Below are 53743 nucleotides of genomic sequence, written 5' to 3' on the forward strand. Positions count from 1 at the left end.
GGCGTGAGGATATCCCGCAAGGCGCCTCGCTTGCGGCTATCCTGCGTTGGGCGGTCTGAAATGTGGTGCTCGTGGCCGGGCTCAGCCCCGGTCAGACCCCCAATAGGCATACATCTGCTCCAGCGCATTCAACGGGCGCAGCGGTTGCACCAACGGCAGCAGACCCTCTGCGGTGAAATAGGCTGGCGAAGCCGGTAGCACCTTTGCGCCGTGGATCGGGAAATGGTGAACCGTCATGGTCAGGCCCTTTCTTGAACGCCCCCCCTACCGTTCAAGATGGGCCTTGTCGGAAGATACGCCAGCTACATTCCCGCATTACGGCAATGCAGGTGCCGCATGGCCAGCCACCGGCTACCAGATCAGGACTGCCGCCGCATATAGCACGACCACCCCGATCACGCAGGCCACGGCCAGCGACCCAAGGTCTTTGGCGTCCTTGGCCCAAGGCGACCAGCCGGGAGAGAGATGGTCAACCAACACCTCGATCGCCGTATTCAGCGCCTCGACGGCGATCAGCACCAACCCCAGCGCCAGCAGACCAACGATCTCCGCCCCTGACGCCCCCAGCGCCACGAAAACCACCGTCAGCCCGCCAATCAGCGCCACTTCCTGCCGCAGGGCCGCTTCGCGCCACAGGCGGCGCAGCCCGGCCAGCGAATAGGTCGCCGCTGCGAAGAAATGAGCGATCCCGGTCGTGCGGGCTGGTTTCCGGGGCTCCAAGGCTCAACTCGCCTTCGTGCGGCAGTCGGCGGCCAGATCAAGCGCCTCATTCTCGGCACCGGTCACCACGTCAAGCATGTCGATCACCGTCGAGAACATGTTGTCATGAGTCACTTCGTTCTCCAGCCGGTTGGCCATGCAGGCCCTGTCCAAACCCAGTGTGGCACGGAAGCGGTCTGACATCCAGACCACCATCGGCACGTGAGTCTGTGCCTTTGGGGCCATGAACCAAGGGGTGCCATGCAGGTAGATGCCGCCTTCGCCCAGACTTTCGCCATGGTCGGACATGTAATACATCGCCGGGATAACCCGGTCTTCCGCCGCCAGAACGTCGATCACCTGCGCAAGGAAATGATCGGTGTAGGCGATGGTATTGTCATAGGCGTTCACGATCTCATCGGTTGAACAGTCCGTCAGTTCCGGCGTCTTGCAGGCGGGCGAGAAGATTTCACGCTCTGCCGGATAGCGCAGCCAATAGCTTGGCCCGTGGCTGCCGATCTGGTGCAGCACGATCACGGTGTTTTCGGCGATCGTTGCGGCCTTTTCCTGCAAGGGCTTGAGAAACACCCCGTCAATGCATTCCGGCTGGCAGAACTCGGCCCCGTCTTCTGCGGTCATGAACCGCACCGGCACCCGGGCGGCCACATCCTTGTCGCCAGTGTTGTTGTCCCACCATTCCACCTTGAACCCGGCATGGACCAGCACATCCAGCAGGTTTTCATGGCTCAGCCCGCCCTCGTAGGAATAGTCGTCCCGCGTCAGCGGCGAAAACATGCATGGCAGCGAGGTTGCCGTGGCCGTGCCGCAACTGGTGGCGTTCCGGAAATACAGGATGTCACGCGTGGCCAGTTCCGGGTTCGTCCCGCGCGCATAGCCGCCAAGCGACCAGTTCGCCGCCCGCGCGGTTTCACCCGCCACGATCACCATCAGCACCGGCTTTTCCACCGCCGCCAGAAAGCGGCCGGGGCGGGCGTCGGTTCCGGTCGGCTGCACCACGATTTGCGATGATTTCAGCATCATCCTGGCATAGCGCAGCGCGCCGCCGAGCGGGGCAAGGGGCTGGACGGCCCCCATCAGTTCCTTGTCAGCCCGCAGCACCGTGGCGTAGCTTTTCATGTTGGTGAACAACAGTCCGACCATCAGCGCCGCCGCCCCCGCAGTCACCAGCGTCCAAGCGCCAAGCGCCCGCCAGACCGTCCGCCGCCGCACCTTGACCCACAGCACCAGCCCCGCCGGAACCAGCCCGTAAACTGCGACATGGGCAATGAATTGCGGCGTGATCAGGTGCTTTGATTCCGCCATCGTCGTTGTCACCGCGTTCTGGATCATCTCGCGGTCGATCACCACGCCCATCCGGTCCATGTAGAAAGACGAGACCGCCGCAATCACGATCAACGCCGCCAGCACCGGCTTTTGCCCACGCCGTATCGCGATGAGCGCGACCACCAGAAGCATGAGGCACCAGACCGCGCCGGCAAAGACCCAGGCGGCGACGGGCTGACCGGCGAAGATGCGAAAAAGATGCCCCCAGAACGTCGTATTGCACAAAGCCAGCAGATACGTGGCAACCAGCGCGTTCAGAAGCAAAGGGCCAATCTCCGGGCGGTCGCCCGAAAGGCGGCCCGAAATCGGGTCAGGCATTGATGGCATTTGAAAAAGGTTCCTTCAGGATACCCCCAGCTAGGCTTTCAGCAGTCTGATCCGCAATATTCAGCCGCTTATTGCCCGTAAGCACCCGCTTATAGCCAGTCGGTCACCCCCGGTTTTGCAGGCCCTGTCTGGCGGTCGATCAGGTGATCGCCTCAAGCCGTTCCTTCGCCATGTCGCCTGGAACGATGGTAATCGGGATCGGCAGGTTGCCAGAGTTCCGGCTCATCGCGTTGACAAGTGGGCCGGGGCCGGACTTCTCGGTTCCGGCGCCAAGGACAAGGACGCCGATCTCAGGATCATCCTTCACCTGTGCCAGAATTTCATTCACCGGGTCGCCCTCGCGGATTACCAGTTCCGGGTTCACGCCCTGCTTGTCCCGCATCCATTTGGCGAAAACCTCGAAATGCGCCTCGATCCGTTCGCGGGCCTCGGCGCGCATCAGGTCTGCGACGCCCATCCAGTGCTGGTATTCCTCGGGCGGGATGATTGACAGGATCGTCACCCCCGCCCCGGTATGGGCTGCCCGAAGTGCTGCAAAGCGCATCGCGTTCAGGCATTCGCGGCTGTCGTCCAGCACGACCAGAAACTTGCGCATGTCTCTCCCCTTTTGGCCGACGGATCATTGCCCGGCAGGGCATGGGATGGCAAGCCTAGGCTTGTGCCGCCAAGGCCAGAACCTTTGGATGGCGGCGCCAAAGGGTGAAGGTCCGCACCCCGTTCAACACCATGAGCCCCGCCCAAAGCCCGTGATTGCCGCCCAACGGCACCAGAACCGCCAAGGCCACCGCATAGACGGCCACCGACAGCAGCATCGCCCGCAGCATGTCGCCCGTCAGCATCGCACCGATGAAGATACCGTCATAGATCCACGCCGCCACACCGATAAGGGGGGCCGCCACAAGCCACGGCAGATAGGCCCGCGCGGCCTCGCGCACTTCGGGCGAGGTGGTCATCAGGTCGATGATCGCAGGCCCGGTCAGCGCAAAGACCAGCGCCAGCCCTGCCGCCCCGCCGATCCCCCATTGCATGCAGACGCGCGCGGCGGCCCGGGTCTGGCCCCTGGCCTTGGCCCCGATGGCCTGCCCCACCAGCGCCTCGGCGGCAAAGGCAAAGCCGTCCAGCGCGAAGGCGGTGATTTCCAGAAACTGCATCAGCACCTGATTGGCGGCCAGGGTCACATCACCGAACCGCGCGCCCAGAAAGACGAAGCTGGTAAAGGAAAGCTGCAAAAGCACGGTGCGGCCCATGATGTCGCGGCTGGCGGTGAACATCCGGCGGATCGCCAGCCGGTTTCCCAACCGCTCCAGCCCGGAGCGCAAAGCAGGGCCGAAAGCATCGCGCGCCAGCCACAGGGCCAGCAAAAGCCCGGTCCATTCCGCGATCAGCGTGGCATAGGCCACCCCCGGCACGCCCCAGCCAAGGCCAAGGACGAACCAGACATCCAGCCCGATGTTCAGCCCGTTCTGCCACAGTTGCAGGATCAGCACGCCCCGCGTCCGTTCCAGCCCGACCAGCCACCCGGTCAGCGCATAAAGTGCGACGGTCGCAGGGGCGCCCCAGATGCGGATCGCCAGATAGTCAGCGGCCAGCCCTTCAACCTGCGGGCTGGCCGGGGCCAGCCAGAACGCCCCGGCAAAAAGCCCAACCTGAGCCGCGACCAGCGCCAGCCCGGCCACCCCGCCAATGATCAGCGCGCGAAACAGCACCGCCGATCGCTCGGCCATGTCGCCCGCACCTTGTGCCTGCGCGGCAAGGCCCGAGGTGGACATGCGCAAGAACCCGAAGGCCCAGTAAAGCGTGGCAAGGATCACCGCGCCGATCCCTACCGCTCCAAGGCTGGCCGGATCACCCAGCTGGCCGATGACAGCGGTGTCCACAGCCCCAAGCAAAGGCACCGTGGCATTGGCAAGCACGATCGGCCCCGCGATGCGCAGAACCCGGCCATGGGTAATGTCTGTCATCCCTCGACGCCGTTTTCCGGCATCAGGAAATGTCCGGTCGCTTGCGCGAACAGACGGCTGCGGTTGTCTTGCCACGCCTCGACATGCACCGATGCATAGCGCCGCCCCGACCGATTGACCCGCGCCCGGGCATAGGCATCCCGCGGCAGCCCGGCGCGCAGATAATCTACCGTGAAGTCAATGGTCTTGGGCAGCCGCAACGGCCCCTCCGGCAGGGCGCCTTCTGCTTCCACCCCGTCCCACAGCGCGCTCCACGACAGCTCGATGATCGCCGCCACCTCGAGGAAGGCCGCAGTTGCCCCGCCATGCAGCGCGGGCAACACCGGGTTGCCGATCAGGCTGTCATGATAGGGCAGAATGGCCGTCAGCTCGTCTCCCCTGCGGTCAAACCGGATGCCCAGAAAGCCGATATAGGGAACAGCATTGACCAGGGACCGGAGCAGCCCCTCGCGCCGCTCCTTGATGACGTGAACAGGTTCCGGCCGCTTCATCCTGCCCTCCTGTCCACAGTGAAGGCCCCGGTTGCCATGGCGACCGGGCGGCTCTCGTCATCATCCATCGCCACCGCGCGGACAAAGGCCACGCTGCGGGTGACATGGTGACATTCTGCCCGGGCGCGGATCGTCTGGCCGGGGGTGGCCGGGCGCATGTAGTCGATGCGCAAATCCAGCGTGGCGGTGGAAATCCCGGCTTCGGGGTGGCTCATCACCGCCGCCCCTGCCGCCGTGTCCATCAAGGCGCTGACCGCCCCGCCATGGATCACCCCCGTCGCCGGATCACCGATGAACCGCACGTCATAGGGCATGGAGATCACCGCCACGCCCGCGCTGATGTCGTCCAGTTGCATCCCCAGCGCCTGACTGTGCGGCAGGGCGGTGATGAACTGGCGGGCGGTGGTCAGGGTGTCGGGCATGTGGCCTCCGGGATCATTGGCATCAAATCTCTGGACCGGACGAAGCGCAAGGCCCCGCAACCGTTGCGCGAACCCGGCACCCCGCGCTAGGCTTCCGCCCGGGAGGACTGCGCATGACCGAGACCCGGCTCAGCTTCAAGGAAATGTGCGTCAAATTCGACGTGACCCCGCGCACCTTGCGCTACTACGAATACATCGAACTTATCGCCCCCGAAAAGGAAGGCCGCGCCCGGTTCTACGGCCCGCGTGAAGTGGCGCGGATGAAGCTGATCTTGCGCGGGCGGCGCTTTGGCTTCAGCCTTGAAGAGATCCGCCAGTGGCTGCTGATCTACGGCAAGAAGGGCGAACGCCCGCAGTTGGAAGACTGGCTGCGGCTGGCCGACCGGCAGCTGCAGGAACTGGACCGCCAGCGCGCGGAACTGGAAGCAAGCATCGCCGACTTGCGCGCCTTGCGGGAAACGGCGGCCGGTGAACTGGAAAAGCTCCCCGAAGCCTGATCTTCCCCGGCGTCGGTTCCGGGCCACAGCGTTGACTTCACGTCAGCCAGGGTCATGACGTGACGTTACGCTGACGTTAACGTCAACTGCTCTGGTATTGTTACCCTGCGCTGCGCAACTCTGTGTCAGATGCACCCCTGACGAGTTGACCATGACCAAGCGACCCCGAACTGAACTACAGTCCGACCTGACGCCGATCAGTGACATGTGCGCCGCCTTCGACGTGACCCCGCGCACCCTGCGCTTTTACGAGGCGAAAGAGCTTCTCAGCCCGGTTCGCGTCGGGACAAGGCGGCTGTTCACCCGCCGTGACCGCGCGCGGCTGACGCTGATCCTGCGCGGCAAGCGGTTCGGCTTCAGTCTGGAGGAAATCCGTCAGACGCTCGACCTTTACGACCGCACCGGGTCAGACGCCGCGCAACGCCAGCGCGCCTGCGAGATCGCGCGTGAGCGCCTGGCGATCATGGAGGCGCAGCGCGCCGAACTGGACGTGGCGATAGCCGAACTGAAGACAGAGCTTGCCGCCAGCGAAGCGCGATTTCCTGTAACGCATCGCGCCGCCGAGTGACCAGTAGCACTGAAGGGAAGGATTGATCAGATGCCCAGCTATATCGCCCCCGTGAAAGACATGCAGTTCCTGTTGCACGATGTCCTCAAGGTCAGCGCGGCGGATATTCCCGGCTACGGCGATCTTGACCGGGGCTTTACCGGTGCCGTGCTGGAAGAGGCGGGCAAGGTTGCCTCGGACATCCTGACCCCGCTCAACGCGGTGGGCGACCGCGAAGGCTGTGTACTGGAAAACGGCGTCGTGCGTACGCCTGCCGGGTTCAAGGCAGCCTTTGACACCTTGCGGGCAGGGGGCTGGATGGCCCTTGACGCGCCCGAGGATTTTGGCGGTCAGGGTCTGCCTTACCTGATGCATACGGTGGTCAACGAAACCTTCGTTTCGGCCAACATGGCGTTCAACATGTATCAAGGCCTGACCCATGGCGCGGTGTCAGCCATCCTTGCGCATGGCACCGAAGACCAGAAGGCGCGCTGGTTGCCAAAGATGGTGTCCTGCGAATGGACCGGCACGATGAACCTGACCGAACCGCATTGCGGCACTGATCTGGGGATGATGCGCACCAAGGCCGACCCGCAGGCGGACGGCAGCTACAAGATCACCGGGCAGAAGATCTTCATCTCGGCCGGGGATCATGATCTGGCGGAAAACATCGTGCATCTGGTGCTGGCCAAGGCCCCCGGGGGCGGTGAAGGGACGAAGGGCATTTCGCTGTTCATCGTGCCGAAAGTGCTGGTGAACGATGATGGCAGCCTTGGCGCGCCGAACGCGCTGTCTTGCGGCAAGATCGAAGACAAGATGGGCATCCACGGCAACGCCACCTGCGTCATGAACTATGACGGGGCGACGGGCTGGCTTCTGGGCGATCTGCACAAGGGCATGCGGGCGATGTTCACCATGATGAACGAGGCACGGCTGGGCGTGGGCCTGCAAGGCTATGCGGTGGCCGAAGCCGCCTATCAGAACGCTCTGGCCTATGCCAAGGATCGGCTACAAGGCCGCGACGTGACCGGGGCGAAAAACCCCGACGGCCCGGCCGACCCCCTGATCGTCCACCCCGATATCCGCCGCAACCTGATGGAGCAGAAAAGTTTCGTCGAGGGCGCACGCGCCTTCACCTTCTGGGGCGCCACGCTGATTGACCGTCATGTGCGGATGGAGGATGCGGCGGCCGATGGTCTGGTGGGGCTCATGACTCCGGTTCTGAAGGGCTTTCTGACAGACAAGGGCTTCGAGATGGCGGTGCAGGCCCAGCAGGTCTTTGGCGGGCATGGCTATATCGAGGAATGGGGCATGTCGCAGTTTGCCCGCGATGCCCGGATCGCGATGATCTACGAAGGTGCCAACGGCGTGCAGGCGCTGGACCTTGTGGGCCGCAAGCTGGCGAGTGATGGCGGCAAGCATGTGGTGGCGTTCTTTGACATGGTGAAGGCCGAAGTGAAGGCGCATGAGGGGGATCCGCGGATGGCGGGCTTTGCCGAACCCCTGAAGGCCGCGTCGAAACAGCTTCAGGCGGCGGGGATGTATTTCATGGCCAATGGCATGAAGAACCCCAATGCAGCGCTGGCCGGGTCTTATGACTTCATGCACCTGATGGGCCATGTCTGCCTTGGCCTGATGTGGACGCGGATGGCAAAGGCTGCCCATGTGGCCCTTGACGAAGGCGCCGCCGACCGGTCCTTCTATGAGACGAAGATCGCCACGGGGCGGTTCTACATGGCCCGCCAGCTGCCCGCCTGTGGCATGCATCTTGCGCGGATCGAAACCGGTGCCGATCCGGTTATGGCACTCGCGGTTGAGGCGTTCTGACGCCGCGGCCCGGGCCAAAGGGGGATGAATGGCCAGACGCTTTCGCTTGACCCGACGCTTTCCTGCCGCGATGACCGAAGAAGGCTATCGCGCGCTGCGCAAGTTTACCGACAGCACCGGGCTGGAACAGGGCGAGGCGCTGTCCTTTCTGTTCGAGAACCTCACCGCCATTGCCGACGCTGATGAACTCGCCGCGCGGCTGCGGCTTTTCAAGGCCGAACTGGCCGAACGCAAGACCTGAACCACCGGCCCTGAGGAGGGGCCAAGCCAATGACCCAACCCATGAAACTTTATTGCTTCGGTGAATCCGGCAACGCTTATAAATGCGCGCTTGCGCTGAACATGACCGATCAGGACTGGGAACCGGTCTTTGTCGATTTCTTCAACGGCGAGACGCGCACCCCCGAATTCCGCGCCATCAATGAGATGGGCGAGGTGCCGGTGCTGGTCGATGGCGATACCACGCTGACGCAATCGGGGGTGATCCTTGACTATCTGTCGTCGAAAAGCGGCAAGATGGGCGGTCGGTCGGCTGCCGAACGGCGCGAGGTCTTGCGCTGGATGTTCTGGGACAACCACCGCCTGTCCGGCATGATCGGCCCGCGCCGGTTCATCGCCAACTTCCTGCCCGAAGACAAGCGGCCCGAAGGCACGATCCCCTATCTGCAAGGCCGTTTGAAGGCCGCCTACACCATTCTGAATGACCACCTTGCCGGGCGGAACTGGCTGGTGGGTGACGCCCCGACGATGGCTGATCTGTCGTGCTGCGGCTATCTTTACTACCCCGAGCCCTTCGGCTTTGACCGGGCCGACTGGCCCCACATCGACGCATGGCTTGACCGGATCGCCGCGTTGCCCGGCTGGAAGCACCCCTATGAGCTGATGCAACGCGCCCTGCCCGCCGCCACCGCCTGAGGAGACCCCCGATGTCCGACGCCTTCATCTATGACGCCGTGCGTTCCCCCCGTGGCAAGGGGCGGCCTGACGGGGCGCTGCAAGAACTGACCTCGGTCGCGCTGTCGGCCAAGGTCTTGAACGCGGTCAAGGAAAGGAACGGGCTGGAAGGCCACGCGGTCGAGGATGTGATCTGGGGCAACGTCACGCAGGTCGGGGAACAGGGTGGCTGCCTTGCGCGGTCTGCCGTCCTTGCGTCTGACCTTGACGAAACCATCCCCGGCCTTGCGATTAACCGCTTCTGTGCCAGCGGCATGGAGGCGGTGAACCTTGCCGCCAATCAGGTGAAGGGCGGCGCGGGCCACGCCTACATCGCCGGCGGGGTAGAGATGATGGGCCGTGTCGCCATGGGCTCGGACGGGGCGGCGATTGCCGTTGATCCCGGACTTGCGATGAAGACCTATTTCGTGCCGCAAGGCATTTCGGCCGATATCATCGCGACCGAGTTCGGCTTCAGCCGCGATCAGGCCGATGCACTGGCGGTGGAATCCCAGCGTCGCGCAGTCCAGGCCTGGGCCGAAGGGCGTTTTGCCAAATCGGTCATCACCATCCGCGACCAGAACGGCCTGACGATCCTTGACCGGGATGAATACATCCGCCCCGGCACCGACATGCAGACCCTTGGCGCGCTGAAGCCCGCCTTCAAGGACATGGGCGAGGTAATGCCCGGCTTTGACAAGGTGGCGATGCTGAAATATCCGCATCTGGAGCGGATCAACCACATCCACCACGCGGGCAATTCCTCTGGCATCGTCGATGGCGCGGCGGCGGTCCTGATCGGAGACGAGGCGTTCGGCCGCGCGAATGGGCTGAAGCCCCGCGCACGGATCCGCGCCACGGCCAAGATCGGCACCGACCCCACGATCATGCTGACCGGCCCGGTTCCCGCGACGCAGAAGATTCTGCGCGATTCTGGCCTGACCATCGCCGATATCGACCTGTTCGAGGTGAACGAGGCCTTCGCATCCGTTGTCCTGCGCTTTCAGCAAGCCTTCGACGTGGACCCCGCGCTGGTCAACGTCAATGGCGGGTCGATCGCGATGGGTCACCCGCTTGGCGCGACCGGGGCGATCATCATCGGCACCCTTCTCGATGAATTGGAACGGACCGACAAGGCGATCGGCCTTGCAACGCTTTGCATTGCCAGCGGGATGGGGGCGGCTACCATCATCGAGCGGGTCTGAGGCGATGCAGCGGCGCGTTTCAGCCAGCAACCCGCAGAAAAGGCTTCTTTGCCATGATCTCGCCATCTGTGTGTGCAGATTCGGTCTTATCGGCCGTATTCTGGGTGATTCTTCCAGGGTGACGGCTTCCCTTAACCGCGTTGATGGGCGTCGCCGTGCATTACTCCAAGATCTCCCAGCATATGCGCCGTCGGGCCAACTGGTTGCTGACCGGCTGCCTCGACGAATTGGTTGCGGATTATGTCTTTCCCGTGCCGGTCGAACTGCTCTCGACGCGGGTCATCGTCCGCACACCGGAAGAAGGTCGGGCGATGCTCGATCTGTGGCACCGAACGCTTCGGGATCGGGGCGTGGTTGGCCTGCAATCCAAAGTCGTCGCATTGGACGTGCCAAGGGGCGGGCGTTTCCGGATCTGGGTGGACTATCACGAGGTCATCCCCGGACAGGAGGCCAGCCTGTTTTCGTCGGTCCTGTATTATTGCAGCACGACCGCGACCGGCTTTCAGATCGAGATGGTCAGCTATCCCCGCCTCTCGACACCCGAGTTGAACCCGCAGTTCGCGGCGCTCGCCTTGTCTGCCTGACGCCGGTTCCTTCCCGGCGGGGGCATTGCCCGCAGCCGGAGGCATGCCATGCCAGTCATTGACCCCGCAAAGGTGCCGGTAAAGACCGGGTCCATCTATCCGTCACCCTATGCCGAGATGATGGCCAGACGGTCCTCGCTGCGGCTGGGCGATGCGGGGGGGCTGACGCAGTTTGGCGTCAACCTCGTGACGCTGGAACCCGGAGCGATGTCTTCGCTGCGCCATTGGCATCTGAACGAAGACGAATTCGTCATGGTGACGGAAGGCGAATGTGTGCTGGTCGAGGACGCCGGCGAAACCGTGCTGCGGGCGGGCGATTGCGCCGCCTTTCCGGCAAACACCCCGAACGGCCACCACTTCATCAATCGAACTGACCGGGTGGCGCGCTTTCTTGTCGTGGGATCCAAGGCCCCGCATGAGGTCGCAACCTATTCCGACGTTGATCTTCGGGTCGAGGTGTCGGCTGGCCGCGCCCGCTTCACTTACAAGGACGGCACCGACTGGACGGGGCCGCGCTGATGCCCAAGGTCGCTCTTCCCGACTGGCAGGACGAGAAGGGCCATGTTCACCCGGTTACCGGCCCGCACCCGGGCAACTACCGCTATCGGCTGTTGTCCGATCCTGGCGGGCTGACCCGGTTCGGTGCCTTTGTCGAGGAATTGCCGCCCGGGTCATCTTCGGGCCACCGCCACTGGCACGAGGCCGAGGATGAGATGATCCTGATGCTGTCGGGCGAGGTGGTCCTGGTCGAGGACATCGAGACAACGCTTCATCCCGGCGATGCCGCGGCTTGGCCTGCGGGGCAAGCGGTCGGGCATCGGCTGGACAACCGGTCCGCCACGCCGGCGCGATATCTGGTGATCGGCACCCGCGCGCAGATCGACCGGATCCATTATGTCGACCATGACCTGATTACCGAAAAGGATGGCCCCGCGCGCCGCTATCTGCGCCGTGACGGATCGGCCTGCCCTGCATCACTCCAAGGGCCAACCCCATGACCAGGCTTTCGCAAGTTCCGGTATCGCACCGTTCACCCAAAGGCCGGTCCCCGGCCGCCGAGTTCACGTTGGGGGCCATGAAACGGTTCCAAATTGCATCCAAGGGTTGTATTCTTCCCGCACTTCGGGTTCCCGATCCCGCCACGATCCGGACTGCATCTGTCCTGTACCAGCGTCCGGGAAGGCAGTTCAGGTCCATTTTGGACGAGGATTCAATGCTTGCGACTGAAATACTTCAGACATTTCTTGATGACATCGGTGCCGCGGTCATGGCGGAACGGTTCGAGGAATACAGTGACGCGGTGCGGTTGCCGCTGAACATCCTTACCTCATCGGCCAATCTCTACGTTGTAACGAACAGGGATCTGCAGGACGGCTTTGACGATTTCACCGACATGATCCAGAGCCGTGGCATCACAAGACTGATCCGCGTTGTCATGGACGCCTGGTTTGAAAGCCCTGACCAGATCGTCGGCATTTACGAGACCAATCTGATGAAGGGCGAAGAACACGCTTTGCCGCGCTTCTATTCAAAGATGTGGCTCGGCCGGTTTGATGGCGTCTGGCAGACCACAAAGATCCACAACACAATCAACGATTCACGCTGGCCGATCCTGATGACGAACATCCAGCCTGTCCAATGACCCCCGAAGGAGCTTCTGCAATGACCGACTTCACCATGACCGCCGACGCAGACGGTGTCGCGACAATCACCTGGGACGTGAAGCAGAAGTCCATGAATGTCATGTCGACCGAGGCCTTTGCGCTGTTGTCGGACCTGATCGACGCGGCGTTGGCTGATGTGGCGGTCAAGGGCATCATCCTGACCTCGGCCAAGAAGGATTTCGCCGGGGGGATGGATCTCAATGTCATCGCCCGGATGCGGGCGGGGGGGGCGCAGGCGATCTTTGATGGCGTGATGCAGATGCACCATGTGCTGCGCAAGATCGAGCGCGCGGGGATGGACCCGAAGACACTGAAAGGCGGCAAGCCGATTGTAGCGGCCTTGCCCGGCACCGCGCTGGGCATCGGGCTCGAACTGCCGCTGTCTTGCCACCGCATCATCGCCGCCGATAACCCCAAGGCGAAGATCGGCCTGCCCGAGATCATGGTCGGCATCTTCCCCGGCGCGGGCGGCACGACGCGGCTGTCGCGCAAGCTGGGCGCGATGATGGCGGCGCCCTTCCTTCTGGAAGGCAAGCTGGTCGATCCGAAAGCCGCCAAGGCCGCTGGCCTGATTGACGAGGTCGTCGCCCCCGAAGACCTGCTGTCCCGGGCAAAGGAATGGGTGCTGTCGGCCACCGACGCCGATCTGGTGAAGCCGTGGGATGCCAAGGGCTACAAGATGCCCGGCGGCGCGCCCTATCATCCGGCGGGCTTCATGACCTTTGTCGGTGCCAGTGCCATGGTCCACGGCAAGACGATGGGCGTCTATCCGGCGGCCAAGGCCCTGCTTGCCGCCGTTTATGAAGGCGCGCTGGTGCCATTTGATACCGCGCTGAAGATCGAGGCGCGGCACTTCACCTCTGTCCTGATGAACCCGTCCTCCGCCGCGATGATCCGCAGCCTGTTCATCAACAAGGAAGCGTTGGAGAAGGGCGCGAACCGCCCGGATGCGCCCGACCAGTCGGTGAAGAAACTTGGCGTGATCGGGGCGGGCATGATGGGCGCGGGGATCGCCTATGTGGCGGCCAATGCCGGGATCGAGGTCGTATTGATCGACGCGGCGCAGGACGCGGCGGATCGGGGGAAGGCCCACTCTGAAACCCTGCTCGACAAGGGGATGAAGCGCGGCAAGGTGACGGCGGACAAGAAGGCCGAGGTTCTGGCCCGGATCACCGCCACCACCGACTATGCGGCGCTGCACGGTGCCGACCTGATCGTGGAAGCCGTGTTCGAGGATCCGAAGATCAAGGCCGAGGTCACCCGCAAGGTCGAAGCGGTCACCGGCGCGGACTGCATCTATGCCACCAACACCTCGACCCTGCCGATCTCGGGTCTTGCCGGGGCATCGTCCCGCCCGGAGCAGTTCATCGGGATCCACTTCTTCAGCCCGGTCGACAAGATGATGCTGGTCGAAATCATCAAGGGCGAAAAGACCGGGGCGGTTGCGGTGGCCAAGGCGCTGGATTTCGTTCGCCAGATCCGCAAGACGCCCATCGTCGTCAACGATGCGCGGTTCTTCTATGCCAACCGCTGCATCATCCCCTACATCAACGAAGGCATCCGCATGGTGGCCGAAGGGGTGGAACCGGCGCTGGTGGAAAACGCGGCCAAGCTTGTGGGCATGCCGCTTGGGCCGCTGCAACTGGTCGATGAAACCTCGATCGACCTTGGGGTGAAGATCGCCAAGGCCACAAAGGCCGCGATGGGTAGGGATTACCCGGATGAGGCGGTTGACAAGGTCCTGTTCTGGATGGCCGATGACGGCCGTCTGGGTAAAAAGGCCAATGCGGGCTTCTATGCCTATTCCGAAAAGGGCGAACGACTGGGCCTTTGGGACGGCTTGGCGGCGAAATACCCACTCGACAAGATGCAGCCCAGCCTTGCCGACGTGCAGCACCGCCTGCTTTTCGCGCAGGTGCTGGAGGCGGTCCGGGCGCTGGAAGAAGGCGTTCTGACCGACATCCGCGAAGGCGATGTGGGCGCGATCCTGGGCTGGGGCTTTGCGCCATGGTCGGGCGGTCCGTTCAGCTGGCTTGACATGCTGGGCGCGGCGCGGGCGGTGGAAATCTGCCGTGGTCTCACAGCTCAGTTCGGCCCGCGCTTTCATGCCCCGGCCCTCCTGCGCGAGATGGCCGAGAAGGGAGAAACCTTCTACGCCCGGTTCGCAGGCGAAAAGGCCGCAGCCTGATGCCCGGGCTGATCCTCTGCCAGAGGAAAGACCTTGCCTGAATTTGCCCCTCTCCCCTTATGGGGGAGGGTATGATCCCGACGCTTCCGGCTTGGCCGGACGGGCTTCGGGATCCTGGCCGGCCTCAGGGGTTCACGAGGTTCGGCGGCACCTTCCCGTCGGCGAAGGCCATCAGGTTTGCCACTGCCATCAGTCCCATGTCCTCGCGCACCTCAAGGCAGGCGGTGCCAAGATGCGGCAAGAGGGTGACATTTTCCATTGCGACCAGCGCGGCCGGAACCTTGGGTTCGAACTCGTAGACGTCCAGACCGGCCCCGGCGATCCGGCCTTGTTGCAGGGTGTCGATCAGCGCGGCTTCGTCCACCACATCGCCCCGGCTGATGTTCACGAAGATGCCCGAGGGTTTCATCATCGCCAGTGTCGCCTCGTTGATCAGATGATGCGTCGCCTTCCCTCCGGGAACCGCGACCACCACGAAATCTGCCGCCATCGCCTCTGACATCTCCACCTGACGGGCGGGCAGGCCCGGGTCCGAGACCGGCGAGCGGTTGTAGAACACCACCTCCATGTCAAAGCCATGGTGGCACCGCTTGGCAATCGCCTTGCCGATCCGGCCCATGCCGATGATCCCAAGACGTTTGCCGGTCACATGGGTGCCAAGCATCTGCACCGGCCCCCAGCCTTCCCACTGGCCGGCGCGCAGCAGGCGTTCGCCTTCGCCAAGCCGGCGCGCGGTCATCAGGATGAGGGAAAGGGCAATGTCGGCGGTGGCATCCGTGACCGCACCGGGGGTGTTGGTCACGGCGATGCCGGCGGCGCGGGCCGCATCGACGTCGATATGGTTGTAGCCCACGCCGAAGTTGGCAAGGATCTTCGCGCGCGGCTGCGGGACATCGTCGAAGACGTCGGGCTGGAAGCGGTCGCCCAGGGTGGGCAGGACCGCGTCATAGTCACGCAGCGCAATGCGCAGTTCCTGCGCGGACATCGGATCGGTCCGATCCCGCAAGGTGACGTCAAAGCGCGTGCGGGCGGTTTCCAGCACGCGGTCAGGCAGGCGTCGGGTGATGAGCAGCGTCTTCATCAGAAAAGTTTCCCCCCAAGTGGAACATCCTGTCTCGGGCCGATCAGCACGACCTGGCCATCTTCATCCGGCACGCCCAGAACCAGCACTTCGGACATCACCGGGCCGATCTGGCGGGGCGGAAAATTCACCACTGCCAGCACCTGCCGTCCGACCAGCCCTTCCGGCGTATAGTGCCTTGTCAGCTGCGCCGACGACCGCTTTTCGCCAATTCCGGGACCGAAATCGACCCAAAGCCTGATCGCGGGCTTCCGCGCCTCGGGGAAGGGTTCGGCGCGGGTGATCAGCCCGACGCGGATGTCGACCTTTTCGAAATCTGCGTAGGTGATGGTCATTTGCCCAAATCTCGCCCACGGTTGGCGGCGGCCTTGACCGCGCGCCTCAGCAAGGCCGGAAAGCCGGTGTCCGCGTCCATCAGAACTGCCAGCGCGGCGGCCGTGGTGCCACCAGGCGAGGTGACGTTGATCCGAAGTTGGGCGGCAGTTTCAGGGCTTTTGTACGCCAGTTCCCCCGCCCCGCAGACAGTGGCACGCGCCAGTTGCATGGCGATTGGGTGGGGCAGGCCCTCGGCCTCGCCAGCGGCGGCCATCGCTTCGATCAGGTGAAACACATAGGCCGGACCGGAACCGGAAACAGCAGTCACCGCGTCGATCTGGTGTTCGTCGTCAAGGTCGACAACCTGACCGACGGCAGCCATCAACTCTCGCGCCAGGCCCAGATCTTCCTCGGACACAAAGGCGTTGCCACAGATGGCGGTGATGCCACGGCCAACCATTGCCGGGGTGTTTGGCATGGTCCGCACGATGGGCGTCTTGTCCCCAAGCGCCGCCTCGAAAGTGGCAATTGTGGTGCCTGCCGCGATGGAGATGAACAGCGTAGTCCCGTTCCCCAGCGCCTGAAGTGCCGGCAGTGCGGCCCCCATCATCTGCGGCTTTACCGCGAGTATCGCGACAGCGGGTGTCTGTGGCAGCCCTTCATTCAGATGCACGCCGGTCTGGATCAACCAGTCCGTCGGGTTGGGTTCTATCACCCAGACCGCTTCCACAGGAACCCCGGCGGCCAACCAGCCAGAAAGCAGCGCAGTCCCCATCTTGCCGCAACCAAGAAGCACCAGCCCATCCTGGGCTACCCGATCCAATGCCATGTAATCCCCCATTTTCCGGGGGACAGGTTAGGCGCGGCCGTAAGCCTCGGCAATGGCGACTTTCATCGCCTCGGCCGGAGTCTGGTCACCCCATGCCACCATCTGGAAGGCCGGGTAGAAGCGTTCCGAGGCCATCACCGCCGAGGCAATCAGCCGGTCGATCTGTTCCGGCCCGACCATCTGACCGCCCGCCAGCAACAGGCCATAGCGCCAGACCATCAGTTTCTGTTCCGCCCACCAGGTGAAGGCGCCGGTCCAGACCATGTCATTGCAGCGGTTCAGCACGTCGTAAAGTCCGGAAATCTTGTCTTCCGGCGGCTCCATCTCGAAGGTGCAGATCAGCCGGAGGGTTTCGTCCTGCGGGCTCCACGCCAAGGTCAGGGAATAGGTCCGCCACTGGCCTTCGACCGCCATTGCGATCTGGTCTTCTGTAACACGGTCGAATTCCCAGGCGTGGTGTTCGGCCAGCGTCTCGACGAGGTCGATCGGGTGAAGATCGTCCATCGTTGCGTAGTCCTCGGAAAGCGACATTGCCCGGCCTCATTATAAGGCTTCCGGAGGGCCGAAACCCACTAGAAGCTGGGTGTCTGGCAAGGGTCTGCGTTTGCCTGACGCCTCCCTTACTAGATATGGTGTGTGCAAAGCGGAAGCCTGTAAAGCGATTTCTTCATCAATAAGCTGTGGACAACCGCTTTTTCGGTGTGGCCCGCCTCAAGATGCGGCAGGGCTGCGGGGCCAGGGCCGCAGGTCTGTCGACCGGCGATGCCGGGACATGATGCCAGCGCTTGGCATATGGCCTGAAGGCCACCGCCCTGCAACCGCTACATCCGCAAGGCGGCACGGGCGGCGCAGAACGCCGTCCCGGGGGGCAGGGCAAACCAGCGAGCAAAGCAGAAAGGTTCGCGCGGCAGGCCGCCGTCAATCGAAGTCCGACGCCGAGTGGCGTTCGGGAAGCTGTTCGTGGGCTTCGCCCCAACTGCGGTTGACCTTGCGACCCCGGATGACCGCAGGCCGCGCGTCGATCTTCTGCGCCCAGGCGAGGACATGGGTGTAGCTGGTCACATCCAGAAATTCGGCGGCGTCATAGGCGCGGCCCAGAACCAGATTGCCATACCAGGCATAGATCGCCATGTCGGCCAACGAATAGTCCCCCGACATCCAGTCATGTTCCGCCAGATGCCGGTCCAGCACGTCAAGCTGCCGCTTGGTTTCCATCGCATAGCGGTTGATGGGGTATTCCATCTTCGATGGCGCGTAGGCGTAGAAATGGCCAAAGCCGCCGCCCACAAAGGGGGCGCTGCCCATCTGCCAGAACAGCCACGAAAACATCTCGGTCCGGGCGCGGGGGTCTTTCGGGATGAAGGCGCCGCCAAACTTTTCGGCCAGATAAAGCATGATCGACGCGGACTCGAACACCCGCTGCGGCGGGGTTACGGAATGATCCATCAGCGCCGGGATCTTGGAATTCGGGTTCACCTCGACGAAGCCCGACCCGAACTGGTCGCCCTTGCCAATGTCGATCAGCCAGGCATCGTATTCGGCGTCATGGCCGGCTTCCAGCAGCTCCTCCAGCAGGATCGTGACCTTCACCCCGTTCGGCGTGGCCAGCGAGTAAAGCTGCAAGGGATGCGCCCCGACCGGCAGCGCCTTGTCATGCGTCGCCCCGGCGGTAGGGCGGTTGATATTGGCGAACTGGCCGCCGTTTGCCTGATCCCAGGTCCAGACCTTCGGGGGGACGTAGTCGTTCGACATCGCGCGCGCCTTTCATGCAAAGGGGCGGCACCGCCGCCCCTGTTTCGTGATGATATAGCGCAGTCTGGGTCAGATCGACAGACACACGTACTTGAGTTCCATGTAATCATCCAGTCCGTGGCGGCTGCCTTCACGACCAAGGCCGGATTGCTTGACCCCGCCGAACGGTGCCATCTCGTTGGAGATCAGGCCGGTGTTGACCCCCACCATCCCGTATTCCAGCGCCTCTTGCACGCGGGTGATGCGGCCAATGTCACGGGCGTAGAAATAGCTGGCAAGGCCAAAGATCGTGTCGTTGGCGCGGGCAATCACTTCTTCCTCGGTGTCGAACTTGAACAGCGGGGCGAGAGGGCCGAAGGTTTCCTCCTGCGTGACCTTCATCGTCGAGGTGACACCCGTCACCACCGTTGGTTCAAAGAACGTGCCGCCCAGTTCGTGCCGCTTGCCGCCGGTGACAACCTTGCCGCCGCCCGCCAGAACGTCGGCGATGTGTTCTTCAACCTTCTCGACCGCGCTTTCGTTGATCAGGGGGCCAGTGGTGATGCCCGCCTTCAGCCCGTCGCCGATGGACAGCTTCTTCACCGCCGCCGCCAGCTTTTCGGCGAAAGCATCATAGACCCCGGCCTGCACATAGATCCGGTTGGCGCAGACGCAGGTCTGACCGTTGTTGCGGAACTTGGAGATCATCGCGCCATCGACGGCGGCATCCAGATCGGCGTCATCGAACACGATGAACGGGGCATTGCCGCCAAGCTCCATCGAGCATTTCAGGATCTGGTCGGCGGCCTGTTTCAGAAGGATGCGGCCAACTTCCGTTGATCCGGTGAAGGTCAGCTTGCGGATCAGAGGGTTCTCGCAGAATTCCTTGCCGATGTCCGACGACCGCTTCGAGGTGATGACCGAAAACAGTCCGCCCGGAACCCCGGCCCGTTCCGCCAACACCGCCAGCGCCAGTGCCGACAGGGGCGTTTCCGCCGCAGGTCGGGCGACAAAACCACAGCCAGCCGCCAGCGCGGGGGCTACCTTCCGCGCGATCATCGCGTTCGGAAAGTTCCACGGCGTGATCGAGGCGGCCACCCCGATGGGCTGCTTCAGCACATGGATGCGCTTGTCACGCTGGTGGCCGGGGATAATGTCGCCGTAGGTGCGCTTGGCTTCCTCGCCATAGAACTCGATGTAGGAGGAGCCATAGGCGATTTCGCCCTTCGCTTCGGCCAGTGGCTTGCCCATTTCGGCGGTCAGGATCGTTGCAAGGTCATCCTGATTTGCCATGCACAGGTCAAACCACTTGCGCATCACCTGCGCGCGTTCCTTTGCCGTGCGTCCCGCCCATTCGCGGTGGGCAGCGTGCGCAGCCTTGATCGCGCGGTCCGTCTCGGCCCGGCCAAGGTTCGGCAGGTGGCAGATCACATCGCCGCGCGCCGGATTGGTGACGGGGAAGCTGGACCCGTCATCGGCGTCCACCCAATCACCGGCGACATAGGCCTTGGTCGCCAGAAGCGAGGGATCTTTCAGCAAGGATGCAAGGTCGGTCACGGAATCGAGCATGGGGGCCTCCATTAGCGTTGCGCAAAGAGGTGCCACTTTGGGGGGGGCTTGTCCAGTTGTCCGGGCCGTATCGGGCCAGAGTTTGATCAAAACAGCCAGCGTCTGGACTGGTGCCGGCGGCAGGGGCGGGACAAATCTTTTCGAAAAGATCTGCAAATTCCTTGCAAGGAATTTGATGTGTCCCGATCAGGGCGGTCAGCCGTTGGCGTGCATCCGTTCGATATAGGCGCGCATTTCTTCAGCCTCGTGCCGTGCGTCGCGCAGGCCTTCCATTGCGGCTTTCAGTTCCGCCTCGGTCTGGCTGAGCTGGTTTGTCAGTTCCGCCTCGCGTTGGTCCATGTAGGCAAGTGCCTGATCGCGCAGTTCTTCGGCCTCATGCAGCGACTGGGCAAGTCGGTCCATTTCCGCCATGTCGCCGCCTGCCACCCGGGTAAAGCGGTGCAAGAGCCAATGGGTGAACCAGCCCATCGCAAAGGCGACAAGCAGGATGATGGCCGTGGCGATGACAAATTCGGTGCGGTTCATGGGGTGTCCTGAGCCTTCAGTCCGGCAGGGCGCGGCAAGGCGCGGATGGTCTTCTCGGTTGGCGCGACCGAAGGGCTGGTGTCGGCCGAGAAATCGGGGGCGCCGTCATTCCCGCCCTCATTCCCGCCCTCATTCCCGCCCTCATTCCCGGCGTCGGTTGACGGGTTCGAGGTGGTGGTCCCGGCGGGTTCAGCCTCTGTTTCGGCTTGCGCCCCGCCTGCACCTGCACTGGCCGTGAAGCCGGAGCCCGGCTCTTGCCGAACTGCCGGATCCAATCCGGCGTCGGCAGCCAGCGGGGCGCCTTGCAGGACAAATTCGATCCGGCGATTGGCCTCGCGTCCTTCTTCGGTGGCATTGTCGGCAATCGGGGTTGCCTCGCCAAAGCCAACGGCGGTCATGCCCGAAACATCAACCCGGCGCCCCTGAAGCGCCAGCAGAACGGCTTCGGCCCGCGCCTGGCTCAGCGCCTGATTGCCGCCTTCAGAGCCTTGGCTGTCGGTATGGCCTCCGATTTCAAGCGCCATCGGCGGGCAGGCCACAAGGATGCCGGCAAGCTCATCCAGAACCGGGCGCGCAGTCGTCGCAATCTCGGCCGAGGCGGGGGTGAAGGTGATTTTCGTGCGCCCGATCACAGCGTTGACGTCCGCCGCGCATTCTTCGGGCGTGGGCAGAGAGGCGATTGGGTCCAGCGCCTCGTCATAGCGGACGTTGACGCGGAACGTCTGGCCCTGGCCCAGCTTGCCCGACAGGATCTGGGTGATCCGCCCCCGTGTTTCCTGCGACCCGGTAACGCCTGTCACCTCGACCGTGTCAGCGCGGACCAGCAGGGTGCCATGATTCAACTCGGCCAGCGCTTCCAGGCCGGCCAGAACGCGGATCGGCCAGCCATCGGGCAGCGTATCGTCAAGCCGGGTAGCAGTCAGCACCTCGGCCCCCTCGAAGGTTGCGCGGGCAAAGGCATCAACGGCGCTGCGCTGGACCTCGTCCGTCAGGCGCCCGCGCTGAACCAAGGCGCCATCTTCCGACAGGCTGGCGGTGAATTCTGCCGGGCCTTGGGTGGAGGTTTCCTTCTTTTCCAGCGTCGAGGTCAGGGAAAAGGCATCCGGCAGACCGGTTTCCAATTCGCCCACCACCTTGTCAAAGGTGGCCTGTGTCACATCGCTGCCCGCAAGCAAGGTGATATCGGCGTCCGAAAAGGTGACAGATGCGGATCCCAGTTCGGCTACCGCCTTGATCGCGCGAACCACGGCCTCGGACCAGCGGGGGGTCGGCGTGCCGAGGCCAACAGTGCAAAGCTGCCCGCCGGTCAGCCCGGCTGCGGAGGCGGCGGCAAGGATCTGGCTGCGGGCGCGGTCACTGTCGGCCGAACAGCTGTCAAAGCGCGCGCCCTCGGCGTCGACGATGAAGCGCAGGGTGAACGGCGTGATCACCGGGCGCGGGGCCGAAATGTCCAGCACCAGCCGCACACCAGCCGGGGCCAGCGTGCGCAAGTCGCCCTCCAGACGGCGCTTCTGAGCCGCACTGTCGGAGATCGCCGTCACCTGCACCAGATCGGCGGCGACCGAGATTTTCGACCGTTCAAGACGCTTCAGCGCCTCCAGCCCGAAGGCCAGCGCCGCCCCCCAGGTTTCCGGGGCGGGGTAATCGGCGGATTCCAGCAGGTTGGTCAGATCAACCCCGGGGGTCAACGCAGCGGCGGCTTCGGCAAGGACATCTTCACTCATCGCGCCTTCGCCGGGGGTCTGGGGCATGAGGCCGATCAACTGGATGCCGTCTTCCGTGCGCAACATCTGGACCGAAAAGTCCGGCGCCTCGATCGCCGAGGCGGGAGCGACGTCCAGCCCGTCACGGATGCGAGAGCTGTCGACCAGCGAGCCAACCATGTTGACGGCGCGAAACCGCGCGGCCTCGTTCGGGGCGGTGCCGGACAGATGCACCTGCAAGCCGTCTGGCTGCACGCTGATCCAGTCGATCTTCGCCCCGGTCAGATGCGACGTGACAACCTTCCCGGTCCGTGCCTCGATCACCAAGACGGCGGCATAGGCCACACCCGCCATCAAGAGCGCGGCAAGCAGAAAGGCCAGCAGCGCAAGGGTGGTCTGGGACAACTGGCGAAGGCGTTGGGGCAAGGTGGCAGACTTCCGGGGCAAGACTCAGGTCGGGCAGTTCACCCGATGCTTCCTAGGGCTTCGGGCGGGCAGGTTCAACCAAGCCAGGCCGCGACGGCAAGAAACGGCACAGGGATCAGCCCGGTGTCGCGGTTTGACCGGAATACCACAAGGCATGAGGCGGGGTCATCAAGATCAAGCCGCCGCATCTGCCAGGCAATGTGCCAGCCCATTGCCCAGATGCCTGCCAGCGCGGTGACCATCGCCAGCACCCGGCCCGATGGTGCATGGGCCAGCACCACGGCCGCGCCCATCAACAGGATGGTCAGCACGAAAAAGCCCCACAGCCATTTGCGGCTGTTGTCGCCAAACAGCCGCGCAGTGGATTTGACGCCGATCAGCGCGTCATCCTCGCGGTCCTGATGGGCATAGATCGTGTCGTAATACAGCGTCCAGGCGATCCCTCCGGCATAAAGCAGCAGTGCTGCGGGTGGCACTTGCCCGGCATGGGCCGCCCAGGCCAGCAGCGCGCCCCAGTTGAAGGCCAGCCCCAGAAACACCTGCGGCCACCAGGTAAAGCGCTTGGCAAACGGATAGACCGCCACCAGCGCCAGCGAGGCAACACCAAGGGCAATCGCTAGGCCGTTGTAGGTGAACAGGATTGCCGCCGCGACCAGCGCCTGCGCCACCATCCAGACAAGCGCCTGCCGCACGGAAACCTGACCCGAGGGCAGGGGCCGGCTTTGGGTGCGCGCAACGGCGGCGTCGATCTTTCGGTCGGTGATGTCGTTCCAGGTGCAACCTGCTCCGCGCATGAGGAAAGCCCCCACCCCACAGGACAGCACAAGCCACAGATCCCAGGGCCGGAACGCCCCGTCAGCCCCGCCCGCCAGTGCAATGGCCCAAAGGCAGGGGATCAAGAGCAGCCAGGTTCCAATTGGCCGGTCGGCGCGTGACAGCCGCAGGTAAGGCCGCGCAGGGCCGGGGGCGAAACGGTCCACCCAATTGCCCTTTGGCGCATCGGCAACGCTGCCTTTGGCGGGCATGTCGGCCTCTGGCATTTGCGGCAGTTGAGACATAGGGTCACGCTCATGTCAGAGGCAAAGATCAGGCTTTATGTAGACCACCCGTTGTCTCAGGGGCAAGCCGTACCCCTGTCGCAGGATCAGGCGCATTATCTGGTGGGGGTCATGCGCCTTGCTCCCGGCGCGCCAATCCTTGTGTTCAACGGGCAGGATGGCGAATGGCGCGCGACCTTGACCACCGCAGCCAAGCGCGGCGCCATTGCCACTTGCCAGACGCAGACCCGGCCCTTGCAGATGCCGCCCGACCTGTGGCTTCTGTTCGCGCCGATCAAGAAGGCCCGCACCGATTTCATCGTGGAAAAGGCGGTCGAACTGGGCGCGCGCCGCATCTTGCCGGTGCAGACTCGCCACACCAATTCCGAACGCATCCGGCAAGACCGACTGCAAGCCCACGCGCTTGAGGCGGCCGAGCAATGCGGCGCGACCTATGTTCCAGAGGTGGCCGATCTGCAACCGCTGGACCGCTTGCTGGCCAATTGGCCTGACGGACGCCGCCTGTTCTGGTGTGACGAGAAGGCACTGGCCCAGCCCGCGACGCTGACGGGTGATCCCGGCCCGGCGGCCATCCTGATCGGCCCCGAGGGTGGATTTTCCGCCGACGAAGCCAAGCGGCTGCGTGGCCTACCGGGGGTGACCCCCCTTGGCCTTGGCCCGCGCATCCTGCGGGCCGATACGGCGGCGGTGGCTGCGATTACCCTGTGGCAAGCCCGGTTCGGGGACTGGAAATGAGCTTCATCCGCCCTGAAGTCGCTGTAACCCTGCACCGCTGGCGTGAGGTGTTTGCCGCCGCCGCTCTGGCGGCGCTGGGCGGCTGGGTTGGCCTTTGGGGCGGGTATTTCTTTTTGGCTCTGGGGCTTGTCCTCTTGGGTCTTGGCCTTGGCTGGCTGGTTCTTGGCCTGCGCCGGATGCGGTTTCAGCAAGGCGGTGAAGCCCCGGGCATGGTCCGCGTGACCGAGGCGCAGATTGCCTATCTTGGCCCCCGTGTCGGTGGCTTTGTCGGCCTGCCCGAGCTGGCCGAAATCCGGCTTCTGACCCTACGCGGGCGGCGGATCTGGAAGCTGCGGCAGGCCGATGGCGAGACGCTGCATATCCCGGTCGAGGCGGCAGGGGCCGAGGCACTTTTTGACGCCTTTGCTGCCCTTCCCGGCATGGACACCGCCGCCCTTGTTTCGGCGTTGGCGGCTGAGGGTGCGACGGATAGCCGGGTCGTGGCGCTGAACGCGGTAGACCGGTTGATCTGGGCGCGCAGCGGCGTTGGGGTGGTTGTCAGATAGTCTCTGCCCACGTACTGACAGGCCCGGAATGTTTCACGAAAAGTTTTGTAGACCGCGCGCCCTCCCTCGACCCCTTGACTTGGCCTCTGGCAGTTGACACCCATGGCACCGGTCCAGACGTTTGGGGCCGCCCTTCCAGCCAGCCCCGGAGCGCTGCCATGTCCATTCCTCAATCCGGCGGCGGGCCGATCGAAGATTTTGCGCAACTTGCGGAATACATGGAATCGGGCAGCAAGCCGCAGGATGAATGGCGCATTGGTGCCGAGCATGAAAAATTCGGCTGGCTGACCGACACCCGCCAGCCCTTGCCCTATGCCGGGGCGCGGTCGATTTCGGCCATCTTTGACGGGCTGATCGCCCGGCATGGCTGGACCCCGGTGCGCGAGGGGGGAAACATCATCGGCCTGACCCGCGATGGCGCGAATGTCAGCCTTGAACCGGGCGGGCAGTTTGAACTGTCCGGCGCGCCCTTGGTGTCAACGCTGGAGGTCGCGGCGGAATTGCAGACCCACCTTGATGAGGTGCGCGGCATCGCAGAGCCCCTAGGCATCCGCTTCATGGGAATCGGGGCCGCGCCGGAATGGCGGCATGAAGACATGCCGGTCATGCCGAAAGGCCGCTACCGGCTGATGACCGATTACATGGGCCGCGTCGGCACCCATGGCACGCAGATGATGTATCGCACCTCGACCGTGCAAGTGAACCTCGACTACGCGTCCGAGGCGGACATGGTCAAGAAGCTGCGTGTGGCGCTGGCGCTTCAGCCGGTCGCGACGGCGCTGTTCGCCTCGTCGCCCTTCTTCGACGGCAAACCGAACGGCCACCGCAGCTGGCGCAGCCGGATCTGGCGGGGGCTGGACGATACCCGCACGGGCATGCTGCCCTTTGCCTTTGACGACGGCATGGGCTTTCAGCGCTATGTCGACTGGGTTCTGGATGTGCCGATGTATTTCGTCTACCGCGACGGGAAATACATCAACGCGCTGGGCCAGTCGTTCCGCGATTTTCTTGCTGGCAAGCTGCCCGCCCTGCCGGGGGAAAAGCCCACGCTTTCCGATTGGGCCGATCACATGACCACCGTCTTCCCCGAAGCGCGGGTCAAGAAATACATCGAAATGCGCGGCGCTGACTGTGGCGATCAGGCGCATATCGCGGCCCTTCCGGCCTTCTGGGTTGGCCTTATGTATGATCAGACCGCGCTTGATGCAGCGTGGGATCTGGTCAAGGGCCTGAACGCTGTAACGCGTGAGGGGCTGCGGGTCGCGGCCTCGGTCTCGGCGCTTCAGGGCGAGGCGGACGGGGTCAAGCTGATCGACCTTGCCCGTGCCGCCGTCGGGCTAAGTCACGCGGGCCTTGTGGCGCGGGGCTATGGTGAAGAGGTCCAGCTTCAGCCCTTGGTCGAAAGCCTGAAGACCGGCCGGGTGCAGGCCGACAAATGGCTTCAGCTTTACGAAGGCGAATGGGGCGGCAGCCTTGCCCCGCTTTATGAGGCGGCATCGCTTTAGGATTGGCCTGCAAGGTGGGGCAGTTGCCCGTTCGGCCCTTGCTGGGCGGGCATTCCTCTCAGGCGGTCGGTTTCTTCTGGCCGATCTTCGGTTCGGTTCCAGCCTTGATCCGCTTCAGGTTCTCGGCGTGGCGGATGTAGACGAGGATCGTCAGCAGCACGGTCAGCACCAGCATCCGGCCCTGACCGAAGTAGACCAGCCAGCCCGAGGCGCTTGCCGCCGCCATCAGGGCCGCGATGGACGAGGTGCGGCTGACCAGCGCCACCAAAAGCCAGGTTGCGCAGACGGCAAGACCCACCTGCCAATCCAGCGCCAGCAGCGTGCCAAGGAAGGTCGCCACCCCCTTGCCGCCCCGAAAGCCAAGCCAGACCGGAAAGAGATGGCCGACAAAGGCCGCCAGTCCCGCCAGTTGCGCCGCATCCTCGGCCAGTACTGCGCGGGCGATCAGCACCGCGATCCCGCCCTTGGCCGCATCAAGCACCAGCGTGGCCAGCGCCGCGCCCTTGTTGCCGGTCCGCAAGACGTTGGTCGCACCGATGTTGCCCGACCCGATCTTGCGCAGATCACCCAGACCAAGCGCACGAGTGATCACGATCCCGAAGGGAACAGAGCCAAGCAGATAGGCCAGCACCGCCGTCAGGATCAACAGGCTGGGGTCGGTGACAATTACCGGCATGGGCTATTCTTCCGCACGAAAGACCTGCGTCCCGCCGACGAAGGTTGCCAGCACCTTACCCTCCATCCGCGCGCCGTCAAACGGGGTGTTCTTCGACTTGGAGCGCAACTTGAAACGGTCCATAAGGAAGGGTGCGTCGGGGTCAAACAGCACCAGATCGGCCGGCGCGCCGACCGAAAGCCGGCCTTGTGGCAGGCCAAGGCGGGTGGCCGGGTTCAGCGCCATGGCGCGAAACAGCGCGGGCAGGGTGATGTGGCCGGCATGGTAAAGCCGCATCGCGGCGGGCAGGAACGTCTCCAGCGCAACCGCACCGGGGGCGGCTTCCTCGAAGGGCAGGCGCTTGGATTCCTCATCCGCCGGGGTGTGCATTGAACTGATGATGTCGATCGACCCATCCGCGACAGCGGCGACAATGGCCAACCGGTCCACCTCGGACCGCAGCGGCGGGGTGAACTTGAAGAAGGTGCGATAGTCGCCTACGTCGAATTCGTTCAGCGTCAGGTGGTGGATCGAGGTGCCTGCTGTCACATCCAGCCCCGCCGCCTTGGCGCGGGCCAGTGCGGGCAGGGATTTGGCAGTGGTGATCTGGTCGGCGTGGTAGGCCACGCCCGTCATCTCGACCAGCGCCAGATCACGTTCCAGCCCCATCCGTTCGGCCATCGGTGACACGGCGGGAATACCGCGCAGGCTGGCGAATTTGCCCGAAGTGGCCGAAGCACCCGCCGAAAGACCGGGATCCTGCGGATGGCCCACCACCAGAGCGCCAAGCGACCGGGCATAGCTCATCGCGCGGGTCAGGGCCTTGGCCTCCATCGAGACCTTGAAGACATCGGTAAACGCCACGGCCCCCGCGTCGCGCAGAAAGCCGATTTCCACCATCTCGCGGCCGTCGCGGCCTTTGGTCAGCGCGGCCATATGGCGGATGCGGACCGGGCTTTCGGCCGCCCGGCGGGTGACGAATTCCAGCGTCTCGGGCGTGTCGATGGCGGGATGGGTGTCTGGCCGGGCGATGACTGTGGTCACTCCGCCCGCCGCCGCCGCCAGCCCCGCCGAGCGGAAACTTTCGCGGTGCCGTTCGCCCGGTTCGCCGATCTTGACGCCGATATCCACGATACCGGGGGCCAGGCATTTGCCGTTGCAATCGATAACCGTCGCTCCCTTCGGCGCAGAGCCGTCACGCGACAGGATCAGCCCGCCCTTCACTGTCAGGCTGCCGGGCTCATCGGTTCCCGCCTCGGGGTCGATCAGGCGCGCGTTCTGGAAATGCAGGATCATGCGGTGTCCATCTGGATGCTGCGAAGAAGACGATAGACGTGATCCCCGTCGGCGATATTGTCAAAACCAACGCGGGTCGTGGATCGGTCGCCATCCGAATCCTTCTGATCGCGCACATGAAACCAGACCGTGTCGGACCGCCTGCCCTTATCAAGCCCCATCGCCGTGCCGGGCAGTATCGGATAGCTTTCGATGCTCTGGGTCCACCAGGCTTTCGCGATATATGCACAGCGGCTGCTGAGTGCGTAGCGGATGCGCTGGTGCGCCTGTGTAGCGGCGATCCACAGGCCGAACACAAGGAACGCGCCCACCCCCATGAAGGGCAGCGAGAACAGTGTCAGGAACAGGCCAAGGCCCGTGTCCGCCCAGCTTTTCGCGCCGAAAAACATCGTCAGTCCGGTGATAAAGACTCCGGTGCCGATCACAAGGAAAGGCATGCCAAACAGCGTAAGCCCGATGAGTTTGGCCCGCTCATGCACACCCGGCCGGGGCGCGCCTTCCCAAAGCAGTGTCTCACCGGGCTGGAAGTAATCTTCCCATGCGTCAGCCATGCCGCCCCCCTTTGGGTGTCGCCAGCAGCCGGGCTGCTGTGGCGGCGGGGTCGGCCTGATACTTGATCAGATGCTTGTCGCCACCAAGGGTGACGACCTGCACCGCGCCAAGAAACGGGCGGGCGCCCTGCAACTGCGCCAACGGGATCGCGCGGCCAGCGGGACCAAGCAGGCGGCGGTTGGTCAGGCGCCAGACTTCAGCCAAAGCCTCGGAGGCGACATAGGCCGCCCGGATGCCGATTGCCAGAACGGCCGCCACCGGGCCGACAACGGGGTAGGGATTGCCCTGCCACAAAAGGACCAGCCCGGCGAGCGCGCCAAGGACGACGGCCATGATGAGATGCGCCCGCCAATAGACCGCGCGGTCGGGGCGGAACTCATGCATAACCTTTTCGCCGTCCAGAAGTGGGGCGGCGTGGCTCATCACGCTGTCAGGCTCGATCCGGGCCATGGTCAGGCGATCCACACGATGACGGTGGTGAAGACGGCAAGGAAAACGAGGACGGCCGCCGCCACCATCCCGGTCTGGCGCATTTCTTGCTTGGTCGGTTTGCGGTCGGGGTCAGGGTTCATGCCATCATCCCCACGATCTTGCGCCCGCGCTCCGCCCGCAGGTTGCGGGCCAGCAGGTCCATGCAGGCCATCCGCACTGCCACCCCCATTTCGACCTGATCCTGAATCACGGAACGGTTGATGTCATCTGCCAGTTCGCCGTCGATCTCTACCCCCCGGTTCATCGGGCCGGGGTGCATGACGATGGCATCGGGCGCGGCATAGGCCAGCTTTTCCGCATCCAGCCCGTAGCGGTGGTAATATTCGCGTTCCGATGGGATGAAGCCGCCGTCCATCCGTTCCTTTTGCAGCCGCAGCATCATCACCACATCCGCGCCCTTCAACCCTTCGCGCATGTCGTCAAACAGCTCGCAGCCGAAGTCTTCAACGCCGGACGGCATCAGGGTCGGCGGGGCGATCAGCCGCAAGCGGTTTTCCATCTTGCCCAGCAGGATCAGGTTTGACCGGGCCACCCGGCTGTGCGCGATGTCGCCGCAGATGGCAATCGTCAGACGTTGCAGCCTCCCCTTGGCGCGGCGGATGGTCAGCGCGTCCAAAAGGGCCTGCGTCGGGTGTTCGTGGCGTCCGTCGCCCGCGTTCAGGACCGCGCAATCCACCTTTTGCGCCAAAAGGTTCACCGCCCCGGAAGACCCGTGCCGCACGACCAGAAGATCGGGGTGCATCGCGTTCAGCGTCATTGCCGTGTCGATCAGGGTTTCGCCCTTCTTCACCGACGAATTGGCCACCGACATGTTCATCACATCCGCGCCCAGCCGTTTGCCGGCAAGCTCAAAGCTGGACTGCGTGCGGGTCGAGGCCTCGAAGAACAGATTTATCTGCGTCATCCCGGCCAGGACGTCGGATTGCTTGACCGTGCGGCGGTTCATCTCGACATAGCGGTCGGCAAGATCAAGGACCGTGGTGATCTCCAGCGGGCCAAGCTGTTCGATCCCAAGAAGATGGCGGGCGCGGAAGGCCATGGGCGGATCCCCTTCGATTTGGTTCTCTATGTCAAACCCGGGGCAAGGGGGCAAGCGTCAGGGTGGTGTCTTGGGGTTCACTCTGGCCCCCGGCGCTGCAACCGCCTACCTTTCGCGCATGGGAATCGCTGCGAACATCACCGACGATTGGCACGCGTCACTTGCCGCCCTTGCCTGGCAGGTCGAGGCGGGCGCGGATGAGGCTTGCGGTGACGCGCCCGTCAACCGCTATGACCTTGCAGCCGAAGCCCCGCGCGCGGCGGTTCCGGCGCGGGTTGCTGGGGGGCAGTCCACCCTGCCTGCCAATCCCGCCGCAGCTTTGGCCATTGGTCCGGCGACCGATCCGGTCGCTGTGGCCCGCTCGTTGGCGGCAACGGCGCAGACGCTTGTGGAATTGCACAAGGCGGTAGCGGGGTTCGATCTGTGCGAGTTGAAACGCGGCGCCCGGAATACGGTCTTTTCCGACGGCAATCCGGCAGCGCGGGTGCTGGTTCTGGGTGAGGCGCCGGGCCGTGAAGAAGACCTTGAAGGACGTCCCTTCGTCGGTCAGGCCGGGCAGCTTCTGGACCGGATGTTTGCCGCGATCGGTCTGTCGCGGACCTCGGCCGATCCGGCCACGGGGCTTTACATCACCAATGTCATGCCATGGCGGCCCCCGGCCAACCGTGACCCGGACGCTTCGGAAATCGCCATGATGCGCCCCTTTGTCGAACGCCACATCGCGCTGGCCGACCCAGAGGTGATCGTGGTCATGGGCAACACGCCGCTGGAGGCGATGACCGGCAGTCGCGGCATTCTGCGGGCGCGGGGGAACTGGTCGCAGGCCTTGGGCAAGCCGCTCCTGCCGATGACGCATCCGGCATATCTCTTGCGCAACCCGGCCGCCAAGCGCGAGGCATGGGCCGACCTTCTGGCCTTGCAGGCAAGGCTTCGCGGATGATGTTGCCGGTTGAAACCCTGACCCTTCTGGCCTTCATCCCCGCCGGGCTGGCACTGAACCTGACGCCGGGGGCGGACATGATGTTCTGCCTTGGGCAAGGGCTGAAAGGGGGGCGTCGCGCGGCGATGGCGGCGAATTTCGGTATTGCGGCGGGCGGTATGGTGCATGTCACCCTTGCCGCCCTTGGCCTTGGCGCGCTGGTCGCCGCGCATCCGGCAGCGTTTGAGCTGATCCGCTGGCTTGGGGTCGGGTATCTTCTGTGGCTTGCCCAGTCGGCGCTGCGGTCGCCCTTGCCCGTGGTCGGGGTCGATGTCGTGCCGCTTCCGGCCTTGCGCGTCTTTGGTCAGGCGCTGATGGTCAACCTCTTGAACCCCAAGGTGATCCTGTTCATCCTTGCCTTCCTGCCGCAATTCGTGAACCCCGCCCGCCCGATCCTGCCGCAGTTCCTGACGCTGGGGGTGGTCTTTGCCATTGGTGGGCTGATCGTGAACGGTGCCGTCGGCCTGTTTGCAGGCTCCATCGGCCAGCGACTTGCGCGGTCTGCCGGGTTTGCCCGCTGGCTTGGCCGGATCAGCGCGGGGATATTCGGCATGCTGGCCCTGCGGCTGGCGCTGCTGCAACGCAATTGACCCCCGAAAGAGGCCCCAGCAATGTCCCGGATCGACGAAAGCCTGCCCTTCCACCCTGTCCGCATTGCGGTGCTGACGGTCAGTGACACCCGCACCCCCGAGACCGACCGTTCCGGTGACACGCTGGTCGAACGGCTGACCGGGGCAGGGCATCTCTTGATGGCCCGCGGGATCGTTCAGGATGACCGCGCCACCATTGCCGCCCGGCTGCGCGCCTGGATCGCCGATCCGGAGGTGGACGCAATCCTGACCACCGGCGGCACCGGCCTGACCGGGCGCGATGTGACAGTCGAGGCGCATCGGGACGTCTATGAGAAAGAGATCGAGGCATTCGGCACGGTCTTCACCATCGTCAGCATGCAAAAGATCGGCACCAGTGCCGTTCAAAGCCGGGCCTGTGGCGGGGTGGCGGGGGGAACCTACCTTTTCGCGCTGCCCGGCAGCCCCGGTGCCTGTCGCGATGCCTGGGATGATATCCTGCAGTTCCAGTTCGACAGCCGACACCGGCCCTGCAACTTTGTCGAGATCATGCCGCGTCTGGAAGAACATTTGCGACGGAAATAAGGGCGGGCGGCGTAACATCTGCGTGGTCCGGGTGCCGCATGGCTGGAAGATTCCGCTGTTCGCGCTAGGCTCCATTGTCCGGACAAGGGGTGGTCATGCGATTTCTAGCGCGAAGTCTGACGGGTTTGCTGCTTTTTGCGGTGACGCTGGCCCTTCTGGGGCTGGCGGCGATGACGGTGGGCAATGCCCTGCGCCAAAGCCAGGAGCCGGGCGGCCCGGGCCGTCCGGCGCAGGAACGGGTGGTCGCGGCCAATGTGGTGACGCTGACGCCCCAGACGATCACCCCGCAGTTGACCGCCTTTGGCAAGGTCGAGGCGCGCCGGTCACTGGACCTGCGCACCAAGGCATCCGGGACGGTGATCTGGGTGGCTGACAGCTTCCGCAACGGGCTTGCTGTCACGGAAGGTGAGGTGCTGGTGCGCCTTGACCCGGCCCCGGCAACCGAGGCGCTGTCCCTCGCCGAGGCCGGCTTGACCGAAGCCCGGGCCAATGCTGCCGAGGCGGTGGCGGCGGTGACGCTTGCCGAAGATGATCTGGCGGCAGCCGAGGCTCAGGCCAGTCTCAGGCGGCAGGCGTTGACCCGGCAGCAGGATATCGCGGCGCGGGGGGCAGGGTCGTCGCAGGCGGTTGAAACGGCTGAACTGGCGGCCTCGGCGGCGGATCAGGCGGTCTTGTCGCGCCGGCAGGCGCTGGCCTCGGCGCGGGCGCGGGTGGATCAGACGGCGGTCGCGGTGACACGGGCCGACATTGCGCTGGGCGAAGCGGCGCGCGCGCTGGCGGAAACCGAATTGCGCGCCGGTATTTCGGGCCGCGTCGAAGGCGTGTCGCTGGTGGCGGGTGCCGTGGTCAGCGGGAATGAGGTCTTGGGTCGGGTGGTCGACCCGTCCGCGCTCGACGTGGCGGTGCGCCTGTCCACGGCGCAGTTCGGGCTCTTGCTTGATCCGGCGGGCAGTCTGCGGGGCGGGGTGGTGACCATCTTGCTGAACGGCATTGGTGCCGGGCCGCTTACGGGCCGTCTGGACCGTGTGGGCGCAACTGTAGGCGAAGGGCAGACGGGCCGTCTGGTCTATGTCGCGCTGGACGAAGGACCGGGCATGGAAGCCCGGGTGCAGCCGGGTGATTTCGTCACCGTCCGCATCGAGGAGGCCCCGCTGGCCGATGCGGCACTGCTGCCTGCCACGGCGGTCGGGCGCAATGGAACGGTGCTGGCGCTTGGGCCGGATGACCGGCTTGAGGAAACCCCGGTTGATGTGCTGCGGCGGCAGGGTGATGACGTGATCCTGCGCGTCGGCAGCCTTGCCGGGCGCGAGATCGTTCTGGAACGATCAGTCTTTCTGGGCGAAGGCATCCGCATCCGCCCGATCCGCCCCGGCGCTGATGCGACCGAAGATGACGCGACTGAAGACGAGGTCAACCTGACCCCCGAACGCCGCGCCGCGCTGATCGCGCTGGTCGAGGCCAGCGACAGCATGCCGGATGAAATGAAGGCCCGCCTGCTGCAACAGCTTCAGGCCGATACCGTCCCCGCCGAGGTGATCAACCGGCTTGAGCGGCGGATGGACGGCTGAGATGGGCCTGATAACCTACTTCGCCCGCCACCGCACCATCGCAAACCTGCTTTTGGTCATTCTGGTGGTCGCCGGGGTCATAGCGGCCAGTAACATGCGGGCGCAATATTTCCCCGACGTGATCCTGAATGAGGTCAATGTTACTGTCACCTGGGACGGGGCCGGGGCCGAGGATGTTGACCGCGCCATTGTGCAGGTGCTGGAGCCGGTTTTCCTGACCATCGACGGGGTGGCAGAGGTCAGCTCACGCGCCAGTGAGGGCCGCGCGAACATAACGCTTGAATTTGAACCCAACGTCGCCCTCACCGCCGCCGAGGATGAGGTGCAGTCCGCCGTCGATGCGGTCAACACGCTGCCCGATGGCGCGGATGACCCGGTTGTCGCTTCGGCTGCATGGCGCGACCGGGTGACGGATGTGCTGATCAGCGGGCCGGTCGGGGTGGACCAGCTTGCTCGCTTTGCCGACGAATTCACCGGCCGTTTGTTTGCCGCCGGAATCACCCGTGCCACGATCAGCGGCCTTGCCGCCCCCGAAACCGTGGTCGAGGTCTCCTCGAACCGCTTGATGCAGCATGACATCACCATGTCCGAGGTGGCATCGGCCATCGGCGCGGCCGTCACGGATGCCCCGGCGGGTGAGTTGGGCGAAGGCGCGCGGCTGCGGACCGGAAGCCAGCGCCGGACCGTGGCCGAGATTGCCGCGATTCCGCTGCGATCCCTGCCCGACGGCAGCACGCTGACCGTGGGCGATATCGCCACGATCCGCGCCAACTCGGTCAACTCGGTGCGTGCGGCCTTTGTGGGCGACAACCCGGCAATGACGATCCGGGTGGACCGGGTCGATGACGGAGACGCGATCCGCATGCAGGCCACCGTGGCCGAAGTGGCCGCCGAGATGCAGACCGGCCTGCCTCCGGGGGTGACGGTCGATCTGGTCCGCACCCGGGCAGAGCAGATCAGCGACCGGCTGGTTCTTCTGATCGACAACGGGCTGACCGGGCTGGCACTGGTGCTGGCCCTCTTGTTCCTGTTCTTGAACGCACGCATCGCCTTTTGGGTCGCTGCGGGGATTCCGGTGGCGATGATCGCCTCACTTGCCGGGATGTGGGCGTTGGGCCTGACGCTGAACATGATGTCGCTGTTTGCCCTGATCATCATGCTGGGGATCGTGGTTGATGATGCTATCGTCGTCGGTGAACACGCCGATTTCCGGGTGCGCAAGCTGGGCGAAACGCCTGCGGTCGCGGCGGAAAACGCCGCGCGCTGGATGGCGGCACCGGTCTTTGCGTCATCCATCACCACGATCATCGCGTTCCTTGGGCTGCTGGCGGTGGGCGGGCGGTTTGGTGACCTGATCCTTGCCATTCCGATCACCGTGGTGATCGTGCTGATCGCATCCCTGATCGAGTGTTTCCTGATCCTGCCGAACCACCTGAAACATGCGCTGCGCCCGTCCGGCCAGGAAAACTGGTATGACTGGCCCTCGACCCAAGTGAACCGGGGGATGGTCTGGCTGGGTGCAAATGTTGTCCGCCCGGTGACCCACTTCGTGATCGTCGCGCGCTATCCGGTGCTGGCGGCGGCGGTTCTGGCGCTGGCAGTGCAGGCGGCGATGTTCCTGCGCGGCGATGTGCAGTTTCGCTTTTTCGCGCCGCCGGAACAGGCCTCGGTCAGCGGCAGTTTCGCCATGCTGCCGGGTGCGGCGCGCGAGGATACCCTTGCCATGTTGCGCGAATTGCAGCGCGCTGCTGATGTTGTGACAGCGCGGTTCGAGGCCGAACATGGTCGGAACCCTGCCACCTTCATGTTGGCCGAGATCGGCGGCGGTGCGGGCCGCAGCCTTTCGGGGGCCGATACCAAGGGGCCGGACCAGTTGGGTTCGATCTCGATGGAACTGATCAGCCCGGACCTGCGGCCCTATCCGACCTCGGCCTTCATCGCGGCCCTGAACGAAGAGGTCGTGCCGCATCCGCTGCTGGAAGAGCTCAGCTTCCGCAACGCCTTTTTCGGGCCGGGCGGCGCGTCGCTGTCGGTTGATCTTTACGGTGGCGAAGCGGAAACCCTGAAAGCCGCAGCCGAGGCGTTGAAGGCCGCCCTTGCCGTCTACCCCGAGGTTTCGGGGCTTGAAGATACCCTGTCTTACGACAAGGAAGAACTGATCCTGACCCTGACCCCACAGGGCGAAAGCCTTGGCTTTGACACCGCAACTCTGGCCCGCGCGCTACGCGAACGGCTGGGCGGAATCGAGGCGGCCACCTACCCCGACGGGCCGCGACAGGCCTCGATCCGGGTGGAACTGCCGGACGATGAGCTGACGGCGGATTTTCTGAACCGCAGCCTGATCCGCGCGGCGGCGGGGGTTTATGTGCCGCTGTCCGATATCGTGGCGGTCGAAAGCCGGTCCGGCTTTTCCACGGTGCGGCGGGAAAACGGCTTGCGGCTGGTGTCTGTCACCGGCGACCTTGCCGAAGATGACCCCGCCCGCGCAACCGAGGTTCAGCGCGCCTTGAAGGAAGACATCCTGCCCCGCATCGCGCAGGATTTCGGGCTTGGCTGGCAGTTGTCCGGTCAGGCGGCGAACGAGCGGGAATTCATGGGCGGCGCCGCCGTCGCACTCGTTCTGTGCCTGTTGGGGATCTATCTGGCGCTGGCGTGGATCTTTGCCCACTGGACCCGGCCTTTGGTGGTTATGGCCGTCATTCCCTTTGGTCTGGTCGGCGCGATCTTCGGGCATTGGTTCTGGGGCATGCCGCTGTCGATGTTCTCGATTGTCGGGTTGATCGGGATGGTGGGGATCATCATCAACGATTCCATCGTGCTGGTCAGCACGATCGACCAGTATTCCGAACGCCGTGGCCTGCGCCCGGCCATCATCGACGGGGTGGTTGACCGGTTCCGCCCGGTGCTGCTGACCACGCTGACGACGGTGCTTGGCCTGACCCCGCTGCTGTATGAACGGTCTTCGCAAGCGGAATTCCTGAAGCCCACGGTTATCACGCTGGTCTTTGGCCTTGCCTTCGGGATGGTGCTGGTCCTGATCGTGGTGCCTGCACTGATGGCCGCGCAGGCAGACATCGCGCGGACCTTCCGGACCCTGAAGCGCGCCTTGCGTGCCGGGCCGCGAGGCTTGCGTATGGCCATGATCCCGGCGGTTGCCGGCATGGCGGCACTGGCCGTGGCTTTGCCGTTCTGGTCGGCGCTGACTGGTGGGCTGCCGGGTTGGATCCTGGCAATTTCGCCTGGCCTGGCCGAGGTAAACCCGGGGGTCGCAGCCGTAGGCCTGTTCCTTCTGGGGGCGCTGGTGCTGTGGCTTGCCGCAGTGATCGCGTCTCTGGTGGGGGTGCGGCCAAGGCGCGGCTGATCCCCCTCGGCGGCGGTCACGAAGGGCAGCAGCCTTGGAGGGGCAGCAGCCTTGGGGGGCATGAAGCTGGTGCCGGATCAGCGCCCGCCTTGCTGGGTTCCGACGCCCAATACTCGCACCCAATGTACTCGCACCCAATCCTCGCGCCAGTTTTCAGCGCCTGGCGTTCAGGGCGAGGGGCAGCCCCGAACCTCAACAGCACTGCCTTTCGACAGGACCGTCATGGTTACTTCTGATCGGTCAAGCGCAAAGGGGACACCATCAGGAGCCACCATTTCGGTCATCGAAACCAGATCACCGCCTTCGCGCTGGGTTATGGCCTCGGCCACCCAGACGGCGGGATCCGATGTCTCGAAAGCCACGACTTCGGGTGTGCCGGGGTCTGGCAGGCGCAAACGGGCAGTCAGCCGCAATCCGTCGGCAATCGGGTCAATGGTGCAGGTGACCCGCGTCACCCCGGCTTCACCCGCCGTCTCTGCCCGCTGGGCCAGAGCGTTGGAAATACTGTCATCCGGCGCGCCGGGTGTCGTCAGTTCGGAAGCAAGCGTCAGGCTGGCCGGAAGACAAATGTCGTCGCAGACGCCAAGCTCCACCTGCACCGCAAGCAGGACAGGACGCGCCGGGTCGATCGCCGTCACCTCCAGCGGCAGCACCAGCCGATTGTGGTAGCCGATCGTTTGCAGACCGTTGACCTCGAAGACCGACGGTCTTGGCCAGTGGATGCGCACGGACTTCACGTTGCTTGAGGCCGACCAGTCGAACCTGGGGGGAATCCCCGCGTCGCCCGGGCTGCGCCAGTAGGTCTTCCAGCCGGGCGCAAGGCTTAGATCCATCGCGGCCATATGGGCGCCGCTGTCCATCTGCCAGCCGGGCCGCAGGGTTGCGCCAAGGACGTCATCTTGCGTTGTTGCGCCGACCGGAACGGCCGCCAGCGCAAGAATGAGGGCGAGGGGAGTGTGGAAACCAGACATGCCCCCAACATAGGCAGGGATGCGCGGCAGGGAAATCACTTTGCGGCGACATGCCGTGAGCGTGACATTCTGGCCCAAGGGGCTTGAGAGAGGCGGTTCCTCAGCCCATGTTGGACAGCAGGCATGGAGGACCGAGACAAGATGGACCTGGCCGGACAGATTCTGATCGCGATGCCGGGGATGGCGGACCCGCGCTTTGACCGCAGCGTCATCCTGATCTGCGCCCATTCCGCTGAGGGGGCAATGGGGTTGATCATCAACAAGCCCTTGGAAGACATGAGTTTTTCGGGGCTTCTGGAGCATCTGAACATCCCGCGCGCCCCGGACGGCCGCGACATCCGCGTCCATCTTGGCGGGCCGGTGGAGCGGGGGCGGGGGTTTGTGCTGCACTCGGCCGACTGGCGCCGGACGCGGCCCGATGGCGCGACAATGGCGGTGCCGGGCGGCTATGGGATGACCGCGACGCTGGATATTCTGGAGGCGCTCGCCAAGGGCGGGGGGCCGGCTAACGCCTTGCTGGCGCTGGGTTATTCCGGCTGGGGGCCGGGGCAGCTGGAGGCCGAGATCGCGCGCAACGACTGGCTGACCTGCGATGCAGCCGATGGGCTGGTGTTCGGGGCGGATGACCGGGCGAAATGGTCGGCGGCGCTGCGGGGGATGGGGATTGATCCTTTGACCTTGAGCGCGGCGGCGGGGCGGGCGTAGCGGCCGCAAGGGATTCCGTTCGCTGTGTTAGATCAAGGGGTTGGCGGGAGGTTTGGGGTCTTTTTCCCGTCTTCTTTCTGTCTTCCTTCCGTCTCTACGCGCGGGGAGAGGGGAGGGCGTTAACCATTGGGGGCGAATCGGGGGTTGAGCGCTCGCCGAACGTCATGCTGACGGTTTGGAGAACCGATCTGCGACTCCCTTTATTGCGGCTATCAAACCGGTCCCACGATACTCGAACTCGTTTCCGACAAAATTCTTCATGTGCTCTCGAAGCAACTCCATCTTGAGTTTAGTTTCACGGTCAAAGATATCATCATCAGAAAGTTCGCCAGCAACGGATGCGGCCGCAATTGAAACTTCTTTTGCAATAATGCTCAACTTGGCAAACTCGAGTCTTTGCCGGTTAATCCTGATGATCTCAAACACAAGTCGCCCAACAATGTAACCACATGCTTCAACAAGTGCCAAGGCAACAATCACAAAGGGAAGCCTAGTAAGGAAGATCGTCCAGATATCAATATCAGGCGTTGTTTTGTAAAGTTGTGTCAAATCAACGGCATTTGAGAAAAGCTTAAGCAGGATGATCGCCAAGATCGCCGCGAACGGTGCCCCAATGCCGAGATACCATTTAATGCTCCGGTTCCCTTCCTTCACAAATCCCGCAATTTCGCTTGGAAAAAGCCGGACCTCGCGTATGAGAGCATCCCGCTTTGTGGTCTCACGTTCGACTTCGGAAACGACATTGGACAATCGTTCATTTGCATCTGAAACCGACTTCTGAAGTTGCGCTTCTTGCTCCTTCTGCCTTGTCATCCGTTCGGTACCGGACGATATCGACTTTTGAAGTTGATCTAGTTCAGCCCTTGCGCGACCAACTGCGCCCTCAAGTTCGACTCGTTCTGCTGTTAGTTTTTCAAACTCTTCGGTTGATTCCGCTAGTTTAGTCTCACGTGCAGTTTGCTCTGCTGCCTTCTTTTCGTATTCTTTGACGGCCCATTCTAGGGTCAGGACCCATTGAACTTGCGCTTGCGGCATGATTCAGGCTCCGCAAGGAGACCGATCAATGAGCAACCTTTTCTGGCTGACGGACGCACAGATGGCGCGTCTGGAACCCTTCTTTCCCAAGAGCCATGGCAAGCCACGCGTCGATGACCGTCGCGTGCTGAGTGGCATTATCTTTATCAATCGCAATGGCTTGCGCTGGTGCGATGCACCCCGGGAGTATGGCCCGCCGAAGACCCTCTACAACCGTTGGAAGCGATGGGGCGACAAGGGCGTCTTCGCCCGGATGATGGAAGGTCTGGCGGCAGAGGCGGCCGTTCCGAAGACAGTGATGATCGATGCCACCTATCTGAAGGCACACCGCACGGCGACCAGCCTGCGGTCGAAAAAGGGGGTGCTGACGATCAAAAGGGCCGCCTGATCGGCCGGACCAAGGGCGGCATGAACACAAAGCTGCATGCCGTCACCGATGCCGAGGGTCGCCCGATCCGCTTCTTCATGACGGCAGGCCAGATCAGCGACTACACGGGTGCGGCGGCCCTTCTGGACAGTCTGCCAAAGGCGGATTGGCTGCTGGCCGACCGCGGCTATGACGCCGACTGGTTCAGAGAAGCGTTGAAAGACAAGGGGATAAAGCCCTGCATCCCTGGCCGGAAGTCACGCGGCAAGCCCATCAAGCACGACAAGCGCCGCTACAAACGCCGCAACCGGATCGAGATCATGTTCGGGCGGCTCAAGGATTGGCGGCGGGTTGCCACCCGCTACGACCGGTGCCCGAAGGTCTTCCTCTCCGCCGTCGCGCTCGCCGCAACCGTCATGTTCTGGCTATGAAACAAGAACGAGTCCTGACCCTAAGAAATATCTATATAACAGATATTCAACCGGAGAATGTCAGTGTGACTCTGGGGCCGCCAAATCAAGATCGATCAGCGCCCGACGCATTGCACAAATGCAGGCTCGTGCGTTGGCGCTCTTGGCTTGGAATCAGATGTGGTCAACCTTCGCCGGGAAGCGGACATTCGCTTGGAGGCATCGGGTTGGCAGCTCTGGCCGGTTCTGGCGCTTGGGGCATGCAGACCCCGGTCATTGCGGCGTGGATGCCGGAAAGTGTCGCCTTGCCCTGCGGGACTTCGCCGCTACGTTCTTGACCATGCGCGGTGTCTTGGCCCTTTGTCTTCTTGGCTTCCCTCTCCAGGCACAGGAGGTGGACCTGGAGCTTGTGCTTCTGGCGGATGCCTCCGGATCGATCACCCAGTCCGAGATCATTTTCCAAAGGCAAGGCTATGCGGCGGCGATCACTGATCCGGCGGTTCTGGCGGCGATCCGTAGCAACCTGACCGGGACGATTGCGGTGATCTATGTCGAATGGGCGGCCAATCAGGTGGCGGTGGTCGACTGGACGGTGATCGACGGAGAGCCTGCGGCCCGTGCCTTTGCCGAAGCTTTGCTGGGGCCGCCACGGCTGGCAACCGGGCGCAATGCGATTGGCGATGCATTGCTGGAAGGCAAGCGGCTGATCGAAACGAACCGGATCACCGGTCTGCGCCGGGTGATCGACTTTTCCAGCGACAGTCTGGGCAATTTCAGCGGCGTCGGCATCGCCGCCGCCCGGGCCGAGGTGCTGGCCGCCGGGATCACCATCAACGGCCTGCCGATCCTTGATGACGGCGAGGGCGACCCGCTGGCCGACCTGTACCAGGCCGAGATCATCGGCGGCCCCGGGGCTTTTGTGCTGCCCGCCTACGGGCGTGAAGGCTTTGTGACGGCGGTGCGCCGCAAGCTGATTCTGGAAATCGCGGGCAAGCTTCCCGACCCCGGTGAAGGGCTTGCGGTGGTGGTAGCCGGCGATGTTTCCCCGCCGACAAAGCCCTGACCTTGCGGCCAGTGCAGAAGGCTGCGCGCGCCCAGCCGGATTGTCGCGAAAGGCGCGGTCAGAAATCCGTGGGCGCGCCACCTTCCTGTTTGCGCTTGGCCACGAAGCGGCGCAGCTCTTCCTGATGGTCGCCGTTCATGGCCGGGGCCTCGAACTCCGCGATGATCTGTTTGTAGATCCGGTGCGCGCGTTCCTGCGTCCAGACCCCGCCGTCGATCTGCCATGCCTCATAGTTGCGCCAGTCCGAACAGATCGGCGCGTAGAAGGCCTGCTGATAGCGGTCCTGGGTGTGCTGGACGCCAAAGTAATGCCCGTTCGGCCCCACCTCCTTGATCGTGTCGAAGGCAAGGTCGTCTTCGGTGGTGGCGAAGGTGGCTTCTTCGAAATAGCGCTGGATCATCTGCAGGACTTCGCAATCCATGATGAACTTTTCCGGGCTGGCGATCAGCCCGCCTTCAAGCCAGCCTGCCGCGTGATAGACCATGTTGGTCCCCGACTGGACAGCCGACCAAAGCGAGTTCGAGGTTTCCCACATCGCCTGTCCATCCGGCACGTTGGCCGCACAGACGCCGCTGGCGCGCATCGGCACGCCGTAAAACCGCACCAGTTGCCCGGTCATCTGCGTGGCGCGCATGTATTCGGGTGTCCCGAAGGCAGGTGCGCCGGATTTCATGTCGACGTTTGAGGTGAAGGTGCCGATTGCCACCGGGCAGCCGGGGTTGATGTATTGCAGCAGCACGACCGCCGCCAGCGCCTCGGCGATCGACAGGGCGACCGCGCCCGACATCGTCACCGGGGCCATCGCCCCAGCCAGCGTGAAGGGCGTCACCACGACCGGTTGCCCGCGTCGCGCCATTCGCATGGCACCGTCCAGCATCGGAAAGTCATGCTTCAGGGGCGAAACCGAGTTGATGTTGGTATACATCCGCGGCTTGGCCTGAAACTCTTCTTCCGTCAGCCCACCCGCGATGCGGACCATTTCCATCACGTCTTCGACCCGCTCTACGCCCAGCGAATAGGCGTGGACGACCTTGTCGGTCAGGGTCAGCTTTTCATACAGGCAGTCGAGGTGGCGGACCGAAGGGTGGATGTCGATCGGTTCGACCGGATAGCCGCCCGCCACATGGATGCAGTTGAAATACTGCGTCAGCTTCATGAATTCCCTGAACGTCTCGAAGTCGCCTGACCGTTTGCCCCGCTCCATATCCCAGGCGTTTGGCGGCGATGAGACGTTGACGAAGACCATGTGCTTGCCGCCCATGATGATTTCGCGGTCCGGGTTGCGCGGGGTGATGGTGAAGGTTGACGGCGCGCGGGCCACCATTTCCATCACGAAATCCTCGTCCATGCGGACGTTGGTGCCGTTCACGATGCAACCGGCCTGTTTCAGGATTGCCGCCGCCTCGGGGTTCAGAAACTCGATCCCGATGTCACGCAGGATGCGCATTGCGGTCTTGTGGACGCGCTGCACACCGTCGGCGTCCAGGGGTTCTGTGGGCCGGTCGGGGTTGACCGGAATGCGCCAGGGCATCTGGTCGATCACCGCCGTGCCGGCACGAACCTGCATGCCCGCCCGCCCGCCAGCGCGCTTTCTTCGGGTTGGCTCTTCGGTCATCGTCGCTCTCCGTTGTGCTTGAAGCGAAGATGACGGATGCAGTCGGAAAATGGACACCGTAGCAGCGACGCAAAAGCGTCGTTTTCATGCCATCGGCCTTATACTCAGCTGCGCAGACCGACCAGCCAGCCGGGAATGGCCCCGATATCGGCCAGAACCACATCGGCATGCGGGGCCAGATCGGCGGCTTTGGCAACCCCGGTCAGCACCGCGATGGTCCGCATCCCGGCGGCCCTTCCCGCCTCCAGATCGTGCCGGCTGTCGCCCACCATTGCGACCCGCGCCGGGTCAAGGCCAAGTGTTGCGGCAAAGGCAAGGCACATGCCGGGGCCGGGCTTTGCGCCATGGCCGGAATCATAGCCCGCGATGAAGTCGAAGCAATCGGTGATCCCGTGTGCGGCCAGATGCTGGCGCGCGGGGGCTTCGCTGTCATTGGTGGCAACACCAAGCTTGAGACCCGCAGCCCGAAAGCCGGACAGAAGCGGTCGAAGCGGCACCGCCTCGGACATCGGTGCAGCACCCGCGGTTTCATCAATCCGGGCCGTCAGGGCTGCGACCGACTGCCCCGGAAGATGGGGTGCCAGAGCTGCCGCGATGTCGGCGGCTGTGGCGGCGATCACCGGGCTGTCAGGGGCGAAGGCAAGACTTTCGGCGTCAAAGCCGATGGCACGGCCCAGCCGGTCGGCGTGGCCCGGATCTTCCGCGACCGAGGACAGAAACCCCGCCGCCCAGCGACCCCAACTGATGCGGAAGTCGAACAGCGTTCCATCCTTGTCGAAAAGCAGTCCGTCGATCATGTCTTGGCAATCCTTGAGGTTGCGGGCTTGGAGTTTGCCCAGAAAATGGGGGGCTGGGATCCGGGGTTCAAGTCCAGTGGACGGGTGCGCCCCCCGGCAGGGCGGCGCGGGCCGCCAAAGGCGCAGTATAGGGCAGGGCATGCTGGTCACAGAAAGCGATGACCCAGTGATCGTCCATCATCAGGAAATCGAGAATCGCCCCCTGAAAGTCAACATCCCCGGCGCGATCCCGCAGATCTCCGATGCTCGCGCCGGTTGCGTTAAGGAATGTCGGGAACAACTCGTCATCCGCTGCAAGCCAAGCCAAAGCCTGAAGCGCGAGGACATGAGCGGATTCTTGCTGCATTTCTTGGGTTTCCTGCGCTTCTGCCGTCTGATCCTCCCGGCAATATGACGATTGGCAGGAATTCGGAAAGGATTTCTTAACCAACTCGGTAACACACTGTTCAGCATCCCGGTCCTGGGTTGATGAAGGCGAAAGATGAACGGTCGGATCCTCATTGTTGACGACGTGGCGACAAACCGGATCGTTTATCGGGCGCGTCTGTCGGCAGCCTTTTACGAGCCGGTCATGGTCAATGATGGCGCAAGCTGTCTTGCCGTGGCGCAGTCGCATGCGGACCAGCGGCCTGATCTTATCTTGCTGGATCTCAGCCTGCCCGACATGCCGGGTCAGGAAGTGCTGCGCCGTTTGCGGGCCGATCCGCGAAGCCGCGATATCCCGGTGATCGTGCTGACCGCAGCGCAGGATCCGGGCGCGCGGCTGGCGGCCTTTGCGGCGGGCGCGGATGATGTGATCGTCAAACCGGCGGCGGACCGGCTGTTGCTGGCTCGGGTCCGCAACCTGTTGCGGGCGCGCGTCGGGCTGGAATTCGCCGCCGGCGGAGCGTTGCCGGTTACGGGGCTTTCTGAAGCGGCGGTTGCGTTCGAACCTTCTGGAACCGTTGCCGTCGTCTCACCGCAGCAGGATCTGGCCCGGCGGCTCACGCAGGATCTTTCCGAGCATTTGCGGGACCGCCTTGTGGTGCTGTCTCGTACCCAGGCCCTTGCCGAGGCGGCGGCTTCCGCCGGCCCGGATATCTTCATCGTTCAAGATGACGACAGCGATGATGCCGGGGCGCTGCATCTGCTTTCCGAATTGAAAAGTCATCAGGCGACGCATCATGCGGCGGTCTGCGTGCTGTCTCGCAGTTGCAAGGGCGATGCGGCGGCGATGGCCTTTGACCTTGGTGCCGATGATGTGGCGGGGCCGGGGGTGACGGCCACCGAACTTGCGGTGCGCCTGCGCAGCCTGCTGCGCCGCAAGCGCGCGGGTGACCGGCAACGCGCGCGGATGCAGGACAGCCTGCGGCTGGCGCTGGTCGACCCGCTGACCGGCCTTTACAATCGGCGCTATGCGGTGCCGCAACTGACGGCCATTGCCGCCCGCGCCGCAGAAACGGCAACCGATTTCGCGGTGATGGTGGTGGATCTGGACCGCTTCAAGTTGGTCAATGACCAGCATGGCCACGCTGCCGGCGATCAGGTGCTGGTGGAAGTGGCGCGCCGCTTGACGGCGAACATGCGCGATACGGATCTTCTGGCGCGGATCGGGGGCGAGGAATTCCTGGTCGTGTCGCCGGACAGCAGCATGGCAGACGCCCGCCGCGTGGCCGAAAGGTTGTGCCAGGCGGTCGACGAATACCCGGTCCACCTTGCCTCGGGGCAAGCGCTGAGCGTTACGGTGTCGATCGGGGTGGCTGTGTCGAACGGCCTTTCGGGCAGGGCGATGGCGATGGACGCGGTTGTGGAACAGGCGGATCTGGCACTGCTTGAGTCAAAGGTTGCCGGGCGCAATCAGGTGACCTTTCGGTCAAGCGCTGCCTAGCCCCCGTTTGCGGTGCCTTCAGTCTCGCTTGGTGCGGCGCAGGCCTTTCTCTAGCCGGTCGGCAAAGGCCAGCCGGTCGGCGTCTGACATCTGCGCGATCCGCGCCTCGATCAGGCCGCGACCCAGTTCCAGCCGCCCGGCGTTGCGAGCCTCGATGGCGGCAAGGGCCGACTGGACGGCGCCCGGGTCAAACGGGCTGGCGCGCAAGGCGTCAAGAAGGGCGGCGAATTCGGCCTGGGCGGCCTGACGCGTCTCGCGAAAGCCGGGGGCGCGGTCGATCAGGGACTTGCGCAGCGCGCGTCGGTCCTCAAGGCTCAGGGCCTCGCTGAACGGGCCAAAGGACAGATCCCGCGGCATCCCGCGGCTGGGTCCGTCCTTCAGCCAGGCACCGGCAACCATCCCGGCCACGGCAAGGTTCAGGGCGACCGAGATGGCAAGCGCAATCTTCAGCCCGCGCGCCGAAGGGGTCGGCGGCGTGGGAACTGGTGCCGTGGGGGGGGCAGGAGGCGTGGGGTCCGGCCTGGTGTCAGTCATGAGATCAGCCTTCCGTCATCAGAAAATCGGCCGAAGGAAAAAGGTCCAGCACCTCGGCCCCCGCTCCCAGCCCACCCGTCAGCAAGTCGGTTGTCGCCGGGCTGAAATAGCCAACGGCTACCCCCGCCATCGCCGCGCTCAACACACCGGCGACCACCGGCGCGCCACCGAACAGCGCGGCAAGCCGGGCCAGAAGTCCCACCGGAGCCGGTGCCGCCGGTGCCGCAATCCCTTCCGGCCTTGGTTGCAGGGCCATGGCATCCGCCAAAACCCGGTCCATCAAGCCATCCGACGGCCTTGGCGCCCGACTTGCGGCCATGGAGAGCAGCCCGTCCAGATCCTTATCCTGCATGTCCGTCATCCTCATATCCAAGTGCGCCACGCTGGCCTGAAAGAACCGCCGCAAGGGAGCGTTTGCCCCGCGCAGTCAGACTTTCCACGGCTTCGACCCCGATTTCCATTACCGCCGCGATCTCGGGGTTCGACAACCCTTCGATATGGCGCAGCACCACGGCCTGTCGCTGGCGGTCTGGCAGTTCGGCCAAGGCCGCCTCAAGTGCTGCGACCCGGTGGTTGTCCTGCAAGCGCTGGTCGGCGGTCGGGCCTCCGTCTGCCAGATCCGGCGCATCGTCCAGTGCCATCTGCCCCTTGCGCCGCCGCGACCTTTGCCGGTCGATGCAAAGGTTGGTGGCAACGCGGTAGGCCCAGGTCGTCACCTTTGTCTCACCCTGCCGCCACTCGGGCGCCATGCGCCAAAGCCGCAACATGGTTTCCTGTGCCACATCCTCGGCCTCGGCCCGGTCGCCAGCAAGCATCCGTGCCGCATAAGCCAGGACGCGCGGCGTGACCCTTTGGGTCAGCGCCAACGCCGCATGACGGTCTCCATTGGCATAGAGTACCATCAGCGCCTCATCCGAGGGTCCGGCTTCTGCGTCGTAGGCCATGGTCATACTCAGATGGGTCTACCCGTTCCTGTCCCTTCGGCAAAGGGTCAGTCGTTCCAGCCCCACATCGCGCCCTTGCGGTGCTTGCGCTGCTCGCCCATGCGTTTACCCATCCGTTCACCTGCCTCCTGCGCCTCGGCTTTCGAGATGGCGCCGTCGTTGTCAGTGTCGATCCGGGCAAAGCCGCGCTGGCCCGGGCCTGCGTCCATTTCTGCAAGCGACAGGCTGCCGTCGCCGTTGTTGTCACGGTTTTCGATCATGCGGGCGGTGCGTTCGGCCAGGGTCTCGCTGAAGCGGGCCAACTGGCGGGCGGCGAGTTCTTCGGCATCCAGCAACCCGTCGCCGTTTGCGTCGAACGCGGTGAACATCGCGGTGCGGTGTGCTTCAAGTTCGGCTTCGGTCAGTTTGCCGTCAGAATCGGTGTCGATGCCATCGAACATTTCCAGAAGCATGGCGCCCCGACCGTCTGGTCCGCCCGGTCCGCGTTGGCCCATTTCTGCCAAGGCCCCGGTGCCAGTCAATGCCCCCAGAAGTGCAAGGGTCGCGACGGTGACTTTCAGTTTCGTGGCTTTCAGTTTCACAGACATCTTCTTCTCCTTCGCCGGGCCTCATGTCTGGCCCTTGTGAATGGTCAAACGCCGGGGCCACGGCTTTCCGTCGCAGATTTTTGCGACATCGGGACACAGGGTCGGCCTGCCCCCTGTTTTCTGGCCGGATGAAGGTCTATTGTCCCGGCTGGCGAAGAATTAGCCGCTTCGAATGCCATCTGAATGCGTCCAGCCGAAAGCCCAGCCGATGAGCCTTGCCGAACCGACCGAAGCCATCTCCAGCCTGCCCGATGACTTTGCAGAGGACCGTCCGCTGCGCCCGGCGCTGCTGCGCGGCTGGCGGCGGCGTTGCCCGAACTGCGGTGGCGGGCCGATGATGCGCGGCTTTCTGACGGTGCGTGACGCCTGCCCGGTCTGCGGCGAGGCGCTGCATCACCAGCGTGCTGATGATGGCCCGGCCTATATGACGATCCTGATTGTCGGTCATGTACTGGCCCCGGTGCTGCTGTTTGTCTATTCGAACTGGCGGCCGGAGCCATTGCCGATGGCCATTCTGTTCTCGGTCGGGACGGTGGCGCTTTCGTTGTATCTGCTGCCCCGGCTGAAAGGTGGGCTGGTGGCATTTCAGTGGGCCAAGCGGATGCATGGTTTCGGGGCTGCCCCGGATGTCTGAACCGATCCGCCCCGCCGCAACCGTGATCCTGTGGCGCGGGGGTGACGCTGGCCCCGAGGTGTTGATGGGCCAGCGCGGGGCAGGGGCGGTATTCATGCCGTCGAAATTCGTCTTTCCCGGCGGCGCGGTTGACCCCGAAGATCACGCGGCCCCGCTGGAGGGCCACTTGTCCGACCTTTGCGCCCGCCGTCTTGCCACCATGGCAGACCCGGACGCGCCGGCGCCGCAGGTTCTGGTTGCCGCCGCCCTGCGCGAGTTGGAGGAAGAAACCGGCCTTCGCCTTTTGCCCGCCACTTGCCCGGCGCTGCGGTTTGTCTTTCGCGCAATCACGCCCCCCGGGCGCAGCCGCCGCTTTGATGCGCGCTTCCTGCTGGCCGATGCCGCCTGTCTTGCCGGTGATCCGCAGGACTTCGCCGCCGCCTCGGGCGAGCTTGCGCATCTGCGCTGGCTGCCGCTGCCGGACGCGCGCGCGCTTGACCTGCCCTTCATCACCGAAGTCGTGCTGGCCGAAGTTTCGGCGTTAGTGACGGGCGGTGACCAGCCCGGCGTGCCGTTCTTCGACAATTCCGGCACCACCCCGCAATTCCGCCGCATCCTCTGAGACGGTCACAGCCCCCCCCTTGTTCACCGGAAAGATCGGGTGCGGCACGGGGTCTTTGGCGCGAAACAGGAACTGGCGGAAAATCTCCAGATAGTTGCGGTAAAGATAGCTGTCGTTGCGGCGCAGGTAATGGTCCCGGTTGCTGAAATAAAGATCTGGCAGTTGATACCACGCAACGCCGGGATGCATGTGGTGAACAACGTGGAAGTTGTTGTTCAGAAACAGCAATGACAGCGGCCCCCGGCTTTCGATCACCACGGTGCGCGCCCGTGCCGCCTCATGCGCGCGGTGTTCAAGGTAGGTGCGGATCTTCAAAAGGCTCCAGCCCAGATAGGCCGCCACCAGCCAGCCCCAGACCGGCATCGACCCGACCGCCGCCAGCCACCACAGGACCAGCGCCACCCCCGCGAGATGCAGCGCCCAGGCCAGCATGACACGCCGGTCGCCTTTCAGGATCAGCCGCAGATCGCCCGTGACCAGCGCCCAGCAGGAAATCGCCGGGCCAAGCACCATCCGCCCGGCAAGCGTGTTGTTGAACCGCAAGACCGACCGCATCGGTGCCGGCAGCCGCGCCCAGACGGCGGGGTCAAGATAGTTTGACTCCGGGTCGTCATAGGGGTCGGTCAGGGCCGGGTCGAAGTGGTGTTGCAGGTGCAGATCCTTGAAGCGCAGGTAGGGGACAAAGATCGTCAGACCGGGAAAGACCAGCGCCTCGGACAGGGTCTGGTGGTGGAACGGGTGGCCGTGCAAGACCTCATGCGTCAGCGACGAATATTGCCCGATCGCCAGCGCCGCGGCGATGATGGCAAGGGTCGGAGAGATCTGCCACAGCTGGGTGGTGGCCAGCGCCCAAAGGGCATAGGTCGCCGCGAACATGGCCAGAGTTGGCCATTCGATGACTTGGCGGTCGATCCGAAGGTTGGTCTGCAAGATGGTTCCCGATCCTGTAACGTCACCGTGACGCTATCAGCGGGTGCCTTGCGGCGGAATTCAGGATAATGTCAACGAAATCTCTCCCATGTTTTGTATAATGAACGCATGATGGAAAAAATCGACAAACGTGATCGCGCCCCGGTCTTTCGCGCCCGACTGGCCGAAGCCATGGTTGAACGCAAGGTCAGTCAGGCGGCGCTGGCGCGGTTGACGGGGGTGGACCGGTCCACGATCTCGGCGCTGTTGCAGCCGGGAACGCGGTTGCCGAATGCCCAGCTTGCCGCCGATTGCGCGCGGGCGCTTGGCATCAGCGCTGACTGGCTACTGGGCCTGTCGGGCCGCCCCGAACCGATTGCCGACCTCCTCGCCGCCTCGCTTTCGCTGACGGAAGCGCCGCGCGCGCTGATCGACGAACGGATTTTCGGCTGGCATCAGGAAGCGGCGGGCTACAAGATCCGCCATGTCCCGGCGACGCTGCCCGACATGCTGAAGACGCGGGCGGTCGTGGAATGGGAATATGCCCCGCAACTGGGCCGCACAGAAGAGCAGGCGATTGGCGCTTTCGAGGATCGGCTGAAATGGATGCGCGGCGCCGGGTCGGATTATGAGATTGCGTTGCCCCTGCATGAACTGACCGCCTTTGCCACTGGAACCGGCTATTACGAAGGCTTGGCCGCCGATCTGCGATTGCAGCAGTTGCAGCACCTGATGACGCTCTGTGACCAGCTCTACCCGTCGCTGCGGCTGTGCCTGTTTGATGCCCGGCGGCTGTTTTCTGCCCCGATCACCGTCTTCGGCCCGCTTCTGGCGGTGATCTATATGGGTCGGCACTATCTTGCCTTCCGCGATAGCGCGCGGGTGGAAACCATCACCCAGCATTTTGATTTTCTGGTGCGCGAGGCCGAGGTGGGCGCGCGGGACATGGTGGCCCATCTGCAAGGGCTGTGCGACCGGGTGCGGTGACGCGGCGCTTGGCTTTCCCTTAGAACGGGCGGAAGGCTGCCGGGGCGTAGCCGTTGAAATCAAGGATTTCGCGGGCGGCTGCCAGACGGTCGGGTGCCGCCGCGCCCCGGTCCAGCACAAAGCCGAAGCGGCCCGAGGGTGTCCCGATGGCAAGTGTCCGGTAGTCGGTGTCGACCCAGAGGATCCACCAATCCTCTTGCCCCGGCAACGCAAGGCGGCCCGGCCCGACTGGTTGGGCCAACCCCGATACCTTGCGCGCATTGCCGTTCAGGCACAGCACACCATCGACCGCAAGGCCGCCGCTGGCTGGGCGAAACTCTACCGTCCCGCTGCGGCAGGTGCCGGTTGGCGCAAGCTGATAGGTCGCAACCTGTTGCCAGCGTCCCTCGATCCGGGCGGGCATGAAGGCGGCGGCAGACCAGATCGGCGTCCCGGCGCTGCGAAACACGGCATCGCCCTTCGGGACCGCACCGACGCAGGCCGACAAGAGCAACGCAAGGGCAAGGATCACTCGATGCACAAGGTCACCCGCGCGCCATCGTCTTGCAGGATCTCATTGCAGCCCAGAAGCGGGTTGAACGGGGCGCAGGTGCCGGACCGGGCAAGGCAATGGCTTTCGCACTGGCTTTCCCGGCTGCATTGCTTGCCCGCATCCCGGGTCGGAAAGACGCAGGCGCGGAGCGAGCCCTTGCCGGCGGGGGACCAGTATCCGCCCTTCTTCTCGCAGGCCAGTTGCAGTTCCGACTTGGGCGGCGGGGCAATCCCGGCGGCAAGGTCTGCCTGTGGTGCGGCTTGCGTTTCGGCGGCGGCAGGTGCCGGGTCTGCCGGCGTTGGGGTGGCCTCCCCTTGGTCAGGGGCGGGCTCGGCTTCCGACAACTCTGTTGGTGAACCCGCAATCGGGGCTGCGTCCAGCACCGTAACCTCGATCGCGTCGCCGGTGATGGCGTTGGGCGTCACGCCATCGGCCGACCCAGCGCCCGCGCCCGGTGCGGCCAACTGGCACCCAGCAACCAGCACAGGCAGACAAATGGCAATGAAAAACCGGGTCAGGCGTGGCATCAGACACTCCGAAGGTTGGTCAGGAGTGCCTTGATCCGCACCCCGTCGCAAGCCCTGTCAGTAGGGCGCGGGAAAGGCCCGGTGGGTTTCCGCTATCTCGTCCAGCACCTCGGGTGCAAGGCTCAGCGAAACCGCACCGATGTTGGTGGCAAGCTGGTCCAGTGTGGTGGCCCCGATGATCGGGATCGTGTGGAACGGACGCGACAGGCAAAAGGCAATCGCCATCTGGCAGGGGTCAAGCCCATGGCGCCCGGCGATCCCCAGATAGGCCGCCACTGCCGGAAACACCTGCGGCGTGATCCTGCCGCCAAGGTCGGGCGTATGCATCCGCCGGGTGCCATCGGGTATCACGTCGCCCGCGTATTTGCCTGACAGAAGCCCCACGGCAAGCGGCGAAAACGCCAGAAGCGGCATGTCCTCGATCAGGCTGAACTCGGCCCAGTCGGTGTCGAACTGGCGGCAGAGAAGCGAGTATTCGTTCTGCACCGTCGCCATGCGCGGCAGGCCCAGTGTATCGGCCAGATGCAACCAGCGCGCCGCCCCCCAGACGCTTTCGTTGGACAGCCCGATGGCGCGGATCTTGCCTTCGGTGACCAATGCCTGCGCGGTGGTCAGCACATCGGTCATATGCGCGGTCTCATGCGCCTTGTCGGTGCCGGTCGGCGCATAGCGCCACATCTGGCGAAAGTGATAGCTGCCCCGGTTCGGCCAGTGCAGCTGGTAAAGGTCGATGTAATCCGTTCCCATCCGGCGCAACGATCCTTCCACCGCCGCGCGCATGGTGGCGCCGCTGATCGGCTGACCGGGGCGCACCATCTGGCCCTTGCCGGTGATCTTGGTCGCGATCTGCA

General features: G+C 64.1%; 60 protein-coding genes and 1 pseudogene (2 of these 61 only partly in view). 27 read left to right on the top strand and 34 right to left on the bottom strand.

Annotated elements, in window-relative coordinates; all coding sequences use genetic code 11:
* A protein-coding gene (locus QUV21_RS15695) for a hypothetical protein (RefSeq protein ID WP_300856197.1) crosses the window boundary here: on the top strand, window positions 1-59 show its 3' portion. 1063 nt of this gene lie to the left of the window's left edge; 59 of the gene's 1122 nt are visible here — the last part of the coding sequence; its start codon lies off the left edge, out of view; it ends in the stop codon at window positions 57-59.
* Between the two features lie 22 nt (window positions 60-81).
* Here the strand turns inward: QUV21_RS15695 and QUV21_RS15700 are convergent, their stop codons facing one another.
* From QUV21_RS15700 to QUV21_RS15730, 7 genes are all read right to left on the bottom strand, one after another.
* Window positions 82-237: a hypothetical protein gene (locus QUV21_RS15700; RefSeq protein WP_300856198.1), complete on the bottom strand. Its 156-nt coding sequence runs from the start codon at window positions 235-237 to the stop codon at window positions 82-84.
* A 114-nt stretch (window positions 238-351) separates the two neighbouring features.
* Entirely contained in the window at window positions 352-720 is a 369-nt protein-coding gene (locus tag QUV21_RS15705; protein ID WP_300856199.1) for a diacylglycerol kinase, read from the bottom strand.
* A gap of 3 nt (window positions 721-723) precedes the next feature.
* On the bottom strand, window positions 724-2370 hold the full coding sequence (locus QUV21_RS15710; RefSeq protein WP_300856201.1) for a phosphoethanolamine--lipid A transferase: 1647 nt from the start codon (window positions 2368-2370) through the stop codon (window positions 724-726).
* Between the two features lie 139 nt (window positions 2371-2509).
* Window positions 2510-2965: a universal stress protein gene (locus tag QUV21_RS15715; RefSeq protein WP_300856202.1), complete on the bottom strand. Its 456-nt coding sequence runs from the start codon at window positions 2963-2965 to the stop codon at window positions 2510-2512.
* Between the two features lie 55 nt (window positions 2966-3020).
* Window positions 3021-4331 (bottom strand): MATE family efflux transporter, encoded by a 1311-nt coding sequence (locus tag QUV21_RS15720; protein ID WP_300856203.1) that lies wholly within the window; start codon window positions 4329-4331, stop codon window positions 3021-3023.
* Entirely contained in the window at window positions 4328-4822 is a 495-nt protein-coding gene (locus QUV21_RS15725; protein ID WP_300856204.1) for a PaaI family thioesterase, read from the bottom strand. Before QUV21_RS15725 ends, QUV21_RS15720 begins: the two co-directional genes overlap by 4 nt.
* On the bottom strand, window positions 4819-5244 hold the full coding sequence (locus tag QUV21_RS15730) for a PaaI family thioesterase (RefSeq protein WP_300856205.1): 426 nt from the start codon (window positions 5242-5244) through the stop codon (window positions 4819-4821). The genes QUV21_RS15725 and QUV21_RS15730 overlap by 4 nt, the downstream gene beginning before the upstream one ends.
* 113 nt (window positions 5245-5357) lie before the next feature.
* Here QUV21_RS15730 and QUV21_RS15735 point away from each other — a divergent pair, with 113 nt between their 5' ends.
* From QUV21_RS15735 to QUV21_RS15785, 11 genes are all read left to right on the top strand, one after another.
* Window positions 5358-5741, top strand: a complete 384-nt coding sequence (locus QUV21_RS15735; protein WP_300856206.1) for a MerR family DNA-binding transcriptional regulator — start codon at window positions 5358-5360, stop codon at window positions 5739-5741.
* Between the two features lie 151 nt (window positions 5742-5892).
* A complete protein-coding gene (locus tag QUV21_RS15740) occupies window positions 5893-6309 on the top strand; it encodes a MerR family DNA-binding transcriptional regulator (protein ID WP_300856207.1) in 417 nt (138 codons plus the stop codon).
* Window positions 6310-6339: 30 nt separating this feature from the next.
* Window positions 6340-8115, top strand: coding sequence for an acyl-CoA dehydrogenase C-terminal domain-containing protein (locus QUV21_RS15745; protein WP_300856208.1), 1776 nt, complete (start codon window positions 6340-6342; stop codon window positions 8113-8115).
* Between the two features lie 28 nt (window positions 8116-8143).
* On the top strand, window positions 8144-8356 hold the full coding sequence (locus QUV21_RS15750; RefSeq protein WP_300856209.1) for a hypothetical protein: 213 nt from the start codon (window positions 8144-8146) through the stop codon (window positions 8354-8356).
* 29 nt (window positions 8357-8385) lie between these two features.
* Complete coding sequence (locus tag QUV21_RS15755) at window positions 8386-9030, top strand: glutathione S-transferase family protein (protein ID WP_300856210.1); 645 nt, start codon at window positions 8386-8388, stop codon at window positions 9028-9030.
* A gap of 11 nt (window positions 9031-9041) precedes the next feature.
* Window positions 9042-10253 (top strand): acetyl-CoA C-acetyltransferase, encoded by a 1212-nt coding sequence (locus QUV21_RS15760; protein ID WP_300856212.1) that lies wholly within the window; start codon window positions 9042-9044, stop codon window positions 10251-10253.
* 182 nt (window positions 10254-10435) lie between these two features.
* Complete coding sequence (locus QUV21_RS15765; protein ID WP_300856214.1) at window positions 10436-10837, top strand: hypothetical protein; 402 nt, start codon at window positions 10436-10438, stop codon at window positions 10835-10837.
* 48 nt (window positions 10838-10885) lie between these two features.
* Window positions 10886-11356 (top strand): cupin domain-containing protein, encoded by a 471-nt coding sequence (locus QUV21_RS15770; RefSeq protein WP_300856215.1) that lies wholly within the window; start codon window positions 10886-10888, stop codon window positions 11354-11356.
* A complete protein-coding gene (locus tag QUV21_RS15775) occupies window positions 11356-11835 on the top strand; it encodes a cupin domain-containing protein (RefSeq protein WP_300856216.1) in 480 nt (159 codons plus the stop codon). The genes QUV21_RS15770 and QUV21_RS15775 overlap by 1 nt, the downstream gene beginning before the upstream one ends.
* The gene (locus tag QUV21_RS15780; RefSeq protein WP_300856217.1) at window positions 11832-12479 is read left to right on the top strand and encodes a hypothetical protein; all 648 of its coding nucleotides are present in this window, start codon (window positions 11832-11834) and stop codon (window positions 12477-12479) included. Before QUV21_RS15775 ends, QUV21_RS15780 begins: the two co-directional genes overlap by 4 nt.
* 20 nt (window positions 12480-12499) lie before the next feature.
* Window positions 12500-14689, top strand: a complete 2190-nt coding sequence (locus QUV21_RS15785; protein ID WP_300856218.1) for a 3-hydroxyacyl-CoA dehydrogenase NAD-binding domain-containing protein — start codon at window positions 12500-12502, stop codon at window positions 14687-14689.
* Window positions 14690-14813: 124 nt separating this feature from the next.
* Here QUV21_RS15785 and QUV21_RS15790 read toward each other — a convergent pair whose 3' ends face one another.
* From QUV21_RS15790 to ubiA, 9 genes are all read right to left on the bottom strand, one after another.
* The gene (locus QUV21_RS15790; RefSeq protein ID WP_300856220.1) at window positions 14814-15770 is read right to left on the bottom strand and encodes a D-glycerate dehydrogenase; all 957 of its coding nucleotides are present in this window, start codon (window positions 15768-15770) and stop codon (window positions 14814-14816) included.
* Complete coding sequence (locus QUV21_RS15795) at window positions 15770-16105, bottom strand: tRNA-binding protein (RefSeq protein ID WP_300856221.1); 336 nt, start codon at window positions 16103-16105, stop codon at window positions 15770-15772. Before QUV21_RS15795 ends, QUV21_RS15790 begins: the two co-directional genes overlap by 1 nt.
* A complete protein-coding gene (proC, locus tag QUV21_RS15800) occupies window positions 16102-16914 on the bottom strand; it encodes a pyrroline-5-carboxylate reductase (RefSeq protein ID WP_300856222.1) in 813 nt (270 codons plus the stop codon). The genes QUV21_RS15795 and proC overlap by 4 nt, the downstream gene beginning before the upstream one ends.
* 27 nt (window positions 16915-16941) lie before the next feature.
* A complete protein-coding gene (locus tag QUV21_RS15805; RefSeq protein ID WP_300856223.1) occupies window positions 16942-17445 on the bottom strand; it encodes a YbjN domain-containing protein in 504 nt (167 codons plus the stop codon).
* 387 nt (window positions 17446-17832) lie between these two features.
* Window positions 17833-18666: a glutathione-dependent disulfide-bond oxidoreductase gene (gene yghU, locus QUV21_RS15810; protein WP_300856224.1), complete on the bottom strand. Its 834-nt coding sequence runs from the start codon at window positions 18664-18666 to the stop codon at window positions 17833-17835.
* A 69-nt stretch (window positions 18667-18735) separates the two neighbouring features.
* Complete coding sequence (locus tag QUV21_RS15815) at window positions 18736-20214, bottom strand: NAD-dependent succinate-semialdehyde dehydrogenase (protein WP_300856225.1); 1479 nt, start codon at window positions 20212-20214, stop codon at window positions 18736-18738.
* A 195-nt stretch (window positions 20215-20409) separates the two neighbouring features.
* The gene (locus QUV21_RS15820) at window positions 20410-20739 is read right to left on the bottom strand and encodes a hypothetical protein (RefSeq protein ID WP_300856226.1); all 330 of its coding nucleotides are present in this window, start codon (window positions 20737-20739) and stop codon (window positions 20410-20412) included.
* The gene (locus QUV21_RS15825; RefSeq protein WP_300856227.1) at window positions 20736-22868 is read right to left on the bottom strand and encodes an OmpA family protein; all 2133 of its coding nucleotides are present in this window, start codon (window positions 22866-22868) and stop codon (window positions 20736-20738) included. The genes QUV21_RS15820 and QUV21_RS15825 overlap by 4 nt, the downstream gene beginning before the upstream one ends.
* Window positions 22869-22942: 74 nt before the next feature.
* On the bottom strand, window positions 22943-23893 hold the full coding sequence (ubiA, locus tag QUV21_RS15830) for a 4-hydroxybenzoate octaprenyltransferase (protein WP_300856229.1): 951 nt from the start codon (window positions 23891-23893) through the stop codon (window positions 22943-22945).
* A gap of 45 nt (window positions 23894-23938) precedes the next feature.
* On the opposite strand from ubiA, the gene QUV21_RS15835 reads away from it, so the two are divergent.
* The 3 genes from QUV21_RS15835 (at window position 23939) to QUV21_RS15845 (ending at window position 26711) form a co-directional block, all read left to right on the top strand.
* Window positions 23939-24661 (top strand): 16S rRNA (uracil(1498)-N(3))-methyltransferase, encoded by a 723-nt coding sequence (locus tag QUV21_RS15835; RefSeq protein WP_300856230.1) that lies wholly within the window; start codon window positions 23939-23941, stop codon window positions 24659-24661.
* A complete protein-coding gene (locus QUV21_RS15840) occupies window positions 24658-25206 on the top strand; it encodes a hypothetical protein (protein WP_300856231.1) in 549 nt (182 codons plus the stop codon). The genes QUV21_RS15835 and QUV21_RS15840 overlap by 4 nt, the downstream gene beginning before the upstream one ends.
* Before the next feature lie 158 nt (window positions 25207-25364).
* On the top strand, window positions 25365-26711 hold the full coding sequence (locus QUV21_RS15845; RefSeq protein ID WP_300856232.1) for a glutamate--cysteine ligase: 1347 nt from the start codon (window positions 25365-25367) through the stop codon (window positions 26709-26711).
* Window positions 26712-26769: 58 nt separating this feature from the next.
* Here QUV21_RS15845 and plsY read toward each other — a convergent pair whose 3' ends face one another.
* From plsY to QUV21_RS15870, 5 genes are all read right to left on the bottom strand, one after another.
* Complete coding sequence (plsY, locus tag QUV21_RS15850) at window positions 26770-27387, bottom strand: glycerol-3-phosphate 1-O-acyltransferase PlsY (RefSeq protein ID WP_300856233.1); 618 nt, start codon at window positions 27385-27387, stop codon at window positions 26770-26772.
* 3 nt (window positions 27388-27390) lie between these two features.
* Window positions 27391-28662, bottom strand: coding sequence for a dihydroorotase (gene pyrC, locus QUV21_RS15855; RefSeq protein ID WP_300856234.1), 1272 nt, complete (start codon window positions 28660-28662; stop codon window positions 27391-27393).
* Window positions 28659-29213 (bottom strand): hypothetical protein, encoded by a 555-nt coding sequence (locus QUV21_RS15860; protein ID WP_300856235.1) that lies wholly within the window; start codon window positions 29211-29213, stop codon window positions 28659-28661. The genes pyrC and QUV21_RS15860 overlap by 4 nt, the downstream gene beginning before the upstream one ends.
* The gene (locus QUV21_RS15865; protein ID WP_300856236.1) at window positions 29206-29664 is read right to left on the bottom strand and encodes a hypothetical protein; all 459 of its coding nucleotides are present in this window, start codon (window positions 29662-29664) and stop codon (window positions 29206-29208) included. The genes QUV21_RS15860 and QUV21_RS15865 overlap by 8 nt, the downstream gene beginning before the upstream one ends.
* 118 nt (window positions 29665-29782) lie before the next feature.
* Window positions 29783-30745, bottom strand: a complete 963-nt coding sequence (locus tag QUV21_RS15870) for an aspartate carbamoyltransferase catalytic subunit (RefSeq protein WP_300856237.1) — start codon at window positions 30743-30745, stop codon at window positions 29783-29785.
* Window positions 30746-30863: 118 nt separating this feature from the next.
* On the opposite strand from QUV21_RS15870, the gene QUV21_RS15875 reads away from it, so the two are divergent.
* From QUV21_RS15875 to QUV21_RS15895, 5 genes are all read left to right on the top strand, one after another.
* Entirely contained in the window at window positions 30864-31685 is an 822-nt protein-coding gene (locus QUV21_RS15875) for a uracil-DNA glycosylase (RefSeq protein WP_300856398.1), read from the top strand.
* Window positions 31682-32314 carry a LysE family translocator gene (locus tag QUV21_RS15880; protein WP_300856238.1) on the top strand — a complete coding sequence of 211 codons (633 nt, stop codon included), beginning with the start codon at window positions 31682-31684 and terminating at the stop codon, window positions 32312-32314. The genes QUV21_RS15875 and QUV21_RS15880 overlap by 4 nt, the downstream gene beginning before the upstream one ends.
* A gap of 21 nt (window positions 32315-32335) precedes the next feature.
* A complete protein-coding gene (moaB, locus tag QUV21_RS15885) occupies window positions 32336-32878 on the top strand; it encodes a molybdenum cofactor biosynthesis protein B (protein ID WP_300856239.1) in 543 nt (180 codons plus the stop codon).
* Window positions 32879-32973: 95 nt separating this feature from the next.
* The gene (locus QUV21_RS15890; RefSeq protein ID WP_300856240.1) at window positions 32974-34446 is read left to right on the top strand and encodes an HlyD family efflux transporter periplasmic adaptor subunit; all 1473 of its coding nucleotides are present in this window, start codon (window positions 32974-32976) and stop codon (window positions 34444-34446) included.
* 1 nt (window position 34447) lies between these two features.
* Window positions 34448-37807: an efflux RND transporter permease subunit gene (locus QUV21_RS15895; RefSeq protein ID WP_300856241.1), complete on the top strand. Its 3360-nt coding sequence runs from the start codon at window positions 34448-34450 to the stop codon at window positions 37805-37807.
* 167 nt (window positions 37808-37974) lie between these two features.
* Here QUV21_RS15895 and QUV21_RS15900 read toward each other — a convergent pair whose 3' ends face one another.
* Window positions 37975-38778, bottom strand: coding sequence for a protein-disulfide reductase DsbD domain-containing protein (locus QUV21_RS15900; RefSeq protein WP_300856243.1), 804 nt, complete (start codon window positions 38776-38778; stop codon window positions 37975-37977).
* Between the two features lie 141 nt (window positions 38779-38919).
* Here QUV21_RS15900 and QUV21_RS15905 point away from each other — a divergent pair, with 141 nt between their 5' ends.
* Window positions 38920-39483, top strand: coding sequence for a YqgE/AlgH family protein (locus QUV21_RS15905; protein WP_300856399.1), 564 nt, complete (start codon window positions 38920-38922; stop codon window positions 39481-39483).
* A gap of 162 nt (window positions 39484-39645) precedes the next feature.
* Here QUV21_RS15905 and QUV21_RS15910 read toward each other — a convergent pair whose 3' ends face one another.
* On the bottom strand, window positions 39646-40518 hold the full coding sequence (locus QUV21_RS15910) for a hypothetical protein (protein ID WP_300856244.1): 873 nt from the start codon (window positions 40516-40518) through the stop codon (window positions 39646-39648).
* 28 nt (window positions 40519-40546) lie between these two features.
* On the opposite strand from QUV21_RS15910, the pseudogene QUV21_RS15915 reads away from it, so the two are divergent.
* Window positions 40547-41316, top strand: a pseudogene (locus tag QUV21_RS15915) (IS5 family transposase).
* Between the two features lie 373 nt (window positions 41317-41689).
* Window positions 41690-42358, top strand: a complete 669-nt coding sequence (locus tag QUV21_RS15920; protein ID WP_366908192.1) for a DUF1194 domain-containing protein — start codon at window positions 41690-41692, stop codon at window positions 42356-42358.
* A 58-nt stretch (window positions 42359-42416) separates the two neighbouring features.
* Here QUV21_RS15920 and QUV21_RS15925 read toward each other — a convergent pair whose 3' ends face one another.
* The 3 genes from QUV21_RS15925 to QUV21_RS15935 form a co-directional block, all read right to left on the bottom strand.
* Entirely contained in the window at window positions 42417-43973 is a 1557-nt protein-coding gene (locus tag QUV21_RS15925) for a trimethylamine methyltransferase family protein (RefSeq protein WP_300856247.1), read from the bottom strand.
* Window positions 43974-44077: 104 nt separating this feature from the next.
* A complete protein-coding gene (locus QUV21_RS15930) occupies window positions 44078-44770 on the bottom strand; it encodes an HAD family hydrolase (RefSeq protein WP_300856248.1) in 693 nt (230 codons plus the stop codon).
* 67 nt (window positions 44771-44837) lie between these two features.
* Window positions 44838-45116 (bottom strand): DUF3572 family protein, encoded by a 279-nt coding sequence (locus QUV21_RS15935; protein WP_300856249.1) that lies wholly within the window; start codon window positions 45114-45116, stop codon window positions 44838-44840.
* 135 nt (window positions 45117-45251) lie between these two features.
* Here QUV21_RS15935 and QUV21_RS15940 point away from each other — a divergent pair, with 135 nt between their 5' ends.
* A complete protein-coding gene (locus QUV21_RS15940; protein ID WP_300856250.1) occupies window positions 45252-46637 on the top strand; it encodes a diguanylate cyclase in 1386 nt (461 codons plus the stop codon).
* Between the two features lie 18 nt (window positions 46638-46655).
* On the opposite strand, the gene QUV21_RS15945 is transcribed toward QUV21_RS15940, so the two are convergent.
* The 4 genes from QUV21_RS15945 to QUV21_RS15960 are packed head-to-tail and all read right to left on the bottom strand — an operon-like array spanning window position 46656 to window position 48702.
* Window positions 46656-47171 (bottom strand): periplasmic heavy metal sensor, encoded by a 516-nt coding sequence (locus QUV21_RS15945; RefSeq protein WP_300856251.1) that lies wholly within the window; start codon window positions 47169-47171, stop codon window positions 46656-46658.
* Window positions 47172-47175: 4 nt separating this feature from the next.
* A complete protein-coding gene (locus QUV21_RS15950; RefSeq protein WP_300856252.1) occupies window positions 47176-47523 on the bottom strand; it encodes a dihydroorotate dehydrogenase in 348 nt (115 codons plus the stop codon).
* Window positions 47513-48121 carry an RNA polymerase sigma factor gene (locus QUV21_RS15955; protein ID WP_300856253.1) on the bottom strand — a complete coding sequence of 203 codons (609 nt, stop codon included), beginning with the start codon at window positions 48119-48121 and terminating at the stop codon, window positions 47513-47515. Before QUV21_RS15955 ends, QUV21_RS15950 begins: the two co-directional genes overlap by 11 nt.
* A 41-nt stretch (window positions 48122-48162) precedes the next feature.
* On the bottom strand, window positions 48163-48702 hold the full coding sequence (locus tag QUV21_RS15960; protein ID WP_300856254.1) for an EF-hand domain-containing protein: 540 nt from the start codon (window positions 48700-48702) through the stop codon (window positions 48163-48165).
* A 208-nt stretch (window positions 48703-48910) separates the two neighbouring features.
* On the opposite strand from QUV21_RS15960, the gene QUV21_RS15965 reads away from it, so the two are divergent.
* Together QUV21_RS15965 and QUV21_RS15970 are read left to right on the top strand one after the other, a co-directional pair.
* The gene (locus QUV21_RS15965) at window positions 48911-49336 is read left to right on the top strand and encodes a DUF983 domain-containing protein (protein WP_300856400.1); all 426 of its coding nucleotides are present in this window, start codon (window positions 48911-48913) and stop codon (window positions 49334-49336) included.
* Window positions 49329-49937: an NUDIX hydrolase gene (locus tag QUV21_RS15970; RefSeq protein ID WP_300856255.1), complete on the top strand. Its 609-nt coding sequence runs from the start codon at window positions 49329-49331 to the stop codon at window positions 49935-49937. The genes QUV21_RS15965 and QUV21_RS15970 overlap by 8 nt, the downstream gene beginning before the upstream one ends.
* On the opposite strand, the gene QUV21_RS15975 is transcribed toward QUV21_RS15970, so the two are convergent.
* Window positions 49857-50867 (bottom strand): fatty acid desaturase, encoded by a 1011-nt coding sequence (locus tag QUV21_RS15975; protein WP_300856256.1) that lies wholly within the window; start codon window positions 50865-50867, stop codon window positions 49857-49859. The two genes, QUV21_RS15970 and QUV21_RS15975, sit on opposite strands and share 81 nt — an antisense overlap.
* 108 nt (window positions 50868-50975) lie before the next feature.
* Between QUV21_RS15975 and QUV21_RS15980 the strand changes: the two genes are divergently transcribed.
* On the top strand, window positions 50976-51833 hold the full coding sequence (locus QUV21_RS15980) for a helix-turn-helix transcriptional regulator (RefSeq protein ID WP_300856257.1): 858 nt from the start codon (window positions 50976-50978) through the stop codon (window positions 51831-51833).
* Between the two features lie 19 nt (window positions 51834-51852).
* Here QUV21_RS15980 and QUV21_RS15985 read toward each other — a convergent pair whose 3' ends face one another.
* The 3 genes in view from QUV21_RS15985 to QUV21_RS15995 are tightly spaced (at most 57 nt apart) and all read right to left on the bottom strand, a layout consistent with a single transcriptional unit that may run on beyond the window.
* Window positions 51853-52344 (bottom strand): lipocalin family protein, encoded by a 492-nt coding sequence (locus tag QUV21_RS15985; RefSeq protein ID WP_300856258.1) that lies wholly within the window; start codon window positions 52342-52344, stop codon window positions 51853-51855.
* On the bottom strand, window positions 52341-52892 hold the full coding sequence (locus QUV21_RS15990; protein WP_300856260.1) for a hypothetical protein: 552 nt from the start codon (window positions 52890-52892) through the stop codon (window positions 52341-52343). The genes QUV21_RS15985 and QUV21_RS15990 overlap by 4 nt, the downstream gene beginning before the upstream one ends.
* Window positions 52893-52949: 57 nt before the next feature.
* Window positions 52950-53743, bottom strand: the 3' portion of a protein-coding gene (locus QUV21_RS15995; RefSeq protein ID WP_300856401.1) for an aldo/keto reductase. 247 nt of this gene lie beyond the right edge of the window; 794 of the gene's 1041 nt are visible here — the last part of the coding sequence; its start codon lies off the right edge, out of view; it ends in the stop codon at window positions 52950-52952.

Source organism: Tabrizicola sp., assembly GCF_030373185.1.
Lineage (GTDB): Bacteria > Pseudomonadota > Alphaproteobacteria > Rhodobacterales > Rhodobacteraceae > Tabrizicola.

Excerpts from the sequence above, each read along its gene's own strand:
- moaB (WP_300856239.1), top strand. The coding sequence starts at position 32,336 with ATGTCCCGGATCGACGAAAGCCTGCCCTTCCACCCTGTCCGCATTGCG.
- QUV21_RS15720 (WP_300856203.1), bottom strand. The coding sequence starts at position 4,331 with ATGACAGACATTACCCATGGCCGGGTTCTGCGCATCGCGGGGCCGATC.
- QUV21_RS15715 (WP_300856202.1), bottom strand. The coding sequence starts at position 2,965 with ATGCGCAAGTTTCTGGTCGTGCTGGACGACAGCCGCGAATGCCTGAAC.
- yghU (WP_300856224.1), bottom strand. The coding sequence starts at position 18,666 with ATGTCGAACGACTACGTCCCCCCGAAGGTCTGGACCTGGGATCAGGCA.
- QUV21_RS15740 (WP_300856207.1), top strand. The coding sequence starts at position 5,893 with ATGACCAAGCGACCCCGAACTGAACTACAGTCCGACCTGACGCCGATC.
- QUV21_RS15965 (WP_300856400.1), top strand. The coding sequence starts at position 48,911 with ATGAGCCTTGCCGAACCGACCGAAGCCATCTCCAGCCTGCCCGATGAC.
- pyrC (WP_300856234.1), bottom strand. The coding sequence starts at position 28,662 with ATGATCCTGCATTTCCAGAACGCGCGCCTGATCGACCCCGAGGCGGGA.
- QUV21_RS15820 (WP_300856226.1), bottom strand. The coding sequence starts at position 20,739 with ATGAACCGCACCGAATTTGTCATCGCCACGGCCATCATCCTGCTTGTC.
- QUV21_RS15735 (WP_300856206.1), top strand. The coding sequence starts at position 5,358 with ATGACCGAGACCCGGCTCAGCTTCAAGGAAATGTGCGTCAAATTCGAC.
- QUV21_RS15755 (WP_300856210.1), top strand. The coding sequence starts at position 8,386 with ATGACCCAACCCATGAAACTTTATTGCTTCGGTGAATCCGGCAACGCT.
- QUV21_RS15730 (WP_300856205.1), bottom strand. The coding sequence starts at position 5,244 with ATGCCCGACACCCTGACCACCGCCCGCCAGTTCATCACCGCCCTGCCG.
- QUV21_RS15930 (WP_300856248.1), bottom strand. The coding sequence starts at position 44,770 with ATGATCGACGGACTGCTTTTCGACAAGGATGGAACGCTGTTCGACTTC.
- QUV21_RS15845 (WP_300856232.1), top strand. The coding sequence starts at position 25,365 with ATGTCCATTCCTCAATCCGGCGGCGGGCCGATCGAAGATTTTGCGCAA.
- QUV21_RS15880 (WP_300856238.1), top strand. The coding sequence starts at position 31,682 with ATGATGTTGCCGGTTGAAACCCTGACCCTTCTGGCCTTCATCCCCGCC.
- QUV21_RS15945 (WP_300856251.1), bottom strand. The coding sequence starts at position 47,171 with ATGACTGACACCAGGCCGGACCCCACGCCTCCTGCCCCCCCCACGGCA.
- QUV21_RS15795 (WP_300856221.1), bottom strand. The coding sequence starts at position 16,105 with ATGACCATCACCTACGCAGATTTCGAAAAGGTCGACATCCGCGTCGGG.
- QUV21_RS15990 (WP_300856260.1), bottom strand. The coding sequence starts at position 52,892 with ATGCCACGCCTGACCCGGTTTTTCATTGCCATTTGTCTGCCTGTGCTG.
- QUV21_RS15895 (WP_300856241.1), top strand. The coding sequence starts at position 34,448 with ATGGGCCTGATAACCTACTTCGCCCGCCACCGCACCATCGCAAACCTG.
- plsY (WP_300856233.1), bottom strand. The coding sequence starts at position 27,387 with ATGCCGGTAATTGTCACCGACCCCAGCCTGTTGATCCTGACGGCGGTG.
- QUV21_RS15860 (WP_300856235.1), bottom strand. The coding sequence starts at position 29,213 with ATGGCTGACGCATGGGAAGATTACTTCCAGCCCGGTGAGACACTGCTT.
- QUV21_RS15710 (WP_300856201.1), bottom strand. The coding sequence starts at position 2,370 with ATGCCATCAATGCCTGACCCGATTTCGGGCCGCCTTTCGGGCGACCGC.
- QUV21_RS15790 (WP_300856220.1), bottom strand. The coding sequence starts at position 15,770 with ATGAAGACGCTGCTCATCACCCGACGCCTGCCTGACCGCGTGCTGGAA.
- QUV21_RS15700 (WP_300856198.1), bottom strand. The coding sequence starts at position 237 with ATGACGGTTCACCATTTCCCGATCCACGGCGCAAAGGTGCTACCGGCT.
- QUV21_RS15770 (WP_300856215.1), top strand. The coding sequence starts at position 10,886 with ATGCCAGTCATTGACCCCGCAAAGGTGCCGGTAAAGACCGGGTCCATC.
- QUV21_RS15875 (WP_300856398.1), top strand. The coding sequence starts at position 30,864 with ATGGGAATCGCTGCGAACATCACCGACGATTGGCACGCGTCACTTGCC.
- QUV21_RS15725 (WP_300856204.1), bottom strand. The coding sequence starts at position 4,822 with ATGAAGCGGCCGGAACCTGTTCACGTCATCAAGGAGCGGCGCGAGGGG.
- ubiA (WP_300856229.1), bottom strand. The coding sequence starts at position 23,893 with ATGCCCGCCAAAGGCAGCGTTGCCGATGCGCCAAAGGGCAATTGGGTG.
- QUV21_RS15890 (WP_300856240.1), top strand. The coding sequence starts at position 32,974 with ATGCGATTTCTAGCGCGAAGTCTGACGGGTTTGCTGCTTTTTGCGGTG.
- QUV21_RS15780 (WP_300856217.1), top strand. The coding sequence starts at position 11,832 with ATGACCAGGCTTTCGCAAGTTCCGGTATCGCACCGTTCACCCAAAGGC.
- QUV21_RS15900 (WP_300856243.1), bottom strand. The coding sequence starts at position 38,778 with ATGTCTGGTTTCCACACTCCCCTCGCCCTCATTCTTGCGCTGGCGGCC.
- QUV21_RS15925 (WP_300856247.1), bottom strand. The coding sequence starts at position 43,973 with ATGACCGAAGAGCCAACCCGAAGAAAGCGCGCTGGCGGGCGGGCGGGC.
- QUV21_RS15760 (WP_300856212.1), top strand. The coding sequence starts at position 9,042 with ATGTCCGACGCCTTCATCTATGACGCCGTGCGTTCCCCCCGTGGCAAG.
- QUV21_RS15805 (WP_300856223.1), bottom strand. The coding sequence starts at position 17,445 with ATGTCGCTTTCCGAGGACTACGCAACGATGGACGATCTTCACCCGATC.
- QUV21_RS15750 (WP_300856209.1), top strand. The coding sequence starts at position 8,144 with ATGGCCAGACGCTTTCGCTTGACCCGACGCTTTCCTGCCGCGATGACC.
- QUV21_RS15775 (WP_300856216.1), top strand. The coding sequence starts at position 11,356 with ATGCCCAAGGTCGCTCTTCCCGACTGGCAGGACGAGAAGGGCCATGTT.
- QUV21_RS15785 (WP_300856218.1), top strand. The coding sequence starts at position 12,500 with ATGACCGACTTCACCATGACCGCCGACGCAGACGGTGTCGCGACAATC.
- QUV21_RS15745 (WP_300856208.1), top strand. The coding sequence starts at position 6,340 with ATGCCCAGCTATATCGCCCCCGTGAAAGACATGCAGTTCCTGTTGCAC.
- QUV21_RS15905 (WP_300856399.1), top strand. The coding sequence starts at position 38,920 with ATGGACCTGGCCGGACAGATTCTGATCGCGATGCCGGGGATGGCGGAC.
- QUV21_RS15870 (WP_300856237.1), bottom strand. The coding sequence starts at position 30,745 with ATGGCCTTCCGCGCCCGCCATCTTCTTGGGATCGAACAGCTTGGCCCG.
- proC (WP_300856222.1), bottom strand. The coding sequence starts at position 16,914 with ATGGCATTGGATCGGGTAGCCCAGGATGGGCTGGTGCTTCTTGGTTGC.
- QUV21_RS15940 (WP_300856250.1), top strand. The coding sequence starts at position 45,252 with ATGAACGGTCGGATCCTCATTGTTGACGACGTGGCGACAAACCGGATC.
- QUV21_RS15765 (WP_300856214.1), top strand. The coding sequence starts at position 10,436 with ATGCGCCGTCGGGCCAACTGGTTGCTGACCGGCTGCCTCGACGAATTG.
- QUV21_RS15865 (WP_300856236.1), bottom strand. The coding sequence starts at position 29,664 with ATGGCCCGGATCGAGCCTGACAGCGTGATGAGCCACGCCGCCCCACTT.
- QUV21_RS15960 (WP_300856254.1), bottom strand. The coding sequence starts at position 48,702 with ATGTCTGTGAAACTGAAAGCCACGAAACTGAAAGTCACCGTCGCGACC.
- QUV21_RS15835 (WP_300856230.1), top strand. The coding sequence starts at position 23,939 with ATGTCAGAGGCAAAGATCAGGCTTTATGTAGACCACCCGTTGTCTCAG.
- QUV21_RS15980 (WP_300856257.1), top strand. The coding sequence starts at position 50,976 with ATGATGGAAAAAATCGACAAACGTGATCGCGCCCCGGTCTTTCGCGCC.
- QUV21_RS15935 (WP_300856249.1), bottom strand. The coding sequence starts at position 45,116 with ATGCAGCAAGAATCCGCTCATGTCCTCGCGCTTCAGGCTTTGGCTTGG.
- QUV21_RS15840 (WP_300856231.1), top strand. The coding sequence starts at position 24,658 with ATGAGCTTCATCCGCCCTGAAGTCGCTGTAACCCTGCACCGCTGGCGT.
- QUV21_RS15955 (WP_300856253.1), bottom strand. The coding sequence starts at position 48,121 with ATGACCATGGCCTACGACGCAGAAGCCGGACCCTCGGATGAGGCGCTG.
- QUV21_RS15815 (WP_300856225.1), bottom strand. The coding sequence starts at position 20,214 with ATGCTCGATTCCGTGACCGACCTTGCATCCTTGCTGAAAGATCCCTCG.
- QUV21_RS15910 (WP_300856244.1), bottom strand. The coding sequence starts at position 40,518 with ATGCCGCAAGCGCAAGTTCAATGGGTCCTGACCCTAGAATGGGCCGTC.
- QUV21_RS15970 (WP_300856255.1), top strand. The coding sequence starts at position 49,329 with ATGTCTGAACCGATCCGCCCCGCCGCAACCGTGATCCTGTGGCGCGGG.
- QUV21_RS15950 (WP_300856252.1), bottom strand. The coding sequence starts at position 47,523 with ATGCAGGATAAGGATCTGGACGGGCTGCTCTCCATGGCCGCAAGTCGG.